The following is a 55,338-nucleotide window of genomic DNA, read 5'->3' on the forward strand; positions in this document are numbered from 1 at the left end:
CGTCGGCTTTCATGGACAGACGGTCCTGCATCGCCCGGAGCAAAAGCTGACGATGCAGATCGGTGACGGTCGTGCGCTGGCCGCGTCACTCGGCGTGCCGGTGGTGTTCGATCTTCGCGCTGCTGACGTTGCCGCTGGTGGACAGGGCGCACCATTGGTGCCCGTGTATCACAGCGCGCTGGTGCGAATGCTGGCTCGTTCAGGACCGACAGCGGTCGTGAACATCGGCGGCGTTGCCAACATCACCTATATCGACGGTGAGACACTGATTGCCTGCGACACGGGTCCCGGCAACGCGCTGCTTGATGACTTCATGCTGCGCAGAACCGGTAAGGCGGTGGATCGCGACGGGGAAGCAGCCGCGAAGGGCCGCACTGATGGTGAGTGGCTCGCGAAGGCGTTGCGCCGTCCATTCTTCACCGCGCCGCCACCGAAGTCACTCGATCGAAACGACTTTGCCACGTTGACCGTGGACAGCATGAGCACGGAGGACGGCGCCGCGACGCTGACGGCTTTCACAGCCGCCTCAATCGCGATGATCGCGCCGAGGCTCCCTCAGATTCCCGAAAACTGGATCGTTGTGGGCGGCGGTGCCAGCAATCCCACCCTGATGCGGATTCTGGGCGAGCGCCTGGCGCCTGCCACCGTGACGCGTGGAAGCGACCTCGGATGGTCCGGGGACGCCATCGAAGCGCAGGCCTTCGCATACATGGCCGTTCGCAGTCTCAAAGGGTTGCCGCTGACATTTCCGGGAACGACCGGAGTGGCCGCGCCCCACACGGGTGGTGTTCTCGCGAAACCGTGATTTAATGCACTTGCATGGATCTTGACAATTTCATGCGCCTGCATCTAATTTGATGCATGTGCATGGAAGGGAATCGCGATGCTGGTCGCCGAGCTCATTTTAGCAGTTCAAATCATTCGTGATGGCGTTTGGCGCTACATGCGTCAGACCACATCGAATGTTGAAAGTGACAGACCGCCACCATGCTCGCATGAGTGGAGGAAAATGACATGACCGAGAAACTCAAGCTCATCAGCCACAAGCTCTGCCCCTATGTTCAGCGCGCGGTGATTTCCCTGACCGAGAAAGGCGTGCCGTTCGAGCGGATCGATATCGATCTCGACAACAAGCCCGAGTGGTTTCTGAAGATTTCGCCGCTTGGTAAGGTGCCGGTGCTTCAGGTTGGCGACAAGGTTGTCTTCGAATCCGCAGTCATTCTCGAGTATCTTGAGGAAACCGAGCGTAAGCCGCTGCATCCTCAGGATCCGCTGACCCGCGCTGAACATCGCGCGTGGATGGAGTTCGGCTCGGCGGTGCTGGGCGACATCTGGGGGCTGGAAACGGTCACCGATGAAGCTGCCTTCAACGTCAAGGTGAAGCAGGCGACCGAAAAGTTCGCTCGCCTCGAAGCGCGGCTTGTTGCAGCTCCGTGGTTTGACGGCGAATCCTTCTCGCTGGTCGATGCGGTGTTTGCGGCGGTGTTCCGCTACTTCGATACGATCGATGAGATCGGTGACTTTGGCATACTCGCAGGCAAGCCGAAGATCGCGCGCTGGCGCAAGAGCTTGCGCGAGCGGCCATCAGTGCGCGATGCCGTGAGCCCGGAATACTCCGCGCTGCTGCGTGCCTTCATGAAGAAGCACAAGTCGTATCTTTCCCAACTGGACCAGCGTGCTGCTGCCTAAAGGCGCAGGTCCAGTCACAAGAATGGCGCGGAATGATCCCTCATCCGCGCCATTTCTGTTTTTGGAAAGTGGTTGTTGTCAGCGGACGTTGGCGAGCCGCATGTCGAGATAGGACGTTACCGACTCCATTAGCGGCTCCATCTTGTCGACGAAGAAGTGGTTGGCGCCGGGAATGACCTGCTGATCGATCACGATTCCCTTTTGCGTCTTCAGCTTCTCGACCAGCGTCGTGACGTCCTTCGCCGGGGCCACGATGTCCTTGTCGCCATGAACGATCAGGCCGGACGAGGGGCAGGGCGCGAGAAACGAGAAGTCGTAACGGTTGGGCTCCGGCGCGATCGAGATGAAGCCTTCGACTTCAGGACGGCGCATCAGAAGCTGCATGCCGATCCATGCGCCGAACGAGAATCCGGCGACCCAGCAGGCGCGCGCTTCGGGATTGATGGTCTGTGCCCAGTCGAGGGCGGATGCCGCGTCCGACAGCTCGCCGGTTCCGTGATCGAATTGTCCCTGGCTGCGGCCGACGCCGCGGAAGTTGAAACGCAGCACCGAAAAGCCGCGCGCCACGAACGCGTAATAAACCTGATACACGATCGGGTGGTTCATGTTGCCCTGGAACTGCGGATGCGGATGCAGCACCATCGCAATCGGCGCGTTTTTCTGCTTCGCCGGGTGGTAGCGGCCTTCAAGACGGCCGGCAGGGCCGGTGAAAATGACCTCAGGCATCAAAGTTCCTTTGAAGCGTCGTTGTGCAGGCCGGCTGGCCTTAAGCAACGATATGTCTCTCGAATGTTGTCAGGGCGCGCGGTACGCGCGATGAACGGCTGCCGCGTTCTAGCATGGGGCAAGGGGCAAAAAGCAAGCATATTGAGCCTGCAGGAACTATCTAGGAGGCCCGGATTGCTGATTATTTTCATGCGATTGTGCGGTAAAGCGCCCTTCGGACCGGACTGGATCGTCAGACGTTATGCGTGATCGCGTCTATCTCGACTGGAATGCAACGACGCCGCTGCGGCCGGAAGCCCGTGCGGCGATGGCGGCTGCGTTCGACGTCAGCGGCAATCCGTCGTCGGTGCACAGCGAGGGCCGTGCGGCCCGCAAGCTCATCGAGGACGCGCGCGGAGCTGTCGCTGCCGCCGTCGGCGCGGATCCGCGGAATGTCGTCTTTACATCCGGCGGTACAGAGGCAAACGCGCTGGCGCTAACGCCTGGACTGCGCCGAGGCGGCCGAGGGCCGGCGCAGCGGCTGATTGTCTCGGCCATCGAGCATCCGTCGGTGCTCGCGGGGGGACGATTCGCCCAGGGCGCCATCGAGATTGCGCCGGTGTTGCCTTCTGGCCTGATCGATCTGGAGAGCCTCGCGGCGGTGCTGGCGAGCGGCCCTCCCGCTCTGGTTTCGGTCATGCTGGCGAACAACGAGACCGGGGCGATCCAGCCGGTTCCCGAGGTGGCTGCGCTGGTTCATGAAGCCGGGGGCATCCTGCATGTCGATGCGGTCCAGGCATTTCTGAAAATACCAATCAATATCAAGGCCCTCGACGCGGATGTTCTCACGGTTTCTGCGCACAAGATCGGCGGTCCCAAGGGCGTCGGGGCGGCTGTCGCGGCGGATGGGCTGGAGGGGCTGCACGCGCAGGTGCGCGGCGGGGGACAGGAGCAGGGCCGCCGGGCCGGAACCGAGAATGTCGCCGGAATAGCCGGCTTTGGAGCCGCCGTCAGAGCCGCCGCCGGTTCCATGGACGTTGACGCCGCGCGCATGAAAGCCCTTCAGGCGCGCCTTGAAAGCGGCCTCAGGGACCATCGGGACACCGTGATCTTTTCAGATACCGCGCCACGGCTTCCCAACACCACGCTGGTCTCGGCCCTCGGTCTGAAGGCTGAAACAGCAGTGATCGGATTCGATCTGGAGGGCATCGCGGTGTCATCGGGGTCGGCTTGTTCCTCCGGCAAGGTTCAGCCATCCCATGTTCTTCAGGCGATGAAGGCTGATCCGGGGCTACTCTTGGGAGCCATTCGCCTCAGTCTGGGGTGGGACAGCACGGAAGCGGACATAGATCGCTGTCTAGAGGCTTGGAGAAAGCTCTCAGGTGTATTACGTAAGGCTCATGCAATCGGGCTTGAACGGTTCTAACGTTCGCGCAATGCGTGTACTCAAGCCCTCTACAACTTAAACGGTCCACCGCGGTCCTTGAAACCGCGAGCGGAGGATTGAAATGCCGGCCGTACAAGAGACGGTCGATCGGGTTCGCCAGATCGACGTCGATCAATATCGTTATGGATTCGAGACCATCATTGAATCCGAGAAGGCTCCAAAAGGGCTTTCCGAAGACACCGTCAGATTCATCTCCGCCAAGAAGAACGAACCTGAGTGGATGCTCGAGTGGCGTCTGGAGGCGTTCCGACGCTGGCTGACGATGGAAGAACCGACCTGGGCGCGCGTCGATTATCCAAAGATCGACTACCAGGATCTCTATTACTATTCCGCGCCGAAGAAGAAGGCGCTGGCCTCGCTCGACGAGGTCGATCCGGAAATTCTGAAGACCTACGAAAAGCTCGGTATTCCGCTGCGCGAGCAGGAGATGCTGGCCGGCGTTGTGCGCCCTGAAGGCGAGCGCCGTGTGGCGGTCGATGCCGTGTTCGACTCGGTCTCTGTTGCTACGACCTTCCAGGCCGAGCTGAAGGCCGCCGGCGTGATCTTCATGCCGATCTCGGAAGCGATCCGCGAGCATCCCGATCTGGTGAAGAAATATCTCGGCACTGTGGTGCCGACCTCAGATAACTATTTCGCGACGCTGAATTCGGCGGTGTTCTCCGACGGCTCGTTCGTTTACGTGCCGCCGGGCGTTAAATGCCCGATGGAGCTGTCGACCTACTTCCGCATCAACGAGCGCAATACCGGCCAGTTTGAGCGCACGCTGATCATCGCCGACAAGGGCGCTTACGTTTCCTATCTCGAAGGCTGCACCGCGCCACAGCGCGACGAGAACCAATTGCACGCCGCCGTGGTCGAGCTCGTCACCCATGACGACGCCGAGATCAAATACTCGACGGTGCAGAACTGGTATCCGGGCAACTCGGAAGGCAAGGGCGGCATCTACAACTTCGTCACCAAGCGTGGCGATTGCCGCGGCAAGAACTCCAAGATTTCGTGGACGCAGGTCGAAACCGGCTCCGCGATCACCTGGAAGTATCCGAGCTGCATCCTGCGCGGCGACAACTCGCGCGGCGAGTTCTATTCGATCGCGATTTCGAACGGCTACCAGCAGGTCGATTCCGGCACCAAGATGATCCATCTGGGCAAGAACACGACCAGCCGCATCATCTCGAAGGGCATCGCCGCCGGCGTGTCGCAGAACACCTATCGCGGCCTCGTCACCGCACATCGCAAGGCGACGGGCGCGCGCAACTTCACCGCGTGCGATTCGCTGCTGATCGGCGACAAGTGCGGCGCGCACACAGTGCCGTATATCGAAGCGAAGAACTCGTCGGCGCTGTTCGAGCACGAGGCGACGACGTCGAAGATTTCCGAAGATATGCTGTTCTATTGCGTGCAGCGCGGACTGAGCCAGGAGGAAGCGGTGGCGCTGGTCGTCAACGGCTTCGTCAAGGATGTGTTGCAGCAATTGCCGATGGAATTTGCAGTCGAGGCGCAGAAGCTGATCTCGATCTCGCTGGAAGGAAGTGTTGGATGACCGCGTTACTCGAAGTCAAAGGCCTCAAGGTTCAGGTGGAAGATAACGAGATCCTTCATGGTCTCGACCTCACCGTGAATGCAGGCGAAGTTCACGCCATCATGGGGCCGAACGGCTCCGGCAAGTCGACGCTCAGCCATGTCATCGCCGGTAAGCCGGGTTATGACGTGACCGCTGGCGAAATCCTGTTCAAGGGCGAAGATTTGCTTGAGATGGATCCCGACGAGCGCGCCGCCAAGGGCGTGTTCCTCGCGTTCCAGTATCCGGTGGAAATTCCCGGCGTCACCACAATGAATTTCCTGCATACGGCGCTCAATGCGCAGCGCAAGGCGCGCGGCGAGACGGAGCTGATGGCGCCTGAATTTCTCAAAAAGGTTCGCGAGATCGCCAAGTCGCTCAACATTCCGATCGATATGCTCAAGCGCGGCGTCAACGTCGGCTTCTCCGGCGGTGAGAAGAAGCGCAACGAGGTGCTTCAGATGGCGCTGTTCCAGCCGAGCCTGTGCATCCTCGACGAGATGGATTCGGGTCTCGACATCGACGCACTGCGTGTCGCCGCTGACGGCGTCAACGCGCTGCGCTCAAAGGACCGCGCGATGGTCGTTATCACCCACTATCAGCGTCTGCTGAACTACATCGTGCCGGATTTCGTCCACGTCATGTCGAAGGGCCGCGTAGTCAAGAGCGGCGGCAAGGAACTGGCGCTGGAACTGGAGAAGTCCGGTTACGCCCAGTTCGAAGACAAGGCAGCGTAAGCGGGTCCAATCATGAACGTTGCATTGGTTAAGCCCACGACGGACCATGCGCTCGGCGAGCTGTTCGCCGCGGCGCGGGGCCGTTTGCCCGGATCGGGGCCGGTTGCCGAGTTTCGGCAAAACGCCTTCGACGACTTTGCGCGTCTCGGCCTGCCGCATCGGCGCATCGAGGAATGGAAGTACACCGATCTGCGCGCACTGCTGCGCGAGATCGCGCCGCTGGCACCGGCGCCGGATCAGGCTGATCTCGCGCGTGCGGCCAAGGCGGTGAAGTCGCTCGGCATCGACAGCACCCAGAAGCTTGTGCTGGTGGATGGCGTGTTCGCGCCGCAGTTGTCGGACGTGACGGCGCTGGAAGCGGGTGTCCACCTGCGGACACTGCGTGAAGTTCTGGAAGACGGCAGCAACAAGGTCCGTGCCGATCTGCTGCAAACCAGTGTCGCGTCGGATGCGATGATTTCGCTGAATGCCGCGCTCGCGACGGATGGTGTCGTGATCGATGTCGCCGAGGGCGCTGCGCTCGCAAAACCGATTCATATCGTTCATGTGGCCACCGACTCGGGCACGTCGCTTGTCACGCGCTCGCTGCTGAAGGTCGGGAAGGGCGCTCGCGTCACGTTCGTCGAGAGCTTCGTCGCAGCGGAAGGCGCGAAGTCGTATCAGACGCACGATTCCGTCGTGATCTGGATCGGCGATGAGGCTGAACTTCAGCACGTTCGTCTGATGGAGGATGCGCTCGATGCCGCCAACATCTCGACCGGCATTTTCACGATCGGCGCCAAAGCCAAACTCAATACGTTCAATCTGACCAACGGCGGCAATATCAGCCGCTATCAGGGCTTCATCACGTTCGCCGGCGAAGGCAGCGAACTGACCACCAACGGGGTCAATCTGCTCGGCGCGCGCCGGCATGGTGACACCACGCTGGTGGTCGATCACGCGGTGCCGCACTGTTCCAGCCGCGAGGTGTTCCGCTCGGTGCTCGACGATCGCGCCCATTCGGTGTTCCAGGGACGCATCATCGTGCGTCCCGGTGCGCAGAAGACCGACGGCAAGATGATGACGCGCGCCTTGCTCCTGTCGGATGAGGCCGAAGCGGACAACAAGCCTGAGCTTGAAATCTTCGCGGATGACGTGACCTGCGGTCACGGCGCCACGACCGGTGCACTTGATGAAAGCCTGCTGTTCTATCTCCGCGCGCGCGGCTTGCCCGAGAAGGAAGCGCAGGCGCTTCTGATCGCTGCGTTTGTCGGCGAGGCCATCGAGTCGATCGCCGACGATAACCTTCGCGACTTTGCAGTCGCCGCTGCCGAGCGATGGCTGGCGACGCGAGGCTGATCATGCATCCGGCAGTTGCCAACGGCTCATATGATGTCGAGCGTGTCCGCCAGGATTTCCCGGCGCTGGCGCTGAAGGTTTACGGCAAGCCGCTGGTTTATCTCGACAACGCCGCGTCGGCGCAGAAGCCGACGGCGGTTCTCGATCGCATGACGGAGGCATACAAGTCTGAGTACGCCAACGTTCATCGCGGTCTGCACTATCTCGCCAACGCTGCGACCGACGCCTATGAGGGCGGCCGCACCAAGGTTGCGCAGTTCCTGAACGCAAAGCGCAATGAAGAGATCATCTTCACACGCAATGCCACCGAAGCGATCAATCTCGTGGCGTCGTCCTGGGGCGAGCCGAACATCAAGGCCGGCGACGAAATCGTGCTCTCGATCATGGAGCATCACTCCAACATCGTGCCGTGGCATTTCCTGCGCGAGCGGTATGGGGCCGTGATCAAGTGGGCGCCGGTCGATGATGAAGGCAACTTCCTGATCGACGAGTTCGAGAAGCTGCTCACGCCGAAGACCAAGCTGGTCGCTATCACGCAGATGTCGAATGCGCTCGGCACGGTTGTCCCGGTCAAAGACGTCGTGAAGCTCGCGCATGCCCGCGGCATTCCGGTGCTGGTGGACGGCAGTCAGGGCGCGGTTCATCTGAACATCGATGTGCAAGAAATCGACTGCGATTTCTACGTCTTCACTGGCCACAAGCTCTACGGTCCGACCGGGATCGGCGTGCTGTACGCGAAATACGATCATCTCGTCGCGATGCGCCCCTACAATGGCGGCGGCGAGATGATCCGCGAGGTCGCCAAGGACTGGGTGACCTATGGCGATCCGCCGCACAAGTTCGAGGCGGGCACCCCGGCCATCGTCGAGTCCATCGGGCTTGGCGCGGCCATCGACTACGTGAATTCGATCGGCAAGGACCGTATCGCCAGGCATGAGCATGACTTGCTGGCCTATGCCACCGACCGGCTGCGCGAGATCAATTCGGTGCGCATCATCGGCACGGCAAAGGGGAAGGGGCCTGTCATCTCTTTCGAAATGAAGGGCGCGCACCCACATGATGTGGCGACGGTCATAGACCGGGGCGGCATTGCGGTGCGGGCAGGCACCCATTGCGTCATGCCACTTCTGGAGCGATTCAACGTGACGGCGACGTGCCGTGCCTCATTCGGCATGTATAATACGCGGGCTGAAGTCGACCAGCTGGCACAGGCGCTGATCAAGGCGCGGGAGCTATTCGCATGAACGACACCATCCAGGCCGCTGAGCCGGCCAGTTTGAAATTCGATACCCAGTCGGCGCTTCCTGCCGAGGAAACCGAGCGTCTGGGGACGGATATCGTGGCCGCGCTGAAGACGGTTTTCGATCCGGAAATCCCGGCGGACATCTACGAACTCGGTCTGATCTACAAGGTCGACATCAAGGACGACCGCTCCGTCGATGTGCAGATGACGCTGACGACGCCGAACTGTCCCGCCGCGGGCGAACTGCCGACCATGGTTGAGAACGCGGTTGCCAGCGTTGCTGGTGTGGGCCCGGTTAGCGTCAACGTGGTTTGGGAGCCGACCTGGACCCCTGACCGGATGTCCGACGAGGCGCGCCTCGTCCTCAACATGTGGTGAGTTGAGACGACTCAGTTAGCTTCAGTATCTATCTGCATTTCAGGGCGGCCTTGAACCGCCACGAGGAATGAACAAATGACCGGTATGACGCCAAATACTCCCGCGCCCTCCAAGCCCGCTGTGCGCCCCCGTCCGCAGGTGATGCGTCTGACGGAAGCGGCTGCGTCGCGCGTCAAGGAACTGTCTGCCCGTGCGGACTCTGAGATCGTCGGCCTTCGTGTCGGCATCAAGAACGGCGGCTGCGCCGGCCAGTCCTACACTGTCGAATATGCCCACGAGGTCCGTCCGACCGACGAGGTCGTGGAAGACAAGGGCGTGAAGGTTCTTGTCGATCCGAAGGCCGTGCTGTTTTTGCTCGGCACGGAGATGGACTACAAGGCCGACAAGATGCAGGCGCAGTTCATCTTCAACAATCCCAATCAGGTCAGCGCCTGCGGCTGCGGCGAGTCTGTTCAATTGACCCCGGCCAAAGTCGGCTAATTCATTCGGCCCGGCTTTTTAGTTTTCGCGTATTCTGGTCGCAAAACCGATACCACCCTTGGGTCGAACCCGGGGGCAAGCTTTTGCGGAAGATGCGATGGACCGCGACTATCTCATCGATCTTTTCTCTGAGTTCGGGCCCGTCGTCCTGCGCAGGATGTTCAGCGGTTACGGCATCGTCGCCGACGATGTGAACTTCGCCATGGCGCTGCGCGCCGGAATCATCTTCAGGGTCGATGAGCAGACGGAAGCGCGTTACCAGGCCGAAGGCGCAAAGCCATTCCAGTATGAGACCCGGAACAAGACAGTCATTGTGAAATCCTACCGGCATCTGCCGGAGCGGCTTTACGACGATCCGGAGGAACTGGCGGTCTGGGCCCGCGAGGCTGTCGGAGCCGCGAAGCGCGCTGCTGCCAAAAAGGCCGGCGTGAAGAAACGCTCAGGCCAGCGGAGCGCGCCGGCGAAGGCTGCGCCTCGCAAGTCGGGAACAGCCAAGAAGGCAAAACCGCCCGCGGCCAAGAAGGCCGCCCTGAAAACGGCAGGCCGAAAAACGAGCCCGAAAAGGTTGTCCGCAAAAAAGCGCTAGGCGACCTGAATGCGGTCGGCCGGAGAGAATTCCGGATCGGCTTCGCAGATGACGCGGTTGCGGCCGTTGCGTTTGGCGGCATAGAGGCAGGCGTCCGCACGCTCGATCAGCCGCTCGCGATCGTCGCCGGGCTGAAGCATCGACACGCCGACCGAGATGGTGACGCGACCGAGGATCTCGCCTGTCGACTTCTTCTTGAGCTGCTTCGACATCACCGCGCGGCGGATGTTGTCGGCAACCGTCAGGGCCTGCCGCAAGGCGGTGTTCGGCAGCACCACGGCAAACTCCTCGCCGCCATACCGCGCCGTGATGTCTTGCCCCTTGATCGTCTGCTTCAGCGACATCGCGACAAGGCGCAGCACTTGGTCGCCGGTGAGATGGCCGTAGTTGTCGTTGAACGATTTGAAATGGTCGATATCCAGCATCAGCAGGGATAACGGCTCCCCGCTTTCGGACGCATGCGCCACGGCGCCTTCGAGGGCGCGATCGAAGAACTTGCGATTGCCGAGCGAGGTAAGTGGATCCGTCAGGCTCTCGGTGCGTATGGCTTCGAGGCTGTGCTGGAGACTGCTGATCTGCTGCTTGGATGTGGCAAGGCGCGCTTCCAGGGCCTTGTTGGTTTCCTGCATCTCCCGGGTCGATGCCACCAGCGCCTCGACCACGGCCTTGACCTGCTCGCGATCCTTGGCGCCGGACAATTTCTGGGTGGCGCCTTCGAGGCTGCGTCCGAATGTCGAGGTCATTCCCAGCGCGTCGGTGATGAGATTCATCACGTCATCGATTTCGTTGATCACCCGCGCTCCGACCGTGTCGATGCGCTCCGAGGTCCGATGTTGGGAAAGATAGGTTTCGTAGATCTGCTCGAGATCGGCTTCGGTCAGCTTGCCGTTGCGCGCGAGTGTCTCGTTGATGATCTTGTTGAGAGCGGAATTGTAGCCGGTCGCGTAGATGTACCAGATTTCGTAATTGCGAGGCACGGCGTTCTGGCGCAGGGATCGAATCTGGCCCAAAGCAACTTCGGCGAACGCCATGGTGCGTTCATATTCTTCCAGCAGGCCAATCACGTTCCGTGCCCTTCAAGGCAAGCTTCTGCATGCCCTTTAACGAAATGGCTAAAAGTATCGGATGCAAGTTAAGGGACGAGAATGAATGACCCGTAAACGGTTCCAGTCCGCAGACGGGTCAATTGGTTGGGGGTTAACCGCGAGCGCGGACCGGCCGCAGGAGAAACGCGGGCAGATGCGAGTGGTCTGCCGGTTCGGCATGCTGTTCGCGGGCTGATGCTGCGGGCATCGCGCGTCCGATCGACGGGACTTGCGCGGCCGGTTTTTCGGTGGCGGTGGCATGGGGCTTCCGTTCGGCGCCCTCAGGCTTGCGGGATTTGTTGCGGCCGCCACGGGTCCGCTGCGAGTCGCGGCGCGGCTTGCGCTCTTCCGGCGCACGCTCGGCCTGCTGTTCGCCGGCAGGCGATGGCGAGGCTTCGGTGCTTGCAACCGGGGTTACTGCGGCGCGAGCGATTGGCTGACCGATCAATTTCTCGATCGCGGTGACGGACTTCTGGTCCGCCGGGCTGACGATCGAAATCGCGGTCCCGAGGCGTCCGGCGCGGCCGGTGCGGCCGATGCGGTGAACGTAGTCGTCCGGATGATGGGGAACGTCGAAATTGATGACGTGGCTGACTTCGGGAATATCAAGACCGCGGGCGGCGACATCGGAGGCCACCAGCAAGGGAAGTTCGCCCTTGCGGAACTGGTCGAGCGAGGCTGTGCGAGCCGACTGATCCATGTCGCCGTGCAGGGCGCCGACGCTGAAGCCATGCTTCTGGAGGGATTTGTAAACCACCGCGACGTCGCGCTTGCGGTTACAGAAGATGATCGCGTTCTTGAGGTCCTTGGCGTCGCGCAGCAACTGCCGTAGCATTTCGCGCTTTTCGTGCGGTTCGCGGCCTACGCCGACCTGCGATTGAGTCACGGTGATCGCGGTGGAGGCGGGTTTGGAGACTTCGACCTTCTCGGGATTGTGCAGGAAAGTCTCGGTGATGCGCCGGATTTCCGGCGGCATGGTCGCCGTGAAGAACAGGGTCTGCCGGGTGAACGGGACCAGCTTGCAGATACGTTCGATGTCCGGAATGAAGCCCATGTCGAGCATGCGGTCGGCTTCGTCGATCACCAGCAGTTCGACGCCGGTGAGAAGCAGGCCACCGCGCTCGGTGTGATCCAGCAGGCGGCCGGGTGTGGCGATCAGCACGTCGACGCCGCGCATCAGCTTGGTGTCCTGATCGCCGAACGAGACGCCGCCGATCAGCAGCGCGACATTCAGTTTCTGGCCGGCGCCGTACTTGTCGAAATTTTCCTTCACCTGCGCCGCGAGTTCGCGGGTCGGTTCAAGGATGAGGGTGCGCGGCATGCGAGCCCGGGCGCGGCCTTTTTCGAGCAGCGTCAGCATCGGGAGCACAAAAGCGGCAGTCTTGCCGGTGCCGGTCTGGGCGATGCCGAGCACGTCGCGCCGGGCGAGAACGTGGGGGATCGCTTTTTCCTGGATGGGGGTAGGGGTCGTATAACCGGTGGCCGCAACAGCAGCGAGAACCTTGTCGGAAAGGCCGAGATTGGAAAAGGACATTGAGCCTCGAGTCGAAATCGCCGTTCGGACTCTGGAAATTTCTGTCGCGCTCACCCCGGAACGGCACGCTTTAAGGGCACGGGGAGGACATATTCGCCGACAGCGGCTGGCCAGGAAATCGCGTCTCGATTCTGACCGCGTTGCAGCGGAACATAGGCTCGATCCCGCGAAAGTCAATGAATTTAAGGGTTAAACGGCTGAAAAAGCTTAATACGACAATAAGTTGAAGGGTTTCTGGCGTTCAGAATCGGGCCATATGAACCGCCTTCTTGTAGCAGGCGACTATGACGTACTCGCTGGAACGCCCGAAGCATGTGCATTCGGTCCAGCAGCCCTGATCAGCCCTGCGCGGAATATCCGCCGTCGACCGGGATCGCGGTGCCTGTGACGAAATCGGAGGCGGGCGACGAGAGAAACACGGCAGCTCCTGCGAGATCGTCGATGGTGCCCCAGCGCTTTGCGGGCGTCCGATTCAGCACATTCTCGTTGAGTGCCGGCAATTGTTCACGCGCCTTGCGGGTGAGGTCGGTATCGATCCAACCCGGAAGGATGGCATTGGCCTGGATATTGTCGACCGCCCAAGACGACGCGATTGCCTTGGTGAACTGCACGATACCGCCCTTGCTCGCGGCATAGGCCGGCGCGAAACCCGCACCGAAGATCGACATCATCGAGCCGATATTGATGACTTTCCCGCCGCCGGCCTTCTTCATCGCTGGGTAGGCGGCCTGGGCGCAGAGAAAGGCGCTGGTGAGATTGGTGTCGATGACTGCGTGCCAGTCGTTGAGACTCAACGTGTGTGCCGGGTTGCGGATATTGATCCCGGCATTGTTGATGAGGATATCGAGCCGGCCGAACGCCTTCATCGTGGCCTCGACCATGCCAGCAACCGCGTTCTTGTCAGTCACGTCGACAGCGACTGCCAGCGCCTTTGCGCCAAGCGCCTCGATCTCGCGGGCTGCGCTTTCGGATTTTGCCTGGTTGCGTCCGGCAATAACGACGCTGGCGCCTGCTCGGGCCAGACCCCGTGCCATGCCAAGGCCAATGCCGCCATTGCCGCCGGTCACGATGGCGACCTTGCCGGTGAGATCGAATGAGGATTTTTGCATGCTGTCTCCGCTGCGGTCTTCGCCGCTCGCGGGATCAGATCATATCGAGATGCCGCCGCCTAGCGGCGTTGCGCGATGACAATCATCAGCAATCCAGCGATGCCCACTGCAGCGCCGTAGTAGGCCCATTGCATCTGGCTGATCATGAAGCTGGACTGCGGCCAGTTCACATAACCGGTGCCCTGACCGATCCAGAGCAGTCCGACCAAAAGCGCGAGTGTGCCAACAGTGAGGAGAAGTGTTTTCATATAGACACTACGCCTCCTGCCGGGATTGGTTTCACGAGCGGGCTATACGTCCAGCATGTCCTCGCTGGCGAACTCGGCCTTGTCGGAAATGAAGGCAAAGCGGGCTTCGGCCTTGGTGCCCATCAGGCGTTCGACGGAATCGGCTGTGCCTTCGCGATCGTCCGGCAGCAGCACGACACGCAACATGGTACGCTTGGTTGGGTCCATCGTGGTTTCCTTCAACTGCGCCGGCATCATTTCGCCGAGGCCTTTGAAGCGTCCGATATCGACCTTGGCGTTGGCGTGGAATTCCTTCTTCAGGAGTTCATCGCGATGCGCTTCGTCGCGTGCGTACACCGTCTTGGATCCGTGGGTGAGGCGATAGAGCGGCGGCACGGCGAGATAGAGATGACCTTCGTCGATCAGGCGCGGCATCTGCCGGTAGAAGAAAGTGATGAGCAGCGAGGCGATGTGCGCGCCGTCCACGTCCGCGTCGGTCATGATGATGATGCGTGAGTAACGCAAATCCTCCTCGCGATACTGCGCGCCGATCCCGGCTCCGATCGCCTGGATGAGGTCCGCAAGCTGCGCGTTCGAGGTCAGCTTGTCCTTGGTCGCGGATGCGACGTTGAGGATCTTGCCGCGGAGCGGCAGGATCGCCTGTGTTTTGCGATCGCGCGCCTGCTTGGCGCTGCCGCCTGCGGAGTCGCCTTCCACGATGAAGAGTTCGGAGCCCTCAGTGGCGCTGTTGGTGCAATCCGCCAGCTTGCCGGGCAGCCGCAGCTTCTTCACCGCGGTCTTGCGCGAGGTTTCCTTCTCGGCGCGTCGGCGCAGCCGCTCGTCGGCACGCTCCACCACGAATTCCAGCAACTTGTTGGCCTGCAACGGATTGCCCGTCAGCCAGTGATCGAACGGGTCCTTGATGGCCTGTTCGACGATCTTCTGGGCCTCGGCGGTCGCCAGCCGGTCCTTGGTCTGGCCCTGAAATTCGGGCTCGCGGACAAACACCGACAGCATCGCGGCAGCGCCGACCATCACGTCTTCGGATGTGATGGATGAGGACTTCTTGCCCTGACCGATACGCTCGCCGTAGTCCTTGAGGCCGCGCAGCAGCGCGCTGCGAAAACCCGCTTCATGCGTGCCGCCGTCGGGCGTCGGAACCGTGTTGGTGTAGGACGACAGAAATCCGTCAGCATCGGCAGTCCAGGCGACGGCCCATTCGCAGGCGCCATGAGCGCCGTTGCGGCCGGACTTGCCGGAGAAAATATCAGGGTGCACCAGCGTGTCCGCGTGGATCGCTGCCGCGAGATAGTCCTTCAGGCCGCCAGGGAAATGGAAGGTGTCTTCCTCAGGAACATCATCGACGCCCTTGAGCAATTCCTTGTCACAGCGCCAGCGGATTTCGACGCCGCCGAACAGATACGCCTTCGAGCGCGCCATCTTGAACAGGCGCTGAGGCTTGAAGACTGCCTTGGTGCCAAAGATATCGGTATCTGGCTTGAAGCGGATGCTCGTCCCGCGACGGTTGTTGATCTTGCCCAGTTCTTCGAGCTTGCCCTTCGGCTTTCCGCGCTCGAACGTCATCCTGTAGAGCTTCTGGTTGCGCGCGACCTCGACCACGAGTTGCGAGGAGAGGGCATTCACCACCGACACGCCGACGCCGTGCAGGCCGCCAGAAGTCTCATAGACCTTGGAGTCGAATTTTCCGCCGGCGTGCAGCGTGCACATGATGATTTCGAGGGCGGACTTCTTCGGAAATTTCGGGTGCGGATCAACCGGAATGCCGCGTCCGTTATCGACGACCGTGAGATAGCCGTCGGCGCCGAGATGCACCTCGATGAAAGTTGCGTGACCGGCGAGTGCTTCGTCCATCGAGTTGTCGATGACTTCCGCGAACAGGTGATGCAGCGCCTTCTCGTCGGTGCCGCCGATGTACATGCCGGGACGGCGGCGAACAGGCTCCAGGCCTTCCAGCACCTCAATGTCGCGCGCGGTATAACCGGCCTCTGCACCTGACGGCTTAGCAGCAGCCTTCGCAGGCGCGCCCGGCTTCTTGCCTGAAGCGGCAAACAGGTCCGAGTCCGTTTTTTCTTTTTTATTCAGTGATTTAGCCATGCTTCTTAAATCTTGATATATCGTGATCGGGGGACGAATCGCTGGCTGTTACTATGCCATGGTTACGGCGGCAAATGTGACGCAGGCGGTTCTCAAACATGGCGGCTGCTGGCCGTGCTATTCCGGATCAGGGGAACCGGCGGATTCGATAAGCCGGATTGGGACATTGCATGACGTTTGAGGAAATGACCCGCGGACTCGCGGAATTTGTCCGCGATCATCAGATGTGGGCGATGCCCGTTGTCTTCGGGCTCGCCTTTGCGGAGTCGCTGGCCTTTCTCTCGCTCATCATTCCGGCGTGGGGCGCACTGGTTTCCATCGGGGCGCTGATCGGTGTCAGCGGAATCAATTTCTGGCCGATCTGGATAGCAGGCGGACTGGGCGCAGCATGCGGCGACTGGTTGTCGTACTGGATCGGAGTCAGATTCCACGATCGCATCGCCCACATGTGGCCAATGTCCAGCTTCCCCGACATGTTGCCTCGCGCCGAACGCTTCATGAAGAAGTGGGGGGTCCTCGGTATTTTCATCGGCCGCTTTTCGGGACCGTTGCGCGCAACCGTTCCACTGGTCGCAGGCGTCGTCGAAATGGAATACTGGCATTTCCAGTTCGCGAATTTTACCTCGGCGTTCGTGTGGTCCGGCGTTCTGATGGCGCCCGGCATCATGGGCGTCAAACTGCTCATGTGACGACGCGCGCTCAAACTATTTTGTGATCGGGAATAGCTGTCGTGAGGTGGTGTTAAATTGACACGCCGGTTGTCGTGCGTGGACAAGCTGCGAATGATTTGCAACAGGGCAGCATGCGAACGACCGCGAAGAACCGCGGCATTGAATTTCACAAACCGGGAGAAACACGATGGATTTGACACGACGTCATGCACTGGCTGGCGCTGCCGCTCTCACTGCGGCCCCACTGTTATCCGCTCATCCCGCGAAAGCCGCAGCACCCGCTGCGGGCAAGCAAAACGCCGGCTTCTATCGCTACAAGGTTGGCGACGCGGAAGTGACCGTCGTCTCCGACGGGGCCACCACATTTCCGCTTGCTGACAATTTTGTAACGAATGCGAAGAAAGAGGAAGTGAATGCCTCGCTCGAAAAAGCATTTCGGCCGCGCGATTTCGTAACGATCTATTTCGGGCCGCTCGTGATCAACACCGGCGGAAAGCTTATCGTGATCGATACTGGCAATGGGCCCGGCGCATTCGCAAGCAGCAAGGGCACCATGGGACAGTTCGCCAGCAATCTTGCCGCCGCGGGGATCGATTCCAAGGCAGTCGATATGGTGGTGATTTCGCATTTCCACAGCGATCATGTGAATGGATTGCTCACCGCCGACGGTCAGCCGGCGTTTGCGAATGCCGAGGTGCTCGTGCCGTCCGTTGAATGGAAATACTGGATGGACGACGGCGAGATGAGCCGCGCGCCTGCAGGCCGCATGGAAGGCCTGTTCAAGAACAACCGCCGCGTTTTCGAGGCTGGTTTGAAGAAGAAGGTCACGCCCTACGAGTGGGGCAAGTATGTCGCGCCCGGCCTGCTCGCAGTCGAGACCATCGGCCACACGCCCGGTCACACGTCGTACGTACTGTCTTCAGGCGCGGACAAGGTATTTATCCAGTCGGACGTCACCAACAATCCCGACCTGTTCGCTCGCAATCCCGGCTGGCAGGCGTTCTTCGATCAGGATGGTCCGCAGGCCGAAGTCACCCGGCGCAAGGTCTATGACATGCTCGCGGCGGACAGGATGCGCGTGCAGGGCTTCCATTACCCATTCCCGGGTCTTGCCAACATCGAGAAGGACGGCACCGGCTATCGCTGGGTGCCAGCTCCCTGGAATCCGACTATCTGATCCGCGGATGATCGCTTGACGGAAAATGGGCGCGGACTTATATCCGCGCCCATGATTTTGAGCGCAACCATCATCGCTGCCCGCCGCCGCCGCATTCTCGCGGTATGGGCGGTTGATTGCGTTTAAATCACCCCACGTGCCGCCGGAGATAACCCGCGGCACACCTTGCTTCCCAAAACACGCGGTTTGATCTCAGGCGGCTCCTCGCAGAAGCAGGAGTTTGCAATGTACGTTCCGCCCGCCTTCCGAGTTGACCGAGCCACTTGCCTCGCGTTCGCTGCCGCGCGCGGATTCGGGCTGGCCTGCGCCCATGATGGGGAAAAACCTATCGCGTCGCCGGTGCCGTTCCACATTGAGTATGGAAGCGACGGCACGCCGCAGCTTTGTTTTCATCTTGCGCGCCATAATCCGCTGATCGGCCGAGCCGATGGCGTAACGCCATGGCTGTTCGCCGTAAGCGATGCGGATACCTATGTATCGCCCGATTGGTACGTCTCTCCCGACCAGGTGCCGACGTGGCTCTATCGGTCGGTTCACATGACAGGCGCGGTCCGGATCATGACAGGGCAACAACTGCCGGATCACCTGAATCAGGCCAGCGCCCGGTTCGAAAGCGATCTTGCGCCGAAAAAGCCCTGGACGGTGGACAAGATGTCGTCCGGCCGGCTTGAAGCGATGATGAAGGCCATCGTGGGGCTGGTCATGACCGTTGAGGGTGTCGAGGGCAGCTTCAAGCTGAACCAGCATAAATCGGATGCGGACCATGTTGCGGTCACCCGCGCTTTGGCCTTACAGACATCCGCGGGCGCGGGCATCCTGTCGGCTGCGATGCACGCTATGCGCCCGCAGGCCTTTGCCGCCGTTGAAGACAATGGAATGTTGAGCACTGCGCACGAAGGGATCGCGCCATGAGCACGAAGAAGAAAATCGGCATCCTTGGCGCCTCCGGCTACACCGGGGCCGAACTTGTCCGGCTGCTGCTGCGCCATCCCCGCGTGGAGATTGCCGTGCTGACTGCCGACCGGCGCGCCGGGCAGATGATGGGCGACGTGTTTCCGCAGTTCGCGCCATATGATCTGCCGCGGCTGGTGACGATCGATGAGGTCGATTGGGCCAACGCCGGGCTCGATCTGGTGTTCTGCGCGTTGCCGCACGCCACCACGCAGAAGGTACTGAAGGACGTCTTCGCAAAGGCGCCGGACATCAAGATCGTCGATCTGTCGGCGGACTTTCGGCTGGAAGATCCGGCGGCCTATGCCAAGTGGTATGGGCACGACCATCATGCGCTCGAACTTCAGAAAGAAGCCGTCTACGGACTGGTGGAAATCTATCGGCGGGACATCAAGAAGGCGCGGCTGGTCGCCAATCCCGGTTGCTACACGACCTGCGCGCAGTTGCCGCTGATCCCGCTGCTGAAAGCCAAGGCGATCGAACCGGACGAAATCGTCATCGATGCGAAATCCGGAATGACCGGTGCGGGGCGTTCGGCGAAGGAAGAGATGCTGTTCTCGGAGGTCTCCGAAGGCTTCAACGCCTACGGCGTCGGCCAGCATCGGCATATGGCTGAGCTCGATCAGGAGTTTTCAAAGGCCGCCGGCAAAGAGGTCGTCGTATCGTTCACGCCGCATCTCCTCCCGATGAACCGGGGAATCTTCTCGACCATCTACGTGCGGGGCCGGCGGGGCAAGATCGCGCAGGACCTTCACGAGATTCTGGTGAACCAGTTCGAGAAGGAGCCGTTCGTTCACGTCCTGCCGTTCGGCAAGACCCCGCATTCGCGGCATGTGCGCGGCTCGAACATGACGTTCATTGGCGTGGCCGCGGATCGCATCGCGGGACGGGCGATCATTGTCTCGACCCTCGACAATCTCACCAAGGGTGCGTCGGGGCAGGCCGTGCAGAACATGAATCTGGTGCTCGGCCTTCCAGAGACGATGGGGATCGATCAACCGCCGATGTTTCCGTAAGCGAGGCGCAGCGGGCAATAAAAAAGGGACGGCGATGAGCCGTCCCTTTTGTTTGTCTCGTCGGATTCGGATCAGAGGATCTTGAAGATCGCGAGCGCCAGCATGGCCTGGGCTGCAAAGCCGATCAGGAATGCCAGGGTGCGCAAAACAGGCACGCCGAGCGTATAAACGATGAGATGGGCGACGCGCGACCAGAAGTAGACGGCGCACGCAAGCACGGTCCATTTGCTCGAATAATCGATGGCATTGAGGATCAGGACCAGCGGGGCGAACACCACGAGGTTCTCGACGGCATTGTCATGTGCAAAGAGCAGACGGTTCGCCCATTCGGCGAGCGGCTTGTCGTTGCGCGACGGATTTGCCATTGCGCCGCCCAGGCCACGCACCTGGCAGCGGTTGAGAACGTAGGGCACCCAGAGCAGGCCGGTGAAAATAACGGTCAGCGTCAGCCAGAACAGTTCACGTGTCATCGACGTTTGTCCTTCCAATCTTGCAAGGCCTGCCCGGAGGCGGGTGGAAATGCTTTCACCGTCCCGTCATGGTACGGGGCGAGTCGACGAAGCAAATAACGTGTGAAGTCATAGACGATTGGCGATGCAAGGCCAACGTCGGGGCAGGCGTTATGCTCAGGCGCGGACCCGGACATAGCTTCCCGGAGCGTCTTCAATGGCTTCCAGAGGTCCGCTGCCGGGAATGCGGGCGGGGACCTGCTCGGCGTCAATCGTCTCGAGCCACGAGCGCCAGTCCGGCCACCACGATCCCTTGTGCTCCTGTGCATCCTTGAGCCAGTCGGCGAGGGTGATGTCGCCAATGCGGTCATTGGTCCAGTACTGGTACTTGCCCAGTTCCGGCGGGTTGACCACGCCCGCGATATGACCGGAGCCGGCGAGCACGTATTTGACCGGGCCGCCGAAGAACTGTGAACCGTAGAGCACGGATTCGGCCGGCGCGATGTGGTCCTCTTTGGTGGCGAGATTGTAGACCGGCACCTTCACCTTGGAGAGATCGAGCTGCGTATTGTCGATGGTCATGGAGCCGGTGGACAGGCGGTTCTCCAGATAGCAGTTGCGAAGATAGAAGGAGTGGTTCGCCGCCGGCATGCGGGTGGCATCCGAATTCCAGTGCAGCAGGTCGAACGCCGCAGGCTCCTTGCCCTTAAGATAATTGCTGACCACGTACGACCAGATCAGATCGTTCGAACGAAGCATGTTGAAGGCCATCGCCATCTTGCTGCCTTCGAGCACCCCAGCCCTGTTCATGTCGCGTTCGAGACTTGAAATCTGGCTCTCGTCGACGAACACCAGCAGATCGCCAGCATGGGTGAAATCGACCTGCGCGGCCAGGAAGGTCGCCGAAGTCACGCGCACCTGACGCTTTTCCGCAAGCCATGCCAGCGTCGTTGCGAGCAGCGTGCCGCCGACGCAATAGCCCATGGTGTGGACACGCATTTCGCCGGTGGCCTTCTCGATGACGTCCATCGCCGTCAGCGGGCCTTCGCGCATGTAGTCCTCGAAGGTCTTGCCGCCGAGCTTCTTGTCGGGGTTGACCCATGAGATCAGGAATACGGTGACGCCCTGATTGACGCACCACTGGACGAACGACTTCTGCGGGTTGAGATCAAGAATATAAAACTTGTTGATCCACGGCGGCACGATGAGCAGTGGCGTGCGGAGAACGGTTTCGGTCGTCGGCGTGTACTGAATGAGCTGCATCACCTCATTCTGATAGATCACCTTGCCGGGCGTCAGCGCGAGGTCTTTGCCGATCTCCAGATTGGCCGCCGACTGGCGGATTTTGAGCGTTCCGTTTCCGGCTTCGATATCCTCCGCGAGCATTGTCATTCCGCGAACGAGATTGTCCGCGTTGCTCGCAAGTGTCTGGCGCAATACTTCCGGATTGGTCAGCACGAAGTTGGACGGCGAAATCGCGTTCGTGACCTGCTGAACGTAGAATTCCGCCTTCTTGCGGGTATGCGGATCCAGACCATCGGCGTTCTTGACCAGATCGTTGGCGCACTGCGTGGTCAGCAGATAGGCCTGCATCACGAAATCGAAAAACTGGTTCGATTTCCACTCGGGGTCCTGGAAGCGCTTGTCACGCGGCGAGGGATCGGCAGCGCGTGTCGTCGTCTCCCCTGAGAGGCGGCGTGCGGCGCTGGTCAACAGATCCAGGTAAGCCTTGCCCAGCTTCGCCTGAACGCTGGCAGCGCGGTCTTTGTCGGAGAGCCAGTACTCCGCCACGGACGTGAACGTCTTCACCAGCTCATTCAGCTCGCCGGGCGGACGATCCTTGGCTTCCCCGTTTTCGCGAGGCTTCAGATAAGCGGAGAGGGCGCGGCCGCTTGATTCAAGAGCACGCGCAAGATTTGCGGAGAAGGCTTCCGGATCGAAGCTTTTCGCGGCGCCGGAGTCTCCAGACTTGGTGCTTAGCAGAGTGTCACTCATCGCTTGCTTCTAAACTCTTGTTTCAAACCGCGAACGCTGTGAGTTCGCATCATCATCATGGCATAGTTCGGATGCGCCCGCTGATTTGCATGTGCTGCGCTGCGACATGATTAATACTTCGGTCATATTAGGGCCTCATGAACGCGATCTGCTTCGCTGCGGCTGTTGGTCGGGAGTTAACGCTTTCTGCCGATGTCGAGTTCAGATCGCCTGCGCATTTTGCAGAGCAGGAATCGTGCCGCTTTAAATCAAGGGGACGTGACAATTTCTGTGCGACGCCACACGCATCCGGTTCGGCGGTGGCCGGCTTTGGCCGGTGTGCTGTTGCTCGGCATTGTGCTGGGCGGTTGTGCATCCACGATCGCCGACGCGCCTCTGGTGGGATTGCCGGCCAACACACCGGCACGGCCTGCGACCCCGGCTGAGTACCTGCCCGTGCATGATGTTCCAGCGCCACGGCAAGAGACGGTGCTGGATCAGGCCCAGCAGGACAAACTGGAGAAGGATTTGCTCGCAGCCCGCGACAGGCAGACGGCCGGCGCCAAGGCTGCTCAGCGCCGCAGCAACTAGGGCCCTAAATCCGAGGTTTGCGTCCAGGAATTGCGCCTCGCCGCAACCGCCGGTTGGTGCTAAAAAGACCACGATTCAATCGCAAAAATGCAAATTCTGGTGCGGGTCATCCCGCATTGCGTTCGAATCCGCGTAATATGCTGAAATTCCGTGTCTTCTAACCGCCGTGCCGAATTCCACTTCGGTACAAAACACGTTACTAATCTCGTCGTTATTCGCCGGTTTTACCGGCTCCCGGAGCCCGACCCATGGAAGAGTTTTACCGTATCCGCCGTCTGCCGCCTTACGTATTCGAGCAAGTCAACCGGGCCAAGGCGGCCGCGCGGAACGCCGGGGCCGATATCATCGACCTTGGCATGGGAAATCCGGACCTCCCGACCCCTCCGCATGTCATCGAAAAGCTCAAGGAAACCCTCGGTAAGCCGCGGACGGACCGGTATTCGGCGTCGAAGGGCATTACGGGCCTGCGCCGCGCGCAGGCTGCCTATTACGAGCGCCGTTTCGGCGTGAAACTTAATCCGGAAACCCAGGTCGTTGCGACGCTCGGTTCCAAGGAAGGCTTCGCCAACGTCGCGCAGGCGATCACGTCACCCGGTGACGTGGTGCTGGTGCCGAACCCGAGTTATCCGATCCATGCCTTCGGCTTCCTGATGGCGGGCGGTGTGGTTCGCTCTGTTCCCGCCGAACCGACCCCGGAACTGTTCAGCGCACTCGAGAAGGCGATCGTTCACTCGATCCCCAAGCCGATCGCGATGATCGCGTGTTATCCGTCGAACCCGACGGCGTATGTCGCGTCGCTTGATTTCTACAAGGACCTGGTCGCGTTCGCGAAGAAGCACGAGATCTTCATTCTGTCCGATCTGGCCTATGCGGAACTGTATTTCGACGGCGTGCCGCCGCCATCCGTTTTGCAGGTGCCGGGCGCGATCGATGTCACCGTCGAATTCACCTCGATGTCGAAGACGTTCTCGATGGCCGGCTGGCGTATGGGTTTTGCCGTCGGCAATGAGCGGATCATCGCAGCTTTGACGCGCGTGAAATCGTATCTCGACTACGGTGCGTTCACACCGGTCCAGGTCGCGGCGACCGCAGCGTTGAACGGTCCGCAGGATTGCATCAAGGAAATGCGCGACACCTACCGCAAGCGCCGCGACGTGCTGGTGGAAACCTTCGGCCGTGCGGGCTGGGATATTCCGCCGCCGGCGGCGTCGATGTTCGCCTGGGCGCCGTTGCCGGAGAAATTCCGGGAGGTCGGCAGCATGCAGTTCGCGACCCTGATGGTGGAAAAATCCGGCGTCGTCGTATCGCCGGGCGTTGCCTTCGGCGAGCACGGCGAGGGCTATGTCCGCATCGCGATGGTGGAAAACGAGCAGCGTATTCGCCAGGCAGCCCGCAATATCCGGCGCTTCCTTGAAACTGGCGTTGAATCGTTGCACAACGTGGTTCCGCTCGCCAATCGGCGGTAGGCACGATCCCGAAAAGTGGCCCCCGGTTTTCGGACCAGATCATGCCTAGTTAACTCAAGTTTTTCCGGCAGGTTTTCAGCAAGATGGTCGCACCCCTCAAGGTGGGTATTGCGGGCCTCGGCACCGTGGGTGCCGAGGTAGTCCGCCTGATCGAAAGTCAGGGCAGGGCCTTGTCGGCGCGGTGTGGCCGTGGCGTCCGGGTTGTCGCGGTATCCGCTCGTTCTAAAGCCAAGAAGCGCGGTGTCGATCTGCGCGGGATCGAGTGGGCCAAGAACCCGCTGGCGCTGGCCAACGACCCGAAAATCGACTGCTTCGTTGAACTGATGGGAGGCTCCGGCGAGCCGGCTCTCTCCGCGATCGAAGCCGCACTGCGGAACGGAAAATCCGTCGTCACGGCGAACAAGGCGCTGATCGCCAGGCATGGTTCGCGCCTGGCTGCGCTTGCCGAAAAACACGGCGGCGCGTTGAACTATGAAGCTGCAGTCGGTGCGGCAATTCCCGTCATCAAGACGCTGCGCGAAGGCCTGGCCGGCACCGGCATCAATCGCGTCTACGGCATTCTCAACGGCACGTGCAACTACATCCTGACGCGGATGGAACGCGAGGGATTGTCGTTCGCGGAGTGCCTCAAGGATGCGCAGCGGCTCGGATACGCCGAAGCCAATCCGTCGTTCGACGTCGATGGCCATGATACCGCACAGAAGCTTGCCATTCTCGCCAGCCTCGCATTCGGCACCAAGGTCAATCAGAGCGCGGTCTACGTCGAAGGCATTTCATCCATTGCGCCGGAAGATCTGCGCGCGGCTGAAGAACTCGGATACCGGGTAAAATTGCTCGGCGTTGCGGTGCGCACTGAATCCGGCATTGAGCAGCGCGTGCATCCCACCATGGTGCCGAAGTCGTCGTCGATTGCGCAGGTCATGGACGTCACGAATGCTGTGACCATCGACGGCGAGGGCATTCCGCCGATCACGCTGGTGGGGCCGGGCGCCGGTGGCGCTGCGACTGCATCTGCCGTGCTGGCCGATATTGCGGACGTGGCGCGCGGCATTCGCGCGGCACCTTTCGGACGGCCGATCGAAAAGCTGAAAACGACGACCAAGGCACCGATGAAGCGTCACGAGGGCGGCTATTACATTCGCCTGATGGCGCGCGATCTCGCCGGAACCGCCGCGACCATCGCGACACGCCTTGCCGAGCAGAAAATTTCCATTGAATCGATCGTGCAGCGTCATCCAGACGGCGCAGTCGAGCCGGTAAATACGCGCGGCAAACCATCGCCAGTGCCGGTCATTCTCATTACTTACGCAACCACCGAGGATGCAGTGCGCCAGGCGTTGCATGCCGTCCAGCAAGATCGGGTTATAACCGGCCGTCCGCAGGTCATCCGCATCGAAAAGAACTGATAGGGTCCGGTCCGCCGGGTCCATCGCCACGTCTGTTGTCTTGGGAGTTAGCCTATGTCCGTTACGATTTCCGTTCCGCCGCAGCTTCTGCTGGAACGCATTCTCACACTCGAAATCGTGCGCGTGACTGAGCGTGCCGCGGTGTCTGCTGCTCGTCTCCGGGGCCACGGCAACGAAAAGGCCGCCGACCAGGCCGCGGTGGACGCGATGCGCCGCGAGCTCAACAAGATTCCAATCCAGGGCACCGTCGTGATCGGCGAGGGCGAGCGCGACGAAGCCCCGATGCTGTTCATCGGCGAGAAGGTCGGCTCCGATGCAGGTCCCGAAGTCGATATCGCGGTAGATCCGCTCGAAGGCACCACGCTGTGTGCCAAGAACATGCCGGGCGCCATTGCGACCATGGCGATGGCGGAAGGCGGCACGCTGCTGAACGCACCGGACGTCTACATGCAGAAAATCGCGGTTGGTCCGGGCTATCCGAAACATGTCGTCGATCTCGACGCGCCGCCGGCCGAAAACATCCGCCGTCTTGCCCGCGCCAAGGATGTGCATCCATCGGCGATCACTGCGCTGGTGCTGGACCGTCCGCGTCACGCCGACATCATCAATGCGATCCGGTCGACCGGCGCTGCGGTTCGCCTGATCACCGACGGCGACGTCGCCGGCGTGATCCACACCGCCGATCCGGAGAACACCGGCGTCGATATCTACATGGGCACCGGTGGCGCGCCGGAAGGCGTGCTGGCTGCTGCGGCGCTCCGCTGCATCGGCGGCCAGATGCAGTGCCGTCTCATTCTCGACACCGACGAGAAGCGCGAACGCGCGATGAAGATGGGCATCAAGGACCTCAACATGGTCTATGGCATCGAGGACATGGCGCGCGGCGACTGCCTGTTCGCGGCAACCGGCGTCACCGATGGTTCGCTGCTCTCTGGCGTCAAGTTCCGCAAGAACGTGATCGAGACTGAAACCGTCGTGATGCGCTCGGTGACCGGCACGGTTCGCATCATCAAGGGCGAGCATCGCCAGTTCGAGAAATTCCACCTCGACTAAGCTAAGGAAATCCCATGACCGAGCGCGTTGTCATCCGGCCGCTTCGCGTGGATGAGCGCGAGGCGTGGGAGCCGCTCTGGCAGGGCTATCTCAAGTTCTACAAGGCCTCTGTTCCGGCCGAGACAACGGCTGTGACATGGCAGAGGTTTCACGATGACGCCGAGCCGATGTATGTGCTCGGCGCGTTTGTCGATGGCAAGCTGACCGGCATTGTCCATTTCCTGTACCATCGCTCATGCTGGACGGTCGGCAACTACTGCTATCTCCAGGACCTTTTCGTGAACGAGGGCGCGCGTGGCCACGGCGTGGGCCGCAAGCTGATTGAGGCCGTCTACGATAAGGCCAAAGCCGCAGGCGCGAGCAGGGTGCACTGGCTGACCCAGTTCGAGAATGCGCGCGCACAAATCCTCTACGATGAAGTCGCTGACCGGTCGGGCTTCATGCAATACCGCAAGATTTTCTGAGAGGTCCGATGTCCGAGATCAAGGCGCTGCTGTTCGATGTCTTTGGCACCGTGGTCGACTGGCGGACCAGTCTGATCGATAATTTCACCGCATGGGGCCAAGCGAAGGGTCTCAAGGGCGACTGGACTGCGCTGGTCGACGGCTGGCGCGCCGCGTACATGCCGTCGATGGACGAGGTCCGCAAGCATCCCGAGCGCGGCTTCGTGATCCTCGATGACCTGCAGCGGCAGTCGATCGAGCCGCTGGCGGCGAAGCTCGGCATCACAGGACTGACGTCAGCCGACTTCGACTACCTCACACGCGGCTGGCACAGCCTCAATCCATGGCCGGACAGCGTCGGCGGCCTGACGCGGCTGAAGAGGAAATTCATCATAAGTCCTTTGTCCAACGGCAATGTCGCGCTGCTGACCAACATGGCGAAGCACGCGGGATTGCCGTGGGACCTCGTGCTGAGCGCCGAGGTGTTCGGCCACTACAAGCCCGACCGCGAGGCCTATCTGGGCGCGGCGAAGATTCTTGGCCTGACGCCAGGTGAGGTGATGCTCGTGGCCGCGCACAACAACGATCTCGAGGCGGCGCAGTCATTCGGCCTAAAGACCGCATTCGTTCCGCGCTTGACGGAGTACGGTCCGCACCAGAACCGCGATTTCAAGGCCGACGGCAACTGGGATTACGTGGTCAAGGACTTAAACGATCTGGCGGACAAGCTCGGCTGCTAGAAAATGCGTCGCCCTTCGAGGCCCATAGCTGTTCGAAGAACGGCGTTCTTTCGAACGCCTATTGCTTTGCGACGGTTCCTCTGGGTGACGGCAACAACATGAGACGTCATCCTGAGGTGCGAGCACTTGCGAGCCTCGAAGGATGACAGCGACGAATCATTGAACGCTGACGCTTCGTGCTTACCTGCGGAAAGCATCATGACGCTCCCTGCATCCGCATTGCCAGTCGAGACGATCCCCGCCTTCCTCGGCGTGAACCAGTCTGCGACCGGCCGCGTGTGGCGCGACCGGCTCGATCCGCGCGGGGCGGCAAGGGCGCTCGCCATTGCGCAGCGCTATCAGGTGCCCGAAATGCTGGCGCGGATCATCGCGGGCCGCGGCATCGACATCGACGCCGTCGAGGACTTTCTCGATCCGACCATCCGCAAGCTGCTGCCCGATCCCTTGACTGTGACGGAGATGGAAGCTGCGGCCAAGCGCATTGCCGACGCTGCGGCGCGCGGCGAGAAGGTCGCGATCTTCGGCGACTACGACGTGGACGGCGCGACCTCCGCTGCGCTGCTGACCTGGCATCTGCGCCATTGCGGGCTCGATCCGCTGATCCACATTCCCGATCGCATCTTCGAGGGGTATGGCCCCAATGTCGAAGCCGTGCGCGGCCTCGCCAACAGGGGCGCGACACTGCTGGTTACGGTCGATTGCGGCACCACCAGCATCGAACCGCTGGCGGAAGCCAAGCGTCTCGGCATGGACGTGGTGGTGATCGACCATCACCAGTGCGGTGACGAACTTCCGGTTGTCGATGCATTGGTCAATCCGAACCGCCCCGACGACCTGTCGGGCCTCGGACATCTCGCCGCCGTCGGTCTCGTGTTCGTCACACTGGTTGCGGTGAACCGTGAATTGCGCGCCCGCAATTTCTGGAGCGACGTTCGGCCCGAACCAAATCTGCTTGACGCGCTTCATCATGTGGCGCTCGGCACCGTTGCCGATGTTGCAGCGCTGACCGGCCTCAACCGCGCCTTCGTCGCCAAGGGGCTGATCGCCCTGCGCCGCCGGGATCATGTCGGGCACACCGCGCTGATGGATGTGGCGCGGCTGAGCGGCCCACCGGAGGCGTGGCACCTTGGTTTCATGCTCGGGCCGCGCATCAATGCCGGCGGCCGCATCGGGCAGGCGGACCTCGGCGTGAGGCTGCTTCTGGAAGGCGATATTTCGGAAGCCGCGCGGATTGCCGCCGAACTCGATCGCCTCAACACCGAACGTCGCGTCATCGAGCAGATGGCCGAGGCGCAGGCCGAGGCCGAGGCGCTGGCGTCGCTTGGTCTCGACGACAAAGGTTCGGTGATCGTAACTGCGTCCGAGGGCTGGCATCCGGGCGTGGTCGGTCTTGTGGCGTCGCGACTGAAAGAGAAGTTTTCACGTCCCGCATTCGCCATCGCGCTGGAGCCGGGCGGGATCGGCACCGGATCGGGCCGCTCCATTCCGGGCGTCGATCTCGGCAAGGTGGTGCGCGAAGCGGTGCACGAGGGAATTCTTCTGAAAGGCGGCGGCCACGCCATGGCGGCGGGCGTGACGCTGAAGAAAGAACGGCTGGCGGAATTCCGCGCTTTCGTGGAATCCAAGCTTGCGGCGACGGTCGCAGACGCACGGCATGCCAACGAGTTGTTCATCGATGGTGCGGTCAGTGCGCGGGCGGTGACCACGGATTTCGTCGCCACCATGAACCGCGCCGGTCCTTTCGGCGCGGGCAATCCGGAGCCGCTGATCGCACTGCCATCACATCAACTGGTTTTCGCGGATGAGGTCGGGCAGGCGCATCTGCGCCTGCGTTTCAAGTCGGGCGATGGCGCATTCGTCAACGGGATTGCGTTTCGCTCCATCGGCCAGAAGCTAGGCAATGCGCTGATCGAAAATCGAGGTCAGATGCTGCATGTGGCGGGATCGCTCACCGTCGACCGCTGGCAGGGCTCCGAGCGCGTGCAGATGCGTGTGACGGATGTGGCCGTGCCTGATCCGGGGCCTGCGGTGATCCGGTAGGACTCACGATCCCTGCCGCAGCCGTGCCAACACCTTCAATCCGGCATAGCCGTCCGCGGGCAGCAGTCCCACCTTGGTCTGGAAATCCTTCACCGCCTTCATGGTGTCGTTGCCGACGCGGCCATCGGTGCCGCCGGTATCGAAGCCTGCGTTGGTGAGACGTGTCTGCACTTCCTGCACCTCGGCGAGTGTCAGCGCGCGCTCCGATCCGGGGAAGGGCTGGATGAACGGTCCCGCCCCGAGAATGCGGTCGCCGAGATGTACGATGGCGAGCGCGTAGTTCATCGACGGATTGTAGCTCTTCACCGCATAGAAGTTCGGGCCCAGCAGGAAAGCCGGACCACCTTGCACCGGTATCCACAATTGCGCGGAATCGTTGGGACGCGGGAACGGCTGGCCGTCGGCCCGGGTCACGCCAGCCGCCGCCCATTGCGCGTAACTCTTTTTGCCGCTGCCGCCGGTCGCGCCCTTGACCTCATAGCCCCAGTGCTCGCCGCGACGATACTTGCCGCGGTTGACGAGATAGCGCGCACTGGAGCCGAGGGCATCGTCCGGCTTGCCGAACGGTGAAACGCGGCCATCGCCGTCATAGTCGAAGCCGACATTGAGCCAGACTTCCGGCATCCACTGGGTATGACCCATTGCGCCGGCCCATGAGCCGCGCATTTCCTCCGGCGTGCTCCAGTGCTTGTCGACGATGCGCAGCGCGTTGATCAGTTCCGTTTCCCAATAGGCCTTGCGACGAGGCTCGTTCCACGCCAGCGCGGCGAGCGAAGGAAATACCGGCCGCATATGGTTCTGCTGCACCAGCGGATCGCCGTACGCCGTCTCGACGCCCCACAGCGCCAGCAGCGTGCCACGTTCGACGCCAAAGTCCTTTTCGATCCGGGCAAACAGCGCACTGTTTTTCTGAAGCGCGACCTTTCCGGCAGACAGACGCCAGTCCGAAACACGGCGGTTGATGTATTGCCAGAGCTGTTCGTTGAACTCCGGCTGCTTGCGCATCTTTTCGAACACGCTCATGTCCGGCTCGATCCGGGCGAGACAGCGGATATACGTGCCCTCGGAAATGCCGCGTGCCAGCGCGCGAGCGCGGAATCCTTCGCGCCATTGATCGAATCCGGGGGGCGTAGCGGCGAGTGCGCGAGTGGAACTCGCCATCAGTGCACCTGCGCCGAGCGCGGAACCGAGCAAGGTTCGTCGTGTGAGGGCGGGCGTGTTCCGAGAATCTTTTTGCGTCATGCAGCCAGTCTAGCGCGGCTTTGGTAGCTGGGCCAAAGGCCATTGTGCCGCGGATTCTGTCTGGGCATGATCTTGTCCGAAAACCGGTTCCCACTTTTCGGGACCATGCCTTCGTACCTAACGGCCTTCGCCTTCCTTTATGACGTGTGCGGGGAGATCCGCAGGCGGCAGGGCGTGCGCCATCGCAGGCGCTTCTGGTGGCGGCTGGATGTATTCGCGGCCACGGCCGCCGATCAGGCGCTCGTAGGAGGAAATCAGCGTGACGTAGGGGTTGACCCAAAGCCAGCCATCGCGCGTGAACACCTGCACGTCGAAATGCAGATGGTTTGTCGTTCCGCCGGGGCGATCCTGGTAGTTCGAGACCACGCCGATCTTTTCGCCTTCGGTGACGCGCCGTCCGTGAAGGACGCCATCGGCATCGAGGCGGGCCGGGTTCATGTGCATGTAACGAAAACGGATATGTTCATTGCGCGAGTTCACCAGCAGGAACGCAGCCTGCTGCCTGGGCGACCTCATCAACACACCGTCGCGAACTGCAACTGTCGCGAACAGGTCGGGGATGCACCGATCCGCGCCATCGTTGCGCAAGTGGCAGGACGACGGGCGGATATCCTGTCCCTGGTGACCCATTCCGTTGGCGCACTGTCCGACTTCGAAATCGCGCGTCTCGCAAAAGTTGTCCTGCCAGGGATAGCTGTAATTTTCCTTGGCGGATTCATCGAACACCAGCGGCTTGTCATTGCGCTTGCAGCGGTACTGGTCGCCCTTGGTCGGCGCGAATGAGACCCGCCCTGTGAGGTTGCAGTCTCCCCAGTTCATGAAGGACTGGGAGTTGGCGAATGCCGGACCCTTCTCGATTGGAAAACGGATCTGAGAATAAACAGTAAGGTCCTCGTGGCCGCCTTGCCCGCGATAGCCGCTGTTGGCGATGATCTCGCCCGGCGGCCGATAGGTGAAATCCGCCGAGTATTCGATCGGACGCTCCGACGCATATGAGGCGATGTTCGAGCGCGGATCGCGGGGCGTGCCGCCCGCCACCCGCAAGGCCTTGAGGAACCGTTCGGCGACCGGCGAGGCTTCGCGGCAGGAGAGGCGTCTGCCGCGTGCAACGCCGTCGTGACACTGGATCGAAACCACATAGGGGACGCCGAAGCGCGTGAACGCATAGCGCACATAGCCTTCGCGGATCACGCGGCGGAGGTTCGGATATTGCGTGGCCAGCGCCTTGACCGGCTCGCCTTTCCCAGCGAGCGGATCCTTGATGTCGTAGATCAGCAGCGATCCCGTGATCTGAACCTCGACGGGCTCCAGATACGTCCGTGACGGCATATTGTCGCCCGCGCCGCGGTCCAGCAAAAAGACAGCGTCGTAGCCGGCCGATCCGGCCTCGAACATGCTCGCCGCTCTGAACCCGGCTTGATACCGCGGGATAAGGAGGTTGATCGCGCCGCTCTGGCGATCAGAAAGATAAAGCGCGCTATCGAACGGCAACAGCACCGGGACGGGGCTGAGTTCAATCCCGGAGAAAATCGGCGACGTCACCGCATTGATCTGCGAGATCGCCGTGATGCGCTGCGCGTTGAATTGGGATGGCTGATTTCGGGAGGGGAAGTTGAAATTGTCGACAGCCAAAGGCTGTGAATCGATCTCGGCCCTGAGCTGACTGACGGTCGCGGGCCAGTCCGGGGTGACGACCGAAATCGCCGGTGTTTTGAATTCGGCCGCGCGCGCAGGCTGAACGAGGAGGAGCAGCGAGGCAACGAACAGAGAAAAGCACCAGAGCTTCGCCGATGCGTTTCGTCTGCCTGTTACTGCCTCCGCTCCCCTCAATACATCCTCGCGAGATCTGCCCTTAGTCCTTGGCGCGCTCGACGTAAGAACCGTCTTCCGTCAGGACGACGATGCGCGTTCCCGTGCCGATGTGCGGAGGAACGCCGGTGCGGACGCCATTGGAAAGGATCGCGGGCTTGTAAGACGAGGAGGCGGTCTGCCCCTTGGTCACCGGCTCGGTCTCGACGACCTCAAGGGTGACGCGCTGCGGCAGCACGATCGCGACAGCATTGCCCTCGAAGATCGAAAGCTTCACAGTCATGTTTTCCTGCAGATACGGCGCCTGCGTGCCAACGACGTCCTTCGACACCAGGAGCTGATCGTAGTTTTCGTTGTTCATGAAATGGAAGCCGTCGCCGTCTTCGTAGAGATAGTTGAAGTCGCGGTCTTCGACGAACGCGCGCTCGACCTGATCGGTGGTCTTGTAGCGCTCGGAGACCTTGGTGCCGTCGCTGATTCGGCGCATTTCGATCTGGCTGACCGGGGTTCCCTTGCCGGGATGGATGTTCTCCGCGCTCAGAACGACATATAGCTTGCCGTCCTGCTCAATGATGTTGCCCTTGCGGATCGAACTGGCGATGACTTTCACAGATAGGTTTCCTAATGTTCAGGGCCGGTGGCGGCGCCGATACGGCGCTTCGGGGTCCGGCAAGGCAGTTTCGGGCTGCAACATACTCATCTGGACCGGTAAAGCCAGCATTTTGCTGCGGAATCGGGCTTTTCGCCCATGAGTATAGACCAGGAATCCTCGCCCTGGTGGACACCCGGCCGCCATATCGACCGGAAGCCGTTTTTACAGGCGCGGACCGCGATTTCCCGTGCCTTGCGGGACTGGTTCGAGGACGAGGGATTCGTCGAGGTCGAAACCGGAATCCTCCAGAAATCGCCCGGGAACGAGACCCATCTCCATGCCCCGGCAGCCGATCTGACCTCGGCATCCGGCAAGAAGTCGACTTACTTCCTGCGGACTTCACCTGAATTCGCCTGCAAGAAACTGCTTGCAGCGGGAGAGAAACAGATCGTGGAATTCGCCCGGGTGTTCCGGGATCGCGAGCGCGGGCCGCTGCATCTGACGGAATTCACGATGCTGGAATGGTACCGCGCTAATGAAGGCTATGAAGCGGTCATGGCCGATACGGTGGTTGCCATTGCGCATGCCGCTCAGACCACCGGGATCGGGACGTTCTCCTTCAGGGGAAAAGCCGCCGATCCGTTTGCCGAACCTGATCTGCTCACCGTCGCCGATGCGTTTACCCGTTTTGCCTCTATCGATCTGCTTGCAACGATTCCGGATGGACGAGCCGATCGCGAGGCGCTGGCGGCAGCGGCCGCGAGCCGTGTCCGCGTCACCTATGACGACACCTGGTCTGACATCTTCAGCAAGGTCCTGGTCGAGCATGTCGAACCAAACCTGGGGCAGGGCCGTTTGACAATTCTCTACGAGTACCCTGCACCGGAGTCCGCGCTGGCGCGCGCCAAGCCGTCCGATCCGCGCGTTGCGGAACGTTTCGAAGTTTATGCCTGCGGTGTTGAGCTTGCCAACGGCTTCGGCGAACTGATCGATGCGCAGGAGCAGCGCGCGCGCTTCACCGCGTCGATGGACGAGAAGGAGCGCCGCTACGGCGAACGCTATCCGCTCGATGAGGAGTTTCTCGCCGCGATAGCACAGATGCCGGAGGCCTGCGGCGTGGCGCTGGGCTTCGATCGCTTAGTGATGTTGGCGAGCGGGGCGACCCGGATCGATCAGGTGGTGTGGACGCCGATGGGAGGCGAGGCATGACCGGTCGTGCCGGAACACTTCGGACGCCGGCCGAGCTGATCGCGCGGGGGCTTGCTGCGCAAGATAGTCTGCCTGACCTTGAGCAGGTCGCCGCGCGTTACGCCGTGGCGGTCACGCCGGATGTCGCGGCGCTGATTGATGCGTCGGACCCGAACGATCCTATCGCGCGCCAATATGTTCCATCCGCCGACGAACTGGTCACGCTTCCGAGCGAGAACGCCGATCCGATCGGGGACCATACGCATTCGCCGGTCCGCGGCATCGTGCATCGCTATCCCGATCGCGTGCTGTTCAAGCTGGTGCATGTCTGCGCGGTGTACTGCCGGTTCTGCTTCCGCCGCGAAATGGTGGGACCGGGGAAGGAGACCGCTCTTTCCGACGATGTTTATTCAAAGGCGCTGGATTATATCCGGACCCATCCCGAAATATGGGAAGTGATCCTGACCGGCGGCGACCCGCTGATGCTGTCGGCGCGGCGGCTCAAGGAAGTCATGACCGACCTCGCCGCCATCGATCATGTCAGGATCATTCGGATTCACACCCGCGTGCCGGTCGCCGATCCCGCCCGGGTCACTGACGAGACCGTCGATGCGCTGAAGTTGATGGGCGCGACGACATGGGTCGCCCTGCACGCCAATCATCCGCGTGAACTGACGGGGGATGCACGCACTGCCTGTGCGCGAATGATCGACGCCGGCATCCCGATGGTGAGCCAGTCAGTGCTGCTGCGCGGTGTGAACGACAATGCTGCGACGCTGGAGGCGCTGATGCGCAGCTTCGTCGAATGCCGCATCAAGCCGTATTACCTGCATCACGGCGATCTTGCGCCGGGTACGGCTCACCTCCGAACCACGCTTGAGGAAGGGCAAAGGCTGATGCTGTCGCTGCGGGGGCGTGTGTCAGGCCTGTGCCAGCCCGATTATGTGCTCGATATTCCCGGCGGTCATGGCAAGGCGCCGATAGGACCACAATATCTGTCACAGACGGGTGAAGACGGGCACGACCGGCGGTATCGCGTCGTGGATTACTGCGGCGACGTGCACCTTTATCCGCCACCGGAATAGATGACTGAGCCCGAACCTCCCGAAAACGACGGCCATCGCGGCGTTGAAAACGCTGTGATGCTCGGCTTTTTCGTCGTGCTGGTCACCGCAGGTATCTGGCTGCTCGGATCGATGGCGGATATCCGCAAGACGCAGGATTGTGCGGCGCAGGGCAGACGTAACTGCGCAACGATAGAAAATCCCTCTCATTCCCGGTAGACTACACCCACGCTGAGGAATCGTTACTGGTGGAGGTGTGATATGAGGAAATCCATCCCGATCGCCATGATGGTGTTGCTGTTGGCGGCGTCAGGCGTAATGGCTCAGAGCAAAAGCGGGACGACGACCGGTCCCTCCGCGACAACGAACTCGGGCAGCATTCCCCCGGCACCCGTCGGACATCGTCAGCCGCGTGCGAGCGATGTGCCTTCCAATCAGGAAAAGAACTACACCGAGTCCGCTGAGGACAAGGCGCTCGATCGCAAGATCAAGAGCATTTGCAGAGGCTGCTAAATTCAGCAGCCTCTGGGCATCACATATTTTTCGCCGCGAGCGCCATCCCGATCAGGGACGTGCCGCCGAAGACAAGATTGATGCCGACCAGCAATCCGATCGCCCATGCGGCTGAACCGGGAAGCCCGGCAATGATCAGCGCGGCGACCACCAGATCGACGATACCCGACATCAGCAGCCATCCCCAGCGCCCGGACAATTCCTTCCGGTGGGCGAGGGCGTACATGATGGTGGTGATGCCTTCGGCGATGAAGTAGGCGCTGACCACGAGCGTCAGCGTCAGCGTCCCGGCGACGGGCTGAACGATCAGGATAATGCCCGCGGCAAGTGCGAGGATCGCCGAGAGCAGTGACCACCAGAAGCCGGGCATGTCGCGCGTGGTGAACGTCAGGTAGAGGCCTACTGCGCCGCTGATCAGGAACAGCCAGCCAAGGAAGATCGTAACCGCGATGCTGGCAAGAAGCGGGATCGCAATCGCCGCCATTCCCAAAATCACCAGCACGATGCCTTCGATCAGGAAGGCTTTCCAGTTTGCCTTGACTGCTTCTCGCATCTGCGTTTGGAGCCGGGCGACATCCTGAGGCATCGTCATCGATGATCTCCATTTCGTGATCCGGCACAGCCGGCTCGCCTAAGACTAGTCCTGCGGCGGGCTGGTTGTTAAGAGCTTTTCGTTCCAATCAATCCAGAATGGCGACAGCGCGGGTCCATCCGGCGGACGCGCGCTCGATCTTCACCGGGAAGCAAGACACAGTGAATCCCGTTGAGGGCAATTGTTCCAAATTGTGAAGTTTCTCGATGTGGCAATAGCCGATGTGACGGCCGGCCTTGTGGCCTTCCCAGATCAGGCTCGCATCCTTCGTCTCGGCATATTTCTTTGCGGTATAGACGAACGGGGCGTCCCAGCTCCAGCCGTCTATGCCGGTGAGGCGCACACCGCGCTCCAGGAGATACATCGTCGCCTCATAACCCATCCCGCAACCTGACGTGACGTAATCCTGCTGTCCGTACTTCACACCGGCGCTGGTGTTGACCACGACGATCTCGAGCGGCTTCAGGGTATGTCCGATGCGCTTCAGCTCATTTTCGACATCGGCTGCGGTCGCGACATAGCCGTTGGGGAGGTGCCGGAAGTCGAGTTTGACGCCTGGCTGGAAACACCACTCCAGCGGCACCTCGTCGATGGTCCATGAGCGCTCGCCGCGGTTCATCGTCGGATGGAAGTGATAGGGCGCGTCGAGATGGGTGCCGTTGTGCGTCGAGAGGTTGACCTGTTCGACCGCCCAGCCCTGACCGTCGGGGAGGTCTTCCTTCTTGAGGCCGTCGAAGAAGGACAGCATGCGCGGCAACCCCTGCTGATGGTCGATGTACTGGATGGTCGGATGACCGCCTGGAGGGTCCGCCGGCACGTCGTTCTGGAGGGGGACGGAAATATCGATCAGCTTGCGGGTCATGGTCTGGCTCCGGCGGCCTTGCCGGAGGTCCCGGCAGGCTTTTGGCCGAGTGTGCATGAAGTTGCGCACACCGCTCAAGCGGGGTATCTCGCGGCTTGCCGCAGCCGCGAAACGCCATTATACGTTCCCCCGCGTCGGCCAGCTTGCCTTGAGGTTTGCGGCCCGGCGCTCGCCCCAGCACTTCTAACCTGTTGGTTTTGCGCGACTAATGCTCCCTTCGTCTATCGGTTAGGACGCCACCCTTTCACGGTGGAGAGAGCGGTTCGATTCCGCTAGGGAGCGCCATCTGCCCAGCCATCAACTGCCCTATGAATTCTGCCATTGCGCGGAACCCTTTTGCGATGCTCGCCATTGTCCCTTGCAGGGAGGCTTCATTGGAGGCTGCGATGGCTGACCATTGGCAACAAATCCATACAAGTCCGGCAGACCACATTGGCAGCCCGGGTCTTGAGGACGCTGCCTATGTTGCTAGCTGGGCGCTGAGTTGCGCTGCGTTTTTAGGCGTCGTTCTGCTGGTTTGGCATTTCCACGTCTGAGCGTCCCGGAGCGCCACACAAGGGTGCGCAGCACCGCTGCCTGCGATGAAGCGTGCCCGGGTTTGCCCGCATTCCTGTCTGTTTGATCCTAAGATTCTGGATGAGGTCCCTCATCCATTTTATCGACGATGAACTGCAAGCCGCTCCTCATACGAGGTGGCTTGGCGGGCGCGGCATGTCATTCATGGTCTTCGGATCGGGGCTCGCCCGCTGGACGGAATGCACTATGCTGCGCCTCCATGAGTCACCCTTCGCTTTCCCGTATTGTCAGCCGGTTCAAGCGCGAGCCTTCGCGCACCGGCTCTCTCATCATCACGTTCTATGGCGACGCCATCCTGCCCCGGGGCGGATCGGTGTGGCTTGGAACGCTGCTTCAGTTTCTGAACATGCTGGGGACCGACGGTGGCGTGGTCCGCACCGCGGTGTCCCGGCTTGCTGCTGACGGCTGGCTGGATCGGGACAAGGCGGGCCGCAAGAGTTTCTACAAACTCGCAAAGAGTGGCCGCGAGCGTTTCGAAGCGGCTGTCGAGCACGTCTACAATCCGCATCCGTCGAATTGGGCAGGGCGCTTCGAGCTTCTGCTGATTGGCAACGGTGCCGATCGCGAGGCGTCGCGGGCGGCATTGACCGAGGCCGGTTTTGGAAGCCCGATGCCGGGCGTGTGGGTTGCGCCATCGGATGTGCCGGTGCCGTCGATTGCCGAAGGTGCGATCCGGCTGGAGGTATCGGCTGACGACGCGATGGGGCGGCAACTCGCGGCCGCGAGTTGGTCGCTGGAACGGACCGCGGAATCGTATCGCGAGTTCGTGAAGACCTTCGCACCGCTCGAAGGCTGGATCGGCGGTGCTGACAAGGTCGCTCCCGCGGACGCCATCCTCGCGCGGATCCTGCTGATCCATCACTACCGGCGGGTGATCCTGCGCGATCCGTTGCTTCCGGCAGGCCTGTTGCCGCCGGCATGGCCGGCCCTTGAGGCGCGCGAGCTTTGTGCGCGGCTTTATCAAGCCCTTCTGCCGCCATCAGAATCCTGGCTAGACGAGCACGGCGAGAGCGTGACGGGTTCCTTGCCTTCGCCGGGGCCGGAACTTGGCCGCCGGTTCTCGGATGTGCGGAGCGATATGTTACAGAAATAGCTTGCGTCTTATATTTTTTGTTATATGTTGGAGCTGTCTCCCGGGAGGAACGGCGATGTACACGCAAGCGCTCAACGCATCGGAAGCTGAAGTCGTTCACGTCGAAGACGCGGAACGTGCCGCGCATTTCCAGGCCCGCATCGATGCCGACGACCGGATTGAGCCGAACGACTGGATGCCTGCCGCGTATCGCAAGACGCTGACGCGCCAGATTTCCCAGCACGCCCATTCGGAAATTGTTGGCATGCTGCCGGAAGGCAACTGGATCACCCGTGCGCCGACGCTGCGCCGCAAGGCCGCGCTGCTGGCCAAGGTGCAGGACGAGTGCGGTCACGGGCTCTATCTCTATGCCGCCGCTGAAACGCTTGGCTCCTCGCGCGAGGAGCTTGTCGATGCGATGCTGAGCGGCAAGGCGAAGTACTCCTCGATTTTCAATTATCCGACGCCGACCTGGGCCGACATTGGCGCGATCGGCTGGCTGGTTGATGGCGCAGCCATCATGAACCAGATTCCGTTGTGCCGCTGTTCGTACGGTCCCTATGCGCGCGCGATGATCCGCGTCTGCAAGGAGGAGTCGTTCCATCAGCGCCAGGGCTACGAAATCATGCTCACGCTGTCGCGCGGCACCGAAGAGCAGAAGGCCATGGCGCAGGACGCGCTGAATCGCTGGTGGTGGCCGTGCCTGATGATGTTCGGCCCGCCGGACAGTCAGAGCCAGCACAGCGACCAGTCGACGGCCTGGAAGATCAAGCGGTTCTCAAACGACGATCTGCGCCAGAAGTTCATCGATGCGACCGTGCCGCAAGCCCATTATCTCGGCCTCACGATTCCCGATGCGGACCTCAAGTGGAACGAGGAGACGAAGCACTGGGAATACGGCGCAATCGATTGGGACGAATTCAGGCAGGTGCTCTCGGGAAACGGCCCGTGCAACCGCGACCGCATGGCCGCGCGCCGCAAGGCGCACGAGGAGGGCGCGTGGGTGCGTGAGGCTGCTGCCGCCTATGCGGAGAAGCAACAGACGCGCCGCACTGCGGTTGCGGCGTAATCGGCTGGAGGCTGTCATGACCACTCAGAACACCCAGCTTTGGGAAGTTTTCATCCGCAGCCGTAACGGCCTCGCGCACAAGCACGTCGGCTCTCTGCATGCAGCGGATGCGACGCTGGCGCTTCAGGCCGCGCGCGACATCTACACACGCCGCGGCGAGGGGCTGTCGATCTGGATCGTGCCGTCGAATGCGATCATCGCGTCCGACCCGTCCGAGAAGGGCATGATGTTCGAGCCGGCGATGTCGAAGATTTATCGCCATCCGACCTTCTACGACGTGCCCGACGAAGTCGGGCATATGTGATTTGCGCTCACTCGTCATTCCGGGGCGCGAGTGAAACGAGCGAACCCGGAATCCATAACCACGCTGGCATATGGATTCCGGGCCTGCGCCAAGAGGCGCATCCCGGAATGACATCGCGAGTATTCAAAATGGCAATGCTTTCCATCAAAGTCGCCGAAAGTCCGCTGGTGCTCTACGCGCTGCGCCGCGCCGATGATGCGCTGATCCTCGGCCATCGCGTGTCGGAATGGTGCGGTCACGCCCCGATGATGGAAGAGGACATGGCGCTGGCCAATATGGGTCTCGACCTGATCGGTCAGGCGCGCGAACTCTACACCTACGCCGCAAAAGTCGAAGACGCAGGTAACGATGAGGACAAGCTCGCCTATCTGCGCGATGTGCGCCAGTACCGCAATCTGCTGCTCGTGGAGCAACCGAACGGTGATTTCGCGCGCACCATCACACGGCAATTCTTCTATTCGGCTTTCGCCGATCCGTATTGGCGCGCGATGATGAAATCGAAAGATGCGACGCTGGCCGCGATTGCTGCGAAGTCCGAGAAGGAAAGCGCGTATCACTTGCGTCACACTTCGGAATGGATGATCCGCCTCGGCGACGGCACCGACGAGAGCCATCGCCGCGCACAGACCGCCATTGATGATCTCTGGGCCTTCACTGGCGAACTGTTTCACGCCGACCAGAGCGACGCGGAACTGATTTCGTCCGGCATTGCGATCGATCCCGAAACCCTGCGAAATATTTGGGCCGACACCGTTTCCAATGTTCTCGGCGTTGCTACGCTCAAGCGTCCGTCAAGCGACTGGATGCAGAAGGGCGGCCGCACCGGCAATCACACCGAACATCTCGGGCATCTGCTCAGCGAACTGCAATCAATGCAGCGAACTTTCCCGAACGCGACATGGTAACCGCCGGCATCAGCACGCAGGACCTCCGCCAGACCGCATGGAACGCGGCGGCGCAGGTGGTCGACCCGGAAATCCCGGTACTGACCATCGCCGATCTCGGCGTGCTGCGCGACGTTACCGTGATTGACGGCGCGGTTGAAGTTGCGATCACGCCGACCTATTCCGGCTGCCCGGCGATGAACATGATCGCGCTGGAAATCGAACTGGCGCTGGAACGGGAAGGCATCCGCAATCCGAAAATCCGCACCGTTCTGTCGCCGGCCTGGACCACGGACTGGATGAGCGAGCAGGGCCGCCAGAAGCTTAAAGAATATGGGATCGCGCCGCCGCAGGCGGGCGGAGGACGCCGCGCGCTGTTCGGCGAACAGCAGGTGGCGTGCCCGCAATGCGGATCGGTGAACACGGAAGTTCTGTCCGAATTTGGCTCGACGTCGTGCAAGGCGCTTTGGCGCTGCAAGGCGTGCCGCGAGCCGTTTGATTATTTCAAGTGCCACTAGGCGAGGCTGCGATGTCGCACGTTCCGAAATTTCATCGTCTGGCTGTCGCGGACCTGAAGCGCGAGACTGCGGACGCAGTCTCCATGACGTTCGCCATTCCGGGCGAACTGGCTGGCGACTATGCCTTCGCGCCTGGTCAGTATCTCACACTTCGCACCATCATGGATGGCGAGGAGGTGCGGCGCTCGTATTCGATCTGCTCAAGTCCCGACGATCACGAACTGCGCATCGCGGTCAAGAAGGTCGACGGCGGTGCGTTTTCAAGCTGGGCGCTGGAAGAACTGAAGTCCGGCGACGAACTCGATGTGATGACGCCCACGGGCCGTTTCGGCGTGGCGCATGCGCCCGATCAGGCGCGCATTCATGTCGGCTTTGCGGCCGGCTCGGGCATCACGCCGATCATGTCCATCGTGCGCGGCATTCTCGCGCGAGAACCCAATAGCCGCTTTTTCCTGTTCTACGGCAATCGCACCACCAACGGCATTCTGTTCCGCGAGGCGCTGGAAGAGCTCAAGGACCGCTTCATGGGCCGCCTGTCGGTGTTCCATGTGCTTTCGCAAGAGGAGCAGGATTTGCCGATCCTGTATGGCCGTCTCGACCGTGAGAAGGTCAGTGTGTTGTTGCGATCAATGGTGCCAGCGGCTGCGGTCGATCATGTGTTCGTCTGCGGTCCGGTCGCCATGAGCGAAGAGATCGAGGCGACCTGCATCGATCTCGGCATTCCCAAGGATCACGTCCATGTCGAGCGTTTTGTTTCGGAGTTTGGCGGCAAGCCGCGTCCCAAGGTCCAGGTCGCGCCGGAAGCGCCGCCGAAAGCCATCGCATCGCTGATTGTCGACGGTAAGCGCAAGGACGTGCCGATTGCTGAGGGTGAGGTCATCCTCGACGCCGCGCTGCGCGCCGGCATGGATCTGCCCTACGCCTGCAAGGGCGGCATGTGCTCGACATGCCGCGCGAAGATAGTCGAAGGCGAGACGAAGATGGACGTGAACTATTCGCTTGAACCGTGGGAGCTTGAAGCAGGGTTCGTATTGACCTGTCAGGCGCATCCGGTCTCGTCACGCGTCGTGGTCGATTACGACCAGATGTAACTACCTCTTACAGTTATTTGGCGTCGCGGAGCAGGGCGTAAGCGGTCTGCGCCATCGCCACCGGCCGTTCGTCGCCGTCCGTTCGCAGTGAGACACTGCCATAGGCCATAGTCTTGCCGAGCCGCACGACGCGCGCTTCCGCCAGAACGTCGCTCTTCATGGCCGGACGCATGAAGTGGATGGTCTGATCCACTGTCGTCATCGGAAAATACCCGCCGGCGGCCGACGCGACAGCGAGGATCATTGCGGTATCCGCAAAACTCATCAGCGCTTGCCCGCAAACCACGCCGTTGTCGCGGCACAGCTTGTCCGAGAAACGCATTCTCAGAACAGCTCCGTCAGCGGTGAGGCTTTCGACAGACAGGTCGAGATCCTGCACCCATGGCGCTGGTGCGGATTTCAGCAGCGCGGAGGCAGCGGTCTTGTCGAACGTCGTCATGCAAATTTCCTGATCTGAATGTCTACGCGAGTGTTACGGGAAGTGTCGTGAAGCCGCGAAAGCGTACGCGCCTGGCGCGATGAGCCGAGCCAGCGGCTGCGAAATTTGGGAAGCGGGCGAGGAAACGGCCAATCGCAATGCGGCCTTCGAGGCGGGCAAGGCTGAGCCCGACACAGGCATGTGCGCCCGAGGCAAAGGCCAGGTGACGGTTGGGCGCACGCCCGATATCAAGGCGTTCCGGCTCTGCGAACACGTCGGGGTCCCGATTTGCGGCGCCGATGCAGAGTGTGATCAGCGCGCCTTCCGGGATTGAGACGCCATCGATCTCCGTGTTTTGAACGACGCGTCGGTTACTGAGCTGGTTTGAACTCTCAAAGCGCAGGAATTCCTCGACCGCCGGCTTGATCAGCGCGGGATCATCGATCAGCCGTTGCCGCTGGTCCGGAAAACGCAGCAAAAGTTCGAGGCCATTGCCGATCAGATTGGTGGTCGTCTCATGGCCCGCGTTCAGGATGAAAATGCAGTTTTGCAGCAGCTCGATCTCGCTGAGCTTCTCGCCGCTGGTCTCGCCCAGAATCAGGCGCGTCAGCACATCGTGCTCGGCGTTACCGGGGTGTGCGCGGCGGTCGGTCACGAGGTCGCGGAGATAGGCAAGAAATTCGCCAACGGCACGCTCGCCGCGTGCCTGCAGGTCTTCGGTCAGGAACGGCTCCAGAGCGCCGAGGATCGCCAGCGACCAGCCGCGCAGCGGTGCGCGGTCTTCGTGAGGAATAGCCAGCAGGTTGCCGATCACCTCGACCGGGATGGCGGAGGCGAAGTCTTCAATGAGATCCGCCTTGCCTTGCGCCTGCATGTTGTCCAGCAGCCGGTCGACGAGGGAGATGAGCCCCGGCTCCATCTCCGCAATGGCGCGCGGATTGAGAGCACCGGCGATTAGGCGGCGAACGCGGGTATGCAGCGGCGGATCATTGAACACGAGGCTCGTGGTGTGATGCTGAAATAGCAGCGAACCGTCGCCGTATTTCGGCGCGAACTCCACCTTCTTGTCGGAGCTGAAGCGCGTCGTATCCTTGTAGATGGCTTCCAGATCGCGGTGCCGGGTCAGGAACAGCGAACCGTCGGGCATCTGATGGATTGGATCGGCGGATTGCAGCGCGCGATAGGTCGGGTAGGGGTCATCATAGAAAGACTCAGGAAGGTCTTTCAGTGAGAAGTCGCGCGCAGTCGCGGCGTCCTCGCTCGAAACCGGGCGAGGTGCGCTTTGTGGACCGCTATACGTTTGACCCGTCGACGACAAGTGGCAAACCTGACGTCTAGAAAACGACGTCGTTGATCTGCACCACGGCCTGCGCCTTGGTGAAATTCGGAATGTCGGCGAAGATTTCCTTGCCGTGAGCTTTACCGGCGGCCTTGAAATCCTCCATCGATCCGAAGGTCAGCAGCGCGGTCATCTGGTAATCGGGCGCGCTGCCGTCGGGCTTCGCCACGCCCTTGATGGCCTGCGCGCTCTTGAGCCCGAGCGGCCCCCAGCGGTCTTTCACCAGCGGCATGTGCGTCTTCAGATAATAGTCCGTGTCGAATGCTTCGCCGGCCGGATACATCACTGTCACGAGGATCATCGTTTCTCCCTTTCGTTGTTTTTGTTCAAGCCTGAGGACGAACGGCGTTCATCGTCAGCAATTCGTAGGTTGCGGCCGACTCGTCTTTGTCGGTCAGAATTTCAACGTCCCAGCGCACTTCGCCATACTGCTTGTTGCGGGGCGATTTTTCTTTCGCGGTGAGTCGCACCTTGATCGTCTCACCCGGCTGGATCGGCTTGATGAAGCGCAGTGAATCGAGGCCGTAGTTGGCCAGCACCGGACCCGGATCCGGATCGACGAACAGGCCCGCGGCGAACGACAGCAGCAGATAGCCATGCGCGACGCGGCCCGGGAAGAACGGGTGACCCTTGGTCGCTTCCTCGTCCATGTGCGCATAGAACGTGTCGCCGGTGAAATGCGCGAAGTGTTCGATATCCTCAAGCGTGATGGTACGTTCCTTAGAGTAGAAGGTTTGTCCGACATCGAGGTCCTCGAAATGAAACCGGAACGGATGCCGGTCCTTTTCGATGACCGGTGCGTTCTTGGTCCAACTACCGGTTACGCCAGTCAACATGCGAGGCGATCCCTGAACCGCCGTGCGTTGCATGTAATGGTGGACACTGCGCACGCCGCCCAGTTCCTCGCCGCCGCCGGCGCGGCCGGGACCGCCGTGCACCATCTGTGGCATCGGTGAGCCGTGACCGGTCTGCTCCTTAGCGCAGTCACGATCGATGATCACGAGCCGTCCGTGGAAGCTGCTGACGCCGAACACGAGATCGGACGCTACTTTCGGATCGTGCGTGTAAACCGAAGCAACCAGGCTTCCGCCGCCGCGATTGGTCAGTGCCACGGCTTCATCGAGATCGCTGTAGCCCATCACGGTGCTGACCGGGCCGAACGCTTCGACCGAATGAACCTTTGTTGCGCGAATAGGATCGGCACAATGCAGCAGCAGCGGGGGCAGGAATGCGCCGCGGGTGACATCGGCTCCCTGAACGTCGAAATTGTCGGGATCGCCGGCGACGAGTTCCGCTTCGGTGCGGAGGGCCTTCACGTTGGCGAGCACATCGCGGCGCTGTTCGAGGCCGACCACTGGTCCCATGCGCACCGTCTCGAGTTCAGGGTTGCCGATCACGACCTTGTCCAGCCGTTCGCGCAAGGCAGCGATCACAGGCTCGACATACGCCGACGGCGCGAGCACACGGCGGATCGCCGTGCACTTCTGTCCGGCCTTGACCGTCATTTCCTTGGCGACTTCCTTGATGAAGAGATCGAACTCCGGCGTTCCGGGGCCGGAATCCGGTGCGAGGATCGCGGCGTTGAGCGAATCCCGTTCAGCGACAAAGCGCACGGCTTCCTTCGCGATGACCGGATGCCGTTGCAGCTTTTCCGACGTATCGGCGGAGCCGGTGAACGAAACCACATCTTGGCAGGTCAAGTGATCGAACAGGTCGCCGGTCGAGCCAACGATGAACTGAAACGCGCCTTCAGGCAGAATTCCGGATTCCACGATCATGCGCGCCAGTGCGTGCGCCACGTAGGACGTCACCGTCGCCGGTTTCGACACGACGGGGACGCCCGCAAGCAGCGCAGGCGCCAGCTTTTCGAGCATGCCCCAGCATGGGAAGTTGAACGCGTTGATATGAACCGCAACGCCGTGCAGCGACGTGATGATATGTTGCCCGGCGAACGTGCCTGCCTTGCCCATCGGCTCCACGGCGCCATCCAGCAGGAAGGTCGAGTTCGGAAGCTCACGGCGTCCCTTGCCGGCGTAGACGAACAACGTTCCGATACCGCCGTCGACATCGATCAGATTGTCCGTGCGCGTCGCTCCGGTCTGGAATGACAGTTTGTAGAGCTGATCCTTGCGCTCGGTCAGATACTGCGCGAGTTTCTTCAGCATGTCGGCGCGCTGATGGAATGTCAGCCGCCGGAGATTTTTGCCGCCGGTGTTGCGTGCATGGCCAAGAATGCCGCGCATATCCAGCCCGCCGCTGGTTGCCTCGGCAACAACATCGCCGCTCACGGCGCTGCGCACTTCGATGAAATCGCGGCCCGGTGCGGCCCACTGTCCGTTGATGTAGCTTTCGAGTTTCATGCGATCACTTCGAGGTTGGGTGCTTCGGGCACCGATGGACGTTTATTCCGCGGCAGCAGTGCGCTTCTATGTCTTGGGGGGAGACTTGAGCAGGCTCCGTGCTCCGTCGGATATCAGGCGGGTGACGATCTCTGCATATTCGTCGCGGCTGACAGATCCCGTGCTTTTGAACCAGAGGTAATGCCAGTTCACCATGCCGAACAGCGACATGGTGACGGGGGTGAGCATCTTCGTGCCCTTGAGATGCGGCGCGGCGCCCGCAACCGCCGCCGAAAAGATCCGGACCAGGTCGCGCTCCATGCCTTTCAGTTCGGCCTGACGCTCGGCCGGCAGAAACCGCATGCTGCTGATCTGGACGTTGTGCTGTGAATCGGCGTCCCGGTAGGCTTCGAGCAGCGCGGCAATCAGGCCGCGCAGCCTCGTTTCCGGCGCAGCCGCGGGATTATCAGCGGCCTCGACGACTTCCAGCAGTTCCTCGAGATGGAAGCGGATCACGTCGAACAGAAGACCCTCTTTATCTTTGTAGTAGTGATAGAGGTTGGCCTTGGACACGCCGCAGGCTTCCGCAATCTTGTTCATCGACGCGCGGTCATAACCGTGCGCCGAGAAAAGCTCCGCGGAGCGGTTGAGGATCGCCTGTCGTTTGTCGTCGTAATCGTTGGCGCGGCTGCGTGCCATGAGACGTCTTATTCCTTTGGCCGTTTGTCGATGACGCGTTTGGCTTTGCCGACCGAGCGCTCGATGCTTCCGGGATCGAGCACGGTGACAAGCGCGGTGATGCCGATGGTGTCCTTGACTGACAGCGCCAGTTGCTTCGTGGCTGCTTCGCGCGCCGGGAAACTTGCATCCGGCCGTGCCTCGACCTGGATTTCCATGTTGTCCATGCGGCCGTCACGGGTGAGGACAAGCTGGTAGTGCAGTGACAAATCGTGAATCGCGAGCAGCTTTTCCTCGATCTGGGTCGGGAACACGTTGACGCCGCGAACAATCATCATGTCGTCGGAGCGGCCGGTGACCTTCTCCATGCGCCGCAGTGATCGCGCCGTGCCCGGCAACAGCCGCGTCAGGTCGCGAGTCCGGTAGCGGATCACTGGCATGGCTTCCTTGGTCAGCGATGTGAAGACCAGTTCGCCTTTCTCGCCGTCCGGCAGCACTTCGCCGGTCGCGGGATTGATGACCTCGGGATAGAAGTGATCTTCCCAGATGTGCAGGCCGTCTTTCGTCTCGACGCATTCGCTGGCGACTCCGGGGCCCATCACCTCGGACAGGCCGTAAATGTCGACGGCGTGAAGATCGAACGCTTCCTCGATCTCTTCGCGCATCGCGTTGGTCCAGGGCTCGGCGCCGAAGATGCCGATGCGCAGCGACGATTTGCGCGGGTCGAGGCCCTGTTTCCTGAATTCATCGAGGATCGCCAGCATATAGGATGGCGTCACCATGATGACTTCGGGCTTGAAATCGGTGATGAGCTGAACCTGACGTTCGGTCATGCCGCCGGAAACCGGAATGACGGTGCAGCCGAGACGCTCTGCTCCGTAATGCGCGCCAAGACCACCAGTGAACAGGCCGTAGCCGTAGGCAATATGGACCTTCATCCCGGCGCGGCCGCCTGCGGCGCGGATCGAGCGGGCGACAACGTCGCTCCACGTCTCGATGTCGCGCTTGGTGTATCCGACGACTGTCGGCTTGCCGGTCGTGCCGGACGAGGCGTGGATGCGCGCGACCTGGGATTCAGGAACCGCGAACATGCCGAAGGGATAGTTGTCCCTCAGGTCTGTCTTGATCGTGAACGGGAATTTCGCGAGATCCTCAAGGTTCCTGAACGATTCCGGCCGCACGCCCGCGGCGTCGAACTTGGCGCGGTAATGCGGCACATTCTCGTAGGCGTGCCGCAGCGACCATGCGAGACGCTCGCGCTGGAGGGCGCGAATCTCGTCACGGGACGCGATCTCATGGGGATCGAGCGCGGTGGGTTCGGGTGTCAGCCGATCGAGCTTACGCAACGGAATCTGAATCAACATTCCCTCCCATTCTACTTGTTGTCTTGTTGATGGCTGTCGGCTTCAAGCAGGCGGCCCGAAATCGTTCGCGAATGTCCGCGAAACTCCGCGACGACCGTGTTGCTGCTGTCGCGGACCGTCACGTCATAGATGCCGCCACGTCCGGCGCGATTGCGTTCAACCGCGTGCGCCGTCAGTGTCTCACCCTCGCGCACCGGCTGAAGAAACGTCACCGCGCATTGCTGCGCGACGGTGCGCTGGTCGTAGGTGTTGCAGGCGAAAGCGAAGGTCGAATCCGCAAGCGTGAAAATGAAGCCGCCGTGGCAGATGCCGTGGCCGTTTGTCATGTCCTTGCGGACCGTCATGGTGAGAACGGCCTCGCCGGGAGCGACCCGCTGCAGGCTCATGCCAAGGCCCTTGCTCGCATGATCGTCGAGCCACATCGCCTTTGCGCAGGCTTCAGCCACCGCCTGGGCATTGTTGTCGCCGGGAACGCTTGCGTCCATTACAGGCTCCCCGTGAAGTTAGGCGCGCGCTTCTCCAGAAACGCGCTCACGCCCTCCGCGAAATCCGATCCGCGTCCGGCTTGCCCCTGAAGATCGCGCTCGAGATCGAGTTGCTGCGCGAGGGTGTTGGTTTCGGATGCATCGAGCGCCTGTTTGGTCAGGGCGAGGGCGCCCGTCGGTTGCTTGGCGAGATGGGCGGCGAGGCGGTGCGCCTCGGTCATCAGGTTGGCATCGTCGACGGCCTTCCAGATCATGCCCCAGGCTTCGGCCTGTTCGGCCGACACGGGTTCGGCCAGCATCGCCAGCGCCCGCGCGCGTGCATTGCCTGCAAGGCGCGGCAGGAACCATGTGCCGCCGCAATCCGGCACCAGCGCGATCTTCGAGAACGCCTGAATGAATTTCGCGGAACGCGCCGCCAGAACGATGTCGCAGGCGAAGGCGATGTTGGCTCCGCCGCCCGCGGCGACACCGTTGACCGCGCAGACGATCGGCAGCGGCAGCTTGCGCAATCTGCGGATGAGGGGATTGTAGTTCTTATCAAGCGTAACGGTGAGGTCCGGCTTTTGTCCCGTTATGAAATCAACCTCTGACAAATCCTGTCCCGCGCAAAATCCGCGTCCGGCGCCGGTGAGGATCAACGCGCGACATTTCGTATCAGCCTCCGCATCATTCAACGCCGCGTTCAGCGCGGTGTGTACACTTTGATTGAACGAGTTGAGGCTGCCGGGCCTGTTAAGCGTGATGACGCGGTATCCGTCGCGGATCTCGGTCAAGACCAGATCTTTGTCCACACAGTCCTCCCATTGGCTTCTTGGTCAGAAATTGGAAGGCAGATTACTATTGACCAACCGTTCGGTCAATTATATTGATGGCTAGAAGTGACAATAGTTGCACTTGAAACTATTGGCGCTCTGTGGTTGGAAACATGCCGGGCAAGCTCTCAAAAAATCGAGCGCCCATCACCAGGGAGGGAAACTGTGAAACCAGCATCAGCATTGGGATTTCTGTTGGCGGCCGGCGTTGCCGGTCTGACGTTCGGTAGTGCCGCGCATGCGCAGCAGACCGTAAAGATCGGTTCCGTCCTCTCTGTGACAGGCCCGGCGTCGTTTCTCGGAGAACCCGAGGACAAGACACTGCGGATGTATGTCGAGAAGATCAACGCGGCAGGCGGCATCAACGGCAAGAAGGTCGAGCTGATCATTTATGACGACGGCGGCGATGCCAACAAGGCGCGCACCTTTGCCACACGTCTGATCGAGGACGACAAGGTCGTCGCGATGGCGGGTGGTTCGACCACCGGCACGACCATGGCGATGATTCCGGTGTTCGAGGAAGCCCAGGTTCCGTTCATTTCCTTCGGCGGCGCGGTCGAAATCATCGAGCCTGTCCGCAAGTACGTCTTCAAGACGCCGCATACCGACAAAATGGCGTGCGAGAAGATTTTCGAGAACCTGAAGCAGCGCAAGCTCACCAATATCGCGATGATCTCGGGAACCGACGGCTTCGGAGCGTCGATGAAGGCGCAGTGCACCAAGGTGGCACCGAACTACGACATCAAGATCATCACCGAGGAAAGCTACGGTCCGCGTGACAGCGACATGACCGGCCAGCTCACCAAGATCAAGAACACTCCCGGCGTTCAGGCCATCGTCAATCCTGGCTTCGGGCAGGGACCTGCGATCGTGACCCGCAACTACGCACAGCTCGGCATGACCGCGACGCCGCTTTATCAGAGCCATGGTGTGGCCTCGAAGAGCTTCATCGAACTCGCAGGTGCTTCGGCTGAAGGCATCCGCTTGCCGGCGGCGGCCTTGCTGGTCGGTGACAAGCTGCCTGACAGCGACCCGCAGAAGAAGGTCGTGGTCGATTACAAGAAAACCTATGAGGACACCGCGAAGAGCCCGGTCTCGACCTTCGGCGGCCATGCCTATGACGGCCTGATGATTCTGGTCGAAGCCATGAAGCGCGCCAACTCGACCGATCCGAAGAAGGTTCGGGACGAAATCGAAAAGACCAAGGGCTTCGTCGGCACCGGCGGCATCGTCAACATGACGCCGACGGATCATCTCGGCCTCGATCTCTCGGCGTTCCGTATGCTGGAAATCAAGGGCGGCGACTGGACCCTGATCAAGCCCGGCGCATAAGCAAGCCGATACAGACGCTCCCGGACGGTTCGGTCCGATCTATCCGGGAGCTTATTCTCTGTCTGAATTTATTCGTTTTCGCCGGGAACGGCAGCCATCGGCTGCCATCATTGCTCGTGGAGCCGGTATGCCGGAGTTTGTCCAGTTTCTCATTTCCGGACTGACCGTGGGCGCGGTCTACGCTCTGGTCGCTCTCGGCTTCACGCTGGTCTACAACGCCTCCGACGTCGTCAATTTTGCCCAGGGCGAGTTCGTCATGCTGGGCGGGATGGTGACGGTCTTTGCTACTGCCGCCGGGGTTCCCCTTCCGCTTGCCGCGCTGCTTGCAGTGGTCGTTTCCATCGTCGTCGGCCTTCTGCTCTATTGGCTCGCTATCGAGCCGGCGCGCGATGCCTCGCCGGTCACGCTGATCATCATCACCATCGGCGCGTCGATCCTGCTGCGGGGCGCGGCGCAAATCCTGTTCGACAAACAGTTTCACAAGCTGCCCAGTATCTCCGGCGACACGCCGGTCAACGTGCTGGGCGCGACCGTTCAGCCACAGAGCTTCTGGGTGCTCGGCGGCACCGCCGTGATCGTCATCCTGCTTTACGTTTTTCTGGAACGAACGGTCCTTGGCAAGGCCGTGCTTGCGACTGCCGCGAACCGTCTGGCGGCGCGGCTTGTCGGCATCAACACCGCGACCGTGATGGCGCTGGCTTTCGGCGGATCAGCGGCCATCGGAGCGGTCGCCGGCATTCTCATCACGCCGATCACGCTCACAAGCTACGATGTCGGCACGATGCTCGCGCTGAAGGGATTTGCGGCGGCGATGTTAGGGGGCATGGGCAATCCGCTCGGCGCGGTCGCGGGCGGGCTGTTGCTCGGTCTGCTGGAAGCCTTCGGCGTCGGCTATATCAGCTCGACCTACAAGGACGCGTTCGCCTTCATCGTCATTCTCCTCGTGCTGTTCGCCATGCCGCAAGGCCTGTTCGGCCGGCGGACCGTGGAAAGGGTCTGAGCGGTGCTGCAGAAGATCGGTTATCGCTATCTGATCCTGATCGCACTCGCGGTCGTCGTCGCGGTGCTGCCGCTGATTTTTCCGTCGAGCTACTATTTCCGTGTGGCGTCGCTGGTGTGGGTGTCGGCGCTTGCAGCCATCGGCCTGAACGTCCTGATGGGATCGGCCGGGCAGGTCAGTCTAGGTCATGCGGGGTTCTTCGGAATTGGTGCCTATGCCGTCGCCATCGGTCCCGCGCATTTCGGAATACCGCCATGGGCGGCGGTTCTGCTTGGCTGTGTTATTTCTTCGGTGCTGGCTTATCTCGTCGGCCGCCCGATCCTGAAACTGAAGGGGCATTACCTCGCCATTGCAACGCTTGGTCTCGGCGTGCTCGTGGCGCTCGTTATCACCACGGAGAGCCGCTGGACCGGCGGGCCTGACGGTATGCCGGTTGCCAAGCTGGTGCTGTTCGGCTGGCGCGTCAGCGGATCGGACACCTGGTATTGGGTCACGGGCGGGCTTCTGATTTTGGGAACGTGGATCGCTCTCAACCTGAACGATACGCCGACAGGGCGTGCTTTCCGCGCGCTGCATGACAGCGAGGTCGCGGCACGCGTGGCGGGTATCAATGTCGCCCGCTTCAAGTTGCAGGCGTTCGTAATCGCGGCCGCCTATGCGTCGATTGCGGGCTCCGCCCTTGCACTCATGAATGGTTTCATCAATCCCGATCAGGCCGGATTTCTCCATTCTGTGGAGATGGTGACCATGGTGGTGCTTGGCGGGCTCGGCTCGGTCGTTGGCAGCATTGTCGGTGCTGCGGTCCTCATCACGCTGCCGCAGGTGCTCACCGTGTTTCAGGAATACGAACACCTGCTGCTCGGCTTCATCATCATTGTGTCGATGATCTTCATGCGCGACGGCATTGTCCCGACGCTGTCGCGTCTGCTGGTGAAGAGGACGAAGGCATGACGATCCTCGCAGCCAGGGATATCGGAATCTCGTTCGGCGGCGTCAAAGCCATCGACGGTGTCAGCTTCTCCGTCAGCCCCGGACAGATTCTTTCAATTATCGGGCCGAACGGAGCGGGCAAGACCACGCTGTTCAACATCGTCTCCGGGGTCTATGAGCGCGATCAGGGGCATGTCGAACTGTCGGGCGAGGATGTCACAGGACTGACGCCCGACAAGCTCGCAACGCGCGGCATGTCGCGCACCTTCCAGAACCTCCAGATATTCCAGCGCATGACGGCTGCGGAGAACGTCATGGTCGGCCGTCATCTCCGGGAGCGCTGCAATCTGCTCGCGGACCTGTTCCGCCTGCCATCGGTGACGCGGCAAAACGCCGAGACGCGCGATGCCGCGCTCGCCTTGCTCGACGAGGTTGGACTGCGCGCCAGCGCAGATGTTGCAGCGGGATCGTTGTCCTACGGCGCGTGCAAGCGCCTCGAAATCGCGCGCGCGCTGGCCTCCGAACCGCGCGTGTTGTTGCTCGATGAGCCCGCGGCCGGCTGCAATCCCGTCGAGACCGAGGAGATCGACGAACTGATCCGGCGGGTCGCCGCCAAGGGCATCGCGGTCGTTCTTGTCGAACACGACATGAAGCTGGTGATGAAGATTTCGAACCACATTCTTGTTTTGAATCGCGGCAAGCCAATCGCCGAAGGCAAGCCGCAGGAGGTGCGTGACAATCCGGCGGTCCTTGAAGCCTACCTCGGCAAACATGGAGCGAAGGAGGCGGCCCGTGCTTGAAGTTGCCAACCTCCGCAGCGCCTATGGCCGGATCGAGGTGCTGCACGGCGTCAACCTTGCCGTGCGGGCAGGCGAGGTGGTCGCCCTGATCGGCTCCAACGGCGCGGGAAAGACGACGCTGCTCAGGGCGCTATCGGGCGTTCAGCCGATTACAGCCGGCGAAATCCGCTTTCTGGGCGAGCGCATCGATCGCCTCAAGCCGCATCGGCGGGTTCAGCGCGGCATGACGCAGTCGCCCGAAGGCCGCCAGATTTTCG

Annotated in this window: 57 protein-coding genes and 1 tRNA gene (2 of these 58 running past the window's edge); 37 read left to right on the forward strand and 21 right to left on the reverse strand. The window is 61.3% G+C overall.

What is annotated here, in order from left to right; genetic code table 11:
* Both HMPREF9695_RS08360 and HMPREF9695_RS08365 read left to right on the forward strand, forming a co-directional pair.
* Positions 1-805, forward strand: the 3' portion of a protein-coding gene (locus HMPREF9695_RS08360) for an anhydro-N-acetylmuramic acid kinase (RefSeq protein WP_006020404.1). It extends 293 nt beyond the left edge of the window; only the last 805 of its 1,098 coding nucleotides appear in the window; the start codon falls outside the window, past its left edge; it ends in the stop codon at positions 803-805.
* Positions 806-1,014: 209 nt separating this feature from the next.
* Complete coding sequence (locus HMPREF9695_RS08365) at positions 1,015-1,689, forward strand: glutathione S-transferase family protein (RefSeq protein ID WP_006020405.1); 675 nt, start codon at positions 1,015-1,017, stop codon at positions 1,687-1,689.
* A 78-nt stretch (positions 1,690-1,767) separates the two neighbouring features.
* On the opposite strand, the gene HMPREF9695_RS08370 is transcribed toward HMPREF9695_RS08365, so the two are convergent.
* The gene (locus HMPREF9695_RS08370) at positions 1,768-2,415 is read right to left on the reverse strand and encodes an alpha/beta hydrolase (RefSeq protein ID WP_006020406.1); all 648 of its coding nucleotides are present in this window, start codon (positions 2,413-2,415) and stop codon (positions 1,768-1,770) included.
* A 241-nt stretch (positions 2,416-2,656) separates the two neighbouring features.
* On the opposite strand from HMPREF9695_RS08370, the gene HMPREF9695_RS08375 reads away from it, so the two are divergent.
* The 8 genes from HMPREF9695_RS08375 to HMPREF9695_RS08410 all read left to right on the forward strand — a co-directional run bounded on the left by HMPREF9695_RS08375 (position 2,657) and on the right by HMPREF9695_RS08410 (position 10,161).
* Positions 2,657-3,820, forward strand: a complete 1,164-nt coding sequence (locus tag HMPREF9695_RS08375) for a cysteine desulfurase family protein (RefSeq protein ID WP_006020407.1) — start codon at positions 2,657-2,659, stop codon at positions 3,818-3,820.
* Positions 3,821-3,902: 82 nt separating this feature from the next.
* Positions 3,903-5,381 (forward strand): Fe-S cluster assembly protein SufB, encoded by a 1,479-nt coding sequence (sufB, locus tag HMPREF9695_RS08380; protein WP_006020408.1) that lies wholly within the window; start codon positions 3,903-3,905, stop codon positions 5,379-5,381.
* A complete protein-coding gene (sufC, locus tag HMPREF9695_RS08385) occupies positions 5,378-6,136 on the forward strand; it encodes a Fe-S cluster assembly ATPase SufC (protein ID WP_006020409.1) in 759 nt (252 codons plus the stop codon). The genes sufB and sufC overlap by 4 nt, the downstream gene beginning before the upstream one ends.
* 12 nt (positions 6,137-6,148) lie before the next feature.
* Positions 6,149-7,474 (forward strand): Fe-S cluster assembly protein SufD, encoded by a 1,326-nt coding sequence (gene sufD / locus HMPREF9695_RS08390; protein ID WP_006020410.1) that lies wholly within the window; start codon positions 6,149-6,151, stop codon positions 7,472-7,474.
* A gap of 2 nt (positions 7,475-7,476) precedes the next feature.
* On the forward strand, positions 7,477-8,718 hold the full coding sequence (locus tag HMPREF9695_RS08395) for a cysteine desulfurase (protein WP_006020411.1): 1,242 nt from the start codon (positions 7,477-7,479) through the stop codon (positions 8,716-8,718).
* Positions 8,715-9,095: an SUF system Fe-S cluster assembly protein gene (locus HMPREF9695_RS08400; protein ID WP_006020412.1), complete on the forward strand. Its 381-nt coding sequence runs from the start codon at positions 8,715-8,717 to the stop codon at positions 9,093-9,095. Before HMPREF9695_RS08395 ends, HMPREF9695_RS08400 begins: the two co-directional genes overlap by 4 nt.
* A 75-nt stretch (positions 9,096-9,170) precedes the next feature.
* Entirely contained in the window at positions 9,171-9,575 is a 405-nt protein-coding gene (locus HMPREF9695_RS08405) for a HesB/IscA family protein (protein ID WP_006020413.1), read from the forward strand.
* A 97-nt stretch (positions 9,576-9,672) separates the two neighbouring features.
* Positions 9,673-10,161, forward strand: coding sequence for a TfoX/Sxy family protein (locus HMPREF9695_RS08410; RefSeq protein WP_006020414.1), 489 nt, complete (start codon positions 9,673-9,675; stop codon positions 10,159-10,161).
* On the opposite strand, the gene HMPREF9695_RS08415 is transcribed toward HMPREF9695_RS08410, so the two are convergent.
* The 5 genes from HMPREF9695_RS08415 to parE form a co-directional block, all read right to left on the reverse strand.
* Positions 10,158-11,225, reverse strand: coding sequence for a GGDEF domain-containing protein (locus tag HMPREF9695_RS08415; RefSeq protein ID WP_006020415.1), 1,068 nt, complete (start codon positions 11,223-11,225; stop codon positions 10,158-10,160). The two genes, HMPREF9695_RS08410 and HMPREF9695_RS08415, sit on opposite strands and share 4 nt — an antisense overlap.
* A gap of 133 nt (positions 11,226-11,358) precedes the next feature.
* Positions 11,359-12,780 (reverse strand): DEAD/DEAH box helicase, encoded by a 1,422-nt coding sequence (locus tag HMPREF9695_RS08420; protein ID WP_006020416.1) that lies wholly within the window; start codon positions 12,778-12,780, stop codon positions 11,359-11,361.
* A 338-nt stretch (positions 12,781-13,118) separates the two neighbouring features.
* A complete protein-coding gene (locus tag HMPREF9695_RS08425) occupies positions 13,119-13,889 on the reverse strand; it encodes an SDR family NAD(P)-dependent oxidoreductase (RefSeq protein ID WP_006020417.1) in 771 nt (256 codons plus the stop codon).
* A 59-nt stretch (positions 13,890-13,948) separates the two neighbouring features.
* Entirely contained in the window at positions 13,949-14,137 is a 189-nt protein-coding gene (locus HMPREF9695_RS08430) for a hypothetical protein (RefSeq protein WP_006020418.1), read from the reverse strand.
* A gap of 42 nt (positions 14,138-14,179) precedes the next feature.
* Positions 14,180-16,231, reverse strand: coding sequence for a DNA topoisomerase IV subunit B (gene parE / locus HMPREF9695_RS08435; RefSeq protein ID WP_006020419.1), 2,052 nt, complete (start codon positions 16,229-16,231; stop codon positions 14,180-14,182).
* 170 nt (positions 16,232-16,401) lie between these two features.
* On the opposite strand from parE, the gene HMPREF9695_RS08440 reads away from it, so the two are divergent.
* From HMPREF9695_RS08440 to argC, 4 genes are all read left to right on the forward strand, one after another.
* Positions 16,402-16,920: a DedA family protein gene (locus HMPREF9695_RS08440; protein WP_006020420.1), complete on the forward strand. Its 519-nt coding sequence runs from the start codon at positions 16,402-16,404 to the stop codon at positions 16,918-16,920.
* 169 nt (positions 16,921-17,089) lie between these two features.
* Positions 17,090-18,079, forward strand: a complete 990-nt coding sequence (locus HMPREF9695_RS08445; protein WP_006020421.1) for an MBL fold metallo-hydrolase — start codon at positions 17,090-17,092, stop codon at positions 18,077-18,079.
* Positions 18,080-18,304: 225 nt separating this feature from the next.
* Positions 18,305-18,991, forward strand: coding sequence for an FMN-binding negative transcriptional regulator (locus HMPREF9695_RS08450; RefSeq protein WP_006020422.1), 687 nt, complete (start codon positions 18,305-18,307; stop codon positions 18,989-18,991).
* Positions 18,988-20,046 (forward strand): N-acetyl-gamma-glutamyl-phosphate reductase, encoded by a 1,059-nt coding sequence (gene argC, locus HMPREF9695_RS08455; RefSeq protein ID WP_006020423.1) that lies wholly within the window; start codon positions 18,988-18,990, stop codon positions 20,044-20,046. Before HMPREF9695_RS08450 ends, argC begins: the two co-directional genes overlap by 4 nt.
* A 71-nt stretch (positions 20,047-20,117) precedes the next feature.
* Here the strand turns inward: argC and HMPREF9695_RS08460 are convergent, their stop codons facing one another.
* Positions 20,118-20,516 (reverse strand): MAPEG family protein, encoded by a 399-nt coding sequence (locus tag HMPREF9695_RS08460; protein ID WP_006020424.1) that lies wholly within the window; start codon positions 20,514-20,516, stop codon positions 20,118-20,120.
* 156 nt (positions 20,517-20,672) lie between these two features.
* Positions 20,673-22,490 carry a PHA/PHB synthase family protein gene (locus HMPREF9695_RS08465; RefSeq protein WP_006020425.1) on the reverse strand — a complete coding sequence of 606 codons (1,818 nt, stop codon included), beginning with the start codon at positions 22,488-22,490 and terminating at the stop codon, positions 20,673-20,675.
* Positions 22,491-22,760: 270 nt separating this feature from the next.
* Between HMPREF9695_RS08465 and HMPREF9695_RS08470 the strand changes: the two genes are divergently transcribed.
* The 7 genes from HMPREF9695_RS08470 (at position 22,761) to recJ (ending at position 30,208) form a co-directional block, all read left to right on the forward strand.
* Positions 22,761-23,060 carry a hypothetical protein gene (locus HMPREF9695_RS08470; RefSeq protein ID WP_245258731.1) on the forward strand — a complete coding sequence of 100 codons (300 nt, stop codon included), beginning with the start codon at positions 22,761-22,763 and terminating at the stop codon, positions 23,058-23,060.
* Positions 23,061-23,308: 248 nt separating this feature from the next.
* A complete protein-coding gene (locus HMPREF9695_RS08475; protein WP_006020427.1) occupies positions 23,309-24,526 on the forward strand; it encodes an LL-diaminopimelate aminotransferase in 1,218 nt (405 codons plus the stop codon).
* Between the two features lie 83 nt (positions 24,527-24,609).
* Positions 24,610-25,932 (forward strand): homoserine dehydrogenase, encoded by a 1,323-nt coding sequence (locus HMPREF9695_RS08480; protein ID WP_006020428.1) that lies wholly within the window; start codon positions 24,610-24,612, stop codon positions 25,930-25,932.
* A 54-nt stretch (positions 25,933-25,986) separates the two neighbouring features.
* Positions 25,987-26,985 carry a class II fructose-bisphosphatase gene (glpX, locus tag HMPREF9695_RS08485; RefSeq protein WP_006020429.1) on the forward strand — a complete coding sequence of 333 codons (999 nt, stop codon included), beginning with the start codon at positions 25,987-25,989 and terminating at the stop codon, positions 26,983-26,985.
* 14 nt (positions 26,986-26,999) lie between these two features.
* Positions 27,000-27,449 carry a GNAT family N-acetyltransferase gene (locus HMPREF9695_RS08490; RefSeq protein WP_006020430.1) on the forward strand — a complete coding sequence of 150 codons (450 nt, stop codon included), beginning with the start codon at positions 27,000-27,002 and terminating at the stop codon, positions 27,447-27,449.
* Positions 27,450-27,457: 8 nt separating this feature from the next.
* Positions 27,458-28,168 carry a haloacid dehalogenase type II gene (locus tag HMPREF9695_RS08495; RefSeq protein ID WP_006020431.1) on the forward strand — a complete coding sequence of 237 codons (711 nt, stop codon included), beginning with the start codon at positions 27,458-27,460 and terminating at the stop codon, positions 28,166-28,168.
* Between the two features lie 198 nt (positions 28,169-28,366).
* Positions 28,367-30,208, forward strand: a complete 1,842-nt coding sequence (gene recJ / locus HMPREF9695_RS08500) for a single-stranded-DNA-specific exonuclease RecJ (protein WP_006020432.1) — start codon at positions 28,367-28,369, stop codon at positions 30,206-30,208.
* A gap of 3 nt (positions 30,209-30,211) precedes the next feature.
* Here recJ and HMPREF9695_RS08505 read toward each other — a convergent pair whose 3' ends face one another.
* The 3 genes from HMPREF9695_RS08505 to efp form a co-directional block, all read right to left on the reverse strand.
* Positions 30,212-31,450 (reverse strand): lytic murein transglycosylase, encoded by a 1,239-nt coding sequence (locus HMPREF9695_RS08505; RefSeq protein WP_024919174.1) that lies wholly within the window; start codon positions 31,448-31,450, stop codon positions 30,212-30,214.
* A 117-nt stretch (positions 31,451-31,567) separates the two neighbouring features.
* On the reverse strand, positions 31,568-33,280 hold the full coding sequence (locus HMPREF9695_RS08510) for a peptidoglycan DD-metalloendopeptidase family protein (protein WP_006020434.1): 1,713 nt from the start codon (positions 33,278-33,280) through the stop codon (positions 31,568-31,570).
* A 22-nt stretch (positions 33,281-33,302) separates the two neighbouring features.
* On the reverse strand, positions 33,303-33,869 hold the full coding sequence (gene efp, locus HMPREF9695_RS08515) for an elongation factor P (protein ID WP_006020435.1): 567 nt from the start codon (positions 33,867-33,869) through the stop codon (positions 33,303-33,305).
* Between the two features lie 138 nt (positions 33,870-34,007).
* Between efp and epmA the strand changes: the two genes are divergently transcribed.
* Genes epmA through HMPREF9695_RS08535 form a run of 4 tightly spaced genes read left to right on the forward strand, consistent with a single transcriptional unit; the run spans position 34,008 to position 36,616 of the window.
* On the forward strand, positions 34,008-35,060 hold the full coding sequence (epmA, locus tag HMPREF9695_RS08520; protein ID WP_006020436.1) for an EF-P lysine aminoacylase EpmA: 1,053 nt from the start codon (positions 34,008-34,010) through the stop codon (positions 35,058-35,060).
* Positions 35,057-36,124, forward strand: a complete 1,068-nt coding sequence (locus HMPREF9695_RS08525) for a lysine-2,3-aminomutase-like protein (RefSeq protein WP_006020437.1) — start codon at positions 35,057-35,059, stop codon at positions 36,122-36,124. The genes epmA and HMPREF9695_RS08525 overlap by 4 nt, the downstream gene beginning before the upstream one ends.
* Positions 36,125-36,322, forward strand: a complete 198-nt coding sequence (locus HMPREF9695_RS08530; protein ID WP_006020438.1) for a hypothetical protein — start codon at positions 36,125-36,127, stop codon at positions 36,320-36,322. It begins immediately after the preceding gene.
* Between the two features lie 42 nt (positions 36,323-36,364).
* Complete coding sequence (locus tag HMPREF9695_RS08535) at positions 36,365-36,616, forward strand: hypothetical protein (protein ID WP_006020439.1); 252 nt, start codon at positions 36,365-36,367, stop codon at positions 36,614-36,616.
* A 19-nt stretch (positions 36,617-36,635) separates the two neighbouring features.
* Here the strand turns inward: HMPREF9695_RS08535 and HMPREF9695_RS08540 are convergent, their stop codons facing one another.
* Positions 36,636-37,208, reverse strand: a complete 573-nt coding sequence (locus HMPREF9695_RS08540; RefSeq protein WP_006020440.1) for an HdeD family acid-resistance protein — start codon at positions 37,206-37,208, stop codon at positions 36,636-36,638.
* Between the two features lie 88 nt (positions 37,209-37,296).
* Entirely contained in the window at positions 37,297-38,070 is a 774-nt protein-coding gene (locus tag HMPREF9695_RS08545; protein ID WP_006020441.1) for a cyclase family protein, read from the reverse strand.
* A gap of 210 nt (positions 38,071-38,280) precedes the next feature.
* Between HMPREF9695_RS08545 and HMPREF9695_RS08550 the strand changes: the two genes are divergently transcribed.
* The 7 genes from HMPREF9695_RS08550 to paaE all read left to right on the forward strand — a co-directional run bounded on the left by HMPREF9695_RS08550 (position 38,281) and on the right by paaE (position 43,584).
* Positions 38,281-38,355: transfer RNA gene (locus tag HMPREF9695_RS08550), tRNA-Glu, on the forward strand.
* Between the two features lie 490 nt (positions 38,356-38,845).
* The gene (gene paaX, locus HMPREF9695_RS08560) at positions 38,846-39,739 is read left to right on the forward strand and encodes a phenylacetic acid degradation operon negative regulatory protein PaaX (protein ID WP_006020442.1); all 894 of its coding nucleotides are present in this window, start codon (positions 38,846-38,848) and stop codon (positions 39,737-39,739) included.
* A gap of 55 nt (positions 39,740-39,794) precedes the next feature.
* Positions 39,795-40,787, forward strand: coding sequence for a 1,2-phenylacetyl-CoA epoxidase subunit PaaA (paaA, locus tag HMPREF9695_RS08565; protein WP_006020443.1), 993 nt, complete (start codon positions 39,795-39,797; stop codon positions 40,785-40,787).
* A gap of 16 nt (positions 40,788-40,803) precedes the next feature.
* Positions 40,804-41,091: a 1,2-phenylacetyl-CoA epoxidase subunit PaaB gene (paaB, locus tag HMPREF9695_RS08570; RefSeq protein ID WP_006020444.1), complete on the forward strand. Its 288-nt coding sequence runs from the start codon at positions 40,804-40,806 to the stop codon at positions 41,089-41,091.
* A 128-nt stretch (positions 41,092-41,219) separates the two neighbouring features.
* Entirely contained in the window at positions 41,220-41,996 is a 777-nt protein-coding gene (gene paaC / locus HMPREF9695_RS08575; protein ID WP_006020445.1) for a 1,2-phenylacetyl-CoA epoxidase subunit PaaC, read from the forward strand.
* A complete protein-coding gene (gene paaD / locus HMPREF9695_RS08580; protein WP_006020446.1) occupies positions 41,990-42,493 on the forward strand; it encodes a 1,2-phenylacetyl-CoA epoxidase subunit PaaD in 504 nt (167 codons plus the stop codon). Before paaC ends, paaD begins: the two co-directional genes overlap by 7 nt.
* A gap of 11 nt (positions 42,494-42,504) precedes the next feature.
* Positions 42,505-43,584: a 1,2-phenylacetyl-CoA epoxidase subunit PaaE gene (gene paaE, locus HMPREF9695_RS08585; RefSeq protein WP_006020447.1), complete on the forward strand. Its 1,080-nt coding sequence runs from the start codon at positions 42,505-42,507 to the stop codon at positions 43,582-43,584.
* A 13-nt stretch (positions 43,585-43,597) separates the two neighbouring features.
* Here paaE and HMPREF9695_RS08590 read toward each other — a convergent pair whose 3' ends face one another.
* From HMPREF9695_RS08590 to paaG, 8 genes are all read right to left on the reverse strand, one after another.
* The gene (locus HMPREF9695_RS08590; RefSeq protein ID WP_006020448.1) at positions 43,598-44,023 is read right to left on the reverse strand and encodes a PaaI family thioesterase; all 426 of its coding nucleotides are present in this window, start codon (positions 44,021-44,023) and stop codon (positions 43,598-43,600) included.
* A 22-nt stretch (positions 44,024-44,045) separates the two neighbouring features.
* Positions 44,046-45,320, reverse strand: a complete 1,275-nt coding sequence (locus HMPREF9695_RS08595; protein ID WP_006020449.1) for a cytochrome P450 — start codon at positions 45,318-45,320, stop codon at positions 44,046-44,048.
* A 16-nt stretch (positions 45,321-45,336) separates the two neighbouring features.
* Complete coding sequence (locus HMPREF9695_RS08600) at positions 45,337-45,642, reverse strand: EthD family reductase (RefSeq protein ID WP_006020450.1); 306 nt, start codon at positions 45,640-45,642, stop codon at positions 45,337-45,339.
* 25 nt (positions 45,643-45,667) lie between these two features.
* Positions 45,668-47,701, reverse strand: coding sequence for a phenylacetic acid degradation bifunctional protein PaaZ (gene paaZ / locus HMPREF9695_RS08605; protein WP_006020451.1), 2,034 nt, complete (start codon positions 47,699-47,701; stop codon positions 45,668-45,670).
* A 66-nt stretch (positions 47,702-47,767) separates the two neighbouring features.
* Positions 47,768-48,379, reverse strand: coding sequence for a TetR/AcrR family transcriptional regulator (locus HMPREF9695_RS08610; protein ID WP_006020452.1), 612 nt, complete (start codon positions 48,377-48,379; stop codon positions 47,768-47,770).
* A gap of 8 nt (positions 48,380-48,387) precedes the next feature.
* Positions 48,388-49,719: a phenylacetate--CoA ligase PaaK gene (paaK, locus tag HMPREF9695_RS08615; protein WP_006020453.1), complete on the reverse strand. Its 1,332-nt coding sequence runs from the start codon at positions 49,717-49,719 to the stop codon at positions 48,388-48,390.
* Positions 49,720-49,733: 14 nt separating this feature from the next.
* Positions 49,734-50,207 (reverse strand): hydroxyphenylacetyl-CoA thioesterase PaaI, encoded by a 474-nt coding sequence (paaI, locus tag HMPREF9695_RS08620; protein WP_006020454.1) that lies wholly within the window; start codon positions 50,205-50,207, stop codon positions 49,734-49,736.
* Positions 50,207-50,998 carry a 2-(1,2-epoxy-1,2-dihydrophenyl)acetyl-CoA isomerase PaaG gene (gene paaG, locus HMPREF9695_RS08625; RefSeq protein ID WP_006020455.1) on the reverse strand — a complete coding sequence of 264 codons (792 nt, stop codon included), beginning with the start codon at positions 50,996-50,998 and terminating at the stop codon, positions 50,207-50,209. The genes paaI and paaG overlap by 1 nt, the downstream gene beginning before the upstream one ends.
* A gap of 186 nt (positions 50,999-51,184) precedes the next feature.
* Here paaG and HMPREF9695_RS08630 point away from each other — a divergent pair, with 186 nt between their 5' ends.
* From HMPREF9695_RS08630 to HMPREF9695_RS08650, 5 genes are all read left to right on the forward strand, one after another.
* Positions 51,185-52,351, forward strand: a complete 1,167-nt coding sequence (locus HMPREF9695_RS08630) for an ABC transporter substrate-binding protein (protein ID WP_006020456.1) — start codon at positions 51,185-51,187, stop codon at positions 52,349-52,351.
* 127 nt (positions 52,352-52,478) lie between these two features.
* Positions 52,479-53,351 (forward strand): branched-chain amino acid ABC transporter permease, encoded by an 873-nt coding sequence (locus HMPREF9695_RS08635; protein WP_006020457.1) that lies wholly within the window; start codon positions 52,479-52,481, stop codon positions 53,349-53,351.
* 3 nt (positions 53,352-53,354) lie between these two features.
* Positions 53,355-54,302, forward strand: a complete 948-nt coding sequence (locus tag HMPREF9695_RS08640; protein WP_006020458.1) for a branched-chain amino acid ABC transporter permease — start codon at positions 53,355-53,357, stop codon at positions 54,300-54,302.
* A complete protein-coding gene (locus HMPREF9695_RS08645) occupies positions 54,299-55,081 on the forward strand; it encodes an ABC transporter ATP-binding protein (RefSeq protein ID WP_006020459.1) in 783 nt (260 codons plus the stop codon). The genes HMPREF9695_RS08640 and HMPREF9695_RS08645 overlap by 4 nt, the downstream gene beginning before the upstream one ends.
* Positions 55,074-55,338: the beginning of an ABC transporter ATP-binding protein gene (locus HMPREF9695_RS08650; RefSeq protein WP_006020460.1), read on the forward strand. Its footprint extends 440 nt past the window's final position; 265 of the gene's 705 nt are visible here — the first part of the coding sequence; the start codon lies at positions 55,074-55,076; its stop codon lies beyond the right edge, outside the window. Before HMPREF9695_RS08645 ends, HMPREF9695_RS08650 begins: the two co-directional genes overlap by 8 nt.

Origin of the sequence: Afipia broomeae ATCC 49717, assembly GCF_000314675.2 — a bacterium.
GTDB classification, from domain to species: Bacteria; Pseudomonadota; Alphaproteobacteria; order Rhizobiales; family Xanthobacteraceae; genus Afipia; species Afipia broomeae.

Excerpts from the sequence above, each read along its gene's own strand:
- HMPREF9695_RS08365 (WP_006020405.1), top strand. The coding sequence starts at position 1,015 with ATGACCGAGAAACTCAAGCTCATCAGCCACAAGCTCTGCCCCTATGTT.
- HMPREF9695_RS08370 (WP_006020406.1), bottom strand. The coding sequence starts at position 2,415 with ATGCCTGAGGTCATTTTCACCGGCCCTGCCGGCCGTCTTGAAGGCCGC.
- HMPREF9695_RS08375 (WP_006020407.1), top strand. The coding sequence starts at position 2,657 with ATGCGTGATCGCGTCTATCTCGACTGGAATGCAACGACGCCGCTGCGG.
- sufB (WP_006020408.1), top strand. The coding sequence starts at position 3,903 with ATGCCGGCCGTACAAGAGACGGTCGATCGGGTTCGCCAGATCGACGTC.
- sufC (WP_006020409.1), top strand. The coding sequence starts at position 5,378 with ATGACCGCGTTACTCGAAGTCAAAGGCCTCAAGGTTCAGGTGGAAGAT.
- sufD (WP_006020410.1), top strand. The coding sequence starts at position 6,149 with ATGAACGTTGCATTGGTTAAGCCCACGACGGACCATGCGCTCGGCGAG.
- HMPREF9695_RS08395 (WP_006020411.1), top strand. The coding sequence starts at position 7,477 with ATGCATCCGGCAGTTGCCAACGGCTCATATGATGTCGAGCGTGTCCGC.
- HMPREF9695_RS08400 (WP_006020412.1), top strand. The coding sequence starts at position 8,715 with ATGAACGACACCATCCAGGCCGCTGAGCCGGCCAGTTTGAAATTCGAT.
- HMPREF9695_RS08405 (WP_006020413.1), top strand. The coding sequence starts at position 9,171 with ATGACCGGTATGACGCCAAATACTCCCGCGCCCTCCAAGCCCGCTGTG.
- HMPREF9695_RS08410 (WP_006020414.1), top strand. The coding sequence starts at position 9,673 with ATGGACCGCGACTATCTCATCGATCTTTTCTCTGAGTTCGGGCCCGTC.
- HMPREF9695_RS08420 (WP_006020416.1), bottom strand. The coding sequence starts at position 12,780 with ATGTCCTTTTCCAATCTCGGCCTTTCCGACAAGGTTCTCGCTGCTGTT.
- HMPREF9695_RS08425 (WP_006020417.1), bottom strand. The coding sequence starts at position 13,889 with ATGCAAAAATCCTCATTCGATCTCACCGGCAAGGTCGCCATCGTGACC.
- HMPREF9695_RS08430 (WP_006020418.1), bottom strand. The coding sequence starts at position 14,137 with ATGAAAACACTTCTCCTCACTGTTGGCACACTCGCGCTTTTGGTCGGA.
- parE (WP_006020419.1), bottom strand. The coding sequence starts at position 16,231 with ATGGCTAAATCACTGAATAAAAAAGAAAAAACGGACTCGGACCTGTTT.
- HMPREF9695_RS08440 (WP_006020420.1), top strand. The coding sequence starts at position 16,402 with ATGACGTTTGAGGAAATGACCCGCGGACTCGCGGAATTTGTCCGCGAT.
- HMPREF9695_RS08445 (WP_006020421.1), top strand. The coding sequence starts at position 17,090 with ATGGATTTGACACGACGTCATGCACTGGCTGGCGCTGCCGCTCTCACT.
- HMPREF9695_RS08450 (WP_006020422.1), top strand. The coding sequence starts at position 18,305 with ATGTACGTTCCGCCCGCCTTCCGAGTTGACCGAGCCACTTGCCTCGCG.
- argC (WP_006020423.1), top strand. The coding sequence starts at position 18,988 with ATGAGCACGAAGAAGAAAATCGGCATCCTTGGCGCCTCCGGCTACACC.
- HMPREF9695_RS08460 (WP_006020424.1), bottom strand. The coding sequence starts at position 20,516 with ATGACACGTGAACTGTTCTGGCTGACGCTGACCGTTATTTTCACCGGC.
- HMPREF9695_RS08465 (WP_006020425.1), bottom strand. The coding sequence starts at position 22,490 with ATGAGTGACACTCTGCTAAGCACCAAGTCTGGAGACTCCGGCGCCGCG.
- HMPREF9695_RS08475 (WP_006020427.1), top strand. The coding sequence starts at position 23,309 with ATGGAAGAGTTTTACCGTATCCGCCGTCTGCCGCCTTACGTATTCGAG.
- HMPREF9695_RS08480 (WP_006020428.1), top strand. The coding sequence starts at position 24,610 with ATGGTCGCACCCCTCAAGGTGGGTATTGCGGGCCTCGGCACCGTGGGT.
- glpX (WP_006020429.1), top strand. The coding sequence starts at position 25,987 with ATGTCCGTTACGATTTCCGTTCCGCCGCAGCTTCTGCTGGAACGCATT.
- HMPREF9695_RS08490 (WP_006020430.1), top strand. The coding sequence starts at position 27,000 with ATGACCGAGCGCGTTGTCATCCGGCCGCTTCGCGTGGATGAGCGCGAG.
- HMPREF9695_RS08495 (WP_006020431.1), top strand. The coding sequence starts at position 27,458 with ATGTCCGAGATCAAGGCGCTGCTGTTCGATGTCTTTGGCACCGTGGTC.
- recJ (WP_006020432.1), top strand. The coding sequence starts at position 28,367 with ATGACGCTCCCTGCATCCGCATTGCCAGTCGAGACGATCCCCGCCTTC.
- HMPREF9695_RS08505 (WP_024919174.1), bottom strand. The coding sequence starts at position 31,450 with ATGACGCAAAAAGATTCTCGGAACACGCCCGCCCTCACACGACGAACC.
- epmA (WP_006020436.1), top strand. The coding sequence starts at position 34,008 with ATGAGTATAGACCAGGAATCCTCGCCCTGGTGGACACCCGGCCGCCAT.
- HMPREF9695_RS08525 (WP_006020437.1), top strand. The coding sequence starts at position 35,057 with ATGACCGGTCGTGCCGGAACACTTCGGACGCCGGCCGAGCTGATCGCG.
- HMPREF9695_RS08530 (WP_006020438.1), top strand. The coding sequence starts at position 36,125 with ATGACTGAGCCCGAACCTCCCGAAAACGACGGCCATCGCGGCGTTGAA.
- HMPREF9695_RS08535 (WP_006020439.1), top strand. The coding sequence starts at position 36,365 with ATGAGGAAATCCATCCCGATCGCCATGATGGTGTTGCTGTTGGCGGCG.
- HMPREF9695_RS08540 (WP_006020440.1), bottom strand. The coding sequence starts at position 37,208 with ATGACGATGCCTCAGGATGTCGCCCGGCTCCAAACGCAGATGCGAGAA.
- HMPREF9695_RS08545 (WP_006020441.1), bottom strand. The coding sequence starts at position 38,070 with ATGACCCGCAAGCTGATCGATATTTCCGTCCCCCTCCAGAACGACGTG.
- paaX (WP_006020442.1), top strand. The coding sequence starts at position 38,846 with ATGAGTCACCCTTCGCTTTCCCGTATTGTCAGCCGGTTCAAGCGCGAG.
- paaA (WP_006020443.1), top strand. The coding sequence starts at position 39,795 with ATGTACACGCAAGCGCTCAACGCATCGGAAGCTGAAGTCGTTCACGTC.
- paaB (WP_006020444.1), top strand. The coding sequence starts at position 40,804 with ATGACCACTCAGAACACCCAGCTTTGGGAAGTTTTCATCCGCAGCCGT.
- paaC (WP_006020445.1), top strand. The coding sequence starts at position 41,220 with ATGGCAATGCTTTCCATCAAAGTCGCCGAAAGTCCGCTGGTGCTCTAC.
- paaD (WP_006020446.1), top strand. The coding sequence starts at position 41,990 with ATGGTAACCGCCGGCATCAGCACGCAGGACCTCCGCCAGACCGCATGG.
- paaE (WP_006020447.1), top strand. The coding sequence starts at position 42,505 with ATGTCGCACGTTCCGAAATTTCATCGTCTGGCTGTCGCGGACCTGAAG.
- HMPREF9695_RS08590 (WP_006020448.1), bottom strand. The coding sequence starts at position 44,023 with ATGACGACGTTCGACAAGACCGCTGCCTCCGCGCTGCTGAAATCCGCA.
- HMPREF9695_RS08600 (WP_006020450.1), bottom strand. The coding sequence starts at position 45,642 with ATGATCCTCGTGACAGTGATGTATCCGGCCGGCGAAGCATTCGACACG.
- paaZ (WP_006020451.1), bottom strand. The coding sequence starts at position 47,701 with ATGAAACTCGAAAGCTACATCAACGGACAGTGGGCCGCACCGGGCCGC.
- HMPREF9695_RS08610 (WP_006020452.1), bottom strand. The coding sequence starts at position 48,379 with ATGGCACGCAGCCGCGCCAACGATTACGACGACAAACGACAGGCGATC.
- paaI (WP_006020454.1), bottom strand. The coding sequence starts at position 50,207 with ATGGACGCAAGCGTTCCCGGCGACAACAATGCCCAGGCGGTGGCTGAA.
- HMPREF9695_RS08635 (WP_006020457.1), top strand. The coding sequence starts at position 52,479 with ATGCCGGAGTTTGTCCAGTTTCTCATTTCCGGACTGACCGTGGGCGCG.
- HMPREF9695_RS08645 (WP_006020459.1), top strand. The coding sequence starts at position 54,299 with ATGACGATCCTCGCAGCCAGGGATATCGGAATCTCGTTCGGCGGCGTC.